We start from the raw sequence: 55,363 nt of genomic DNA, 5'->3' as shown, positions 1-55,363 counted from the left end.
TTGTCTTTCGAGGCGCGAAGCCTGGCGAGGAGCGGAGTTACCCTTAAACGGTAATGAGCACTACAGGCGGGCGAAGCAACGAAGAAAGCGAGCGTTTATCAACAGTCTGAAAGGCACTTTTCAACGTGCCTTTTTTTATTGGGAACCTTACGTCTTAAACAAATGAAGTAGAATTTATTTTGACTGAGAGAGTACATAATGAAAATACTTCTGTGGTGTACCATAACGCATGAGTTCCTGAATGAATTCTTCATCTGCATTCGTAATAGATCTTTTTTCTGCTTCACTACCATCTTGAATTGATACAGGTAATAAAGCTCCATTTTGATAATCAAAGTTAATGATTTTTCCTATACCTTCGCCAGTGATGCTTAACGTAACTCCCTCATTTACCATAGCATAACCAACAATGTCATACATTTTCTTAAACAATTCCTCTATCTCATCAAAGGCAACATATTCTTCTTCACCCTCATTAAATACATTATCCTTATCAAATTTAACCGTAATACCAACAGGTTCTTTTTCTGGCGATCTATTTAAATCTTCATAATCGATTTTTATGATCGTCCCTGAATGATAAATCGGTTCTTCTTCGTTAATACAATAAACGTCACTTCTTTTAATAATTTCCACACGATCGCCTTCACCAACTGTTAATTCCCGTTTTGTTCCAAACCTATTGTAGTACATCAATTTAAATTCCTCCTTATAAATTTTTTTGACTTACAAATTATCCCCTAAAATAGTCAAGAAATACTTAAAAGAGAATGCCATATTTTAATTTGAACACTGTAATAAATTTTTATTGTTGTTAACTAGTCAACATCTTTTTATAATTCTTTTAACAAAATTCATGCAGGTTAGTTATAGAAAATAATATATATTTATTAATGAATTAATGAATTTGCAAAAAAGGGTGGTGAAAATTGGACAAGATGGAATTTAGTACAGAAGAGAAACAGTTGAAAATTATTAAGGAAATAAATGAAATCTGTTTAAATCACAATTTTCAATTATGGTTAAGAGGAGGTTGGGCGATTGATTTTCTTCTTGGGAAAATTACTCGCTCTCACTCCGATGTTGACTTAGTTACTTGGATTGAATATCGGGAACAGCTAGAACAAGCAATGGTCAATGCTGGTTATAAGAAAATACCGGTTAGTGCGTTTCAAACGGACTTCCTTAAAAACACGATTGATGTAAGTTTTGTTTTTATTAGACTCTCAGAAGAAGGAGACATTACAGCGAATGGTTTCCCAGACTGGATCTGGAGAAAAGATGCGCTACCAACAAATAAGTATAATTTACAAGGTATATCAATAACTGTCTTAAACCCGCAACAATTACTTGACGAAAAGATCGTTTATGAAAAAGGTACTGGACGTAAGCTTCGTGCAAAAGACATAGAAAGTATGAAAATTATTCAAGGGATAATAGAAACAATTAGATAAAATGGATAACATATATTTTATGAAGCAAATGCATTAGTCCCCTTCAAATTTAAGTGAAGGGGACTAATATTATTTTTTCTCAATCATTATAAATAACACACCTGTTAAAATTAAAATGGAGCCAACCCAAAACATTACACCAATTCTCTCTCCTAGAATAAGCCATCCTAGTAATGTTCCAACTAAAGGCTGAAAGAAGAAAAACATACCTCCACTTGAAGCATTCAGCATTTGTAATCCACGATTCCAAAGTAGAAATCCACCTGCTGTTGAGACAATACCCAAATACAAGACTCCTCCCCATATGGTGGGGTGAGTCAACTGAGTAAAATGAATCATGTGTATCCGTGGTAAAACAAAAGGAGTTAGCACGATTAGGGCTACCAAGATGGAATAGGTCGTAACCACAATTTGCGGATAATCACTAGGCAAACGCTTTACAAGCACGGACATGAGTGCCCATGTTAAAGCAGCGATAAGTAGTGAAATACCCCCAAGTTTACTAGACATGTTCACATCACCTATTCCAACAATTAGAAAAACCCCTAATGTTGCTAAACATACAGAGATTCCTTGTCTTAACGTCAAACGATCTTTAAGTAGAAAATGTGCAAAAATAACCATGAAAGCAGGTGTCGAAGAAGTTATGATCGCTCCCATTTGTGCTGAGGATAACATTGTACCAGTTTCTTGCGTAACGATCGAAATGGCATTCCCAATAACTCCAATGGCTATGATTAAAAGAAAAGAACGTTTATCGATTCGCCAATTTTGGCGCTTTATGAATCCGATAAGAAGAAGAGCGACAATTCCTACTAAATATCGCATCCACACAAGTTCTAATGGAGGTATGATCGATACTACGATTTTAACAACAACATACATACCACCCCAAATACTGGAAGCTAAAGTTAAATAGATAGAACCTAACAAGGTATTTTTCATTTTTATATCCTCCGTTTTGTAATAGGGTCGAGAATGCCCTTAACGGAGAGCTGTAGTCACCTTCACTCCATTAAGAGCAGAAGTGTGCTACTGGTACATCATTTTCAAATAAAGGAGTCCAATACATATTGATTCACCTCAAACTAATATTGATATTTATTGTTTATTGTAACAAGGAAACTGGCTTTTAAAAAGAGTTTAAGGGAATATTCTGACATTTACTTCGGTTAAAAAACTACTGAAATTTAGTTCAAAAGAAAAGGAGTTTATGAAATTAAATGGAATAAAATAAAAGTAATAACATGTCTACTATACGATACAATAAGAAATTAAATAGTTGGAGGAATGTTACGGTGAAAAAAGATCATCAAAATAATGTAGATTTATTTGATCGAAGTTTTGTTGGTAGACCGACCTGGTTTTATGTTCATATTAATTGTAATTGTCGTTTTATTTTTTACAATAAAGTCATTTCTTTAAACATTCATAATCTACTTATTCAGACTTTTTCATATCTTTTTAGCTACTTCGGTAGTTTTTTTATTACACACTAGGTAGTAGTTAGTTGACATAGACAAAATCACTTATTTAAATTTTTATGCGATTCTTCAAAAGAAGATCGCTTTTTTATTGAACTATAGAGAAAAGAAAGAATTGAATTGAAAATCTTTTGAACCAAATACATTTGAATTTGTTACAATTAGGAACAGTAGGAAGGGTGGAGTATATGACAAAATTTATGTATTTTTTTTGCTTGATTGTATGGGGACTTAATTTTATTGCTGTAAAAATTCAAGGAACTCCAGTAAGCTTGGAATTATCTTTAACATATCGTTTAGTTATAACAGCCTTTTTATTTTTGCTTCTTGTTTGCCTCATTCGTCCAAAAGGAAGACCAACAAGAAAAGATATCCCATTTGTAATGGCGTTTGGTATTTGTAATTTTGCATTAAGCTATCTGTGCCTTTATTACGCTACTATTTTGAGTTCTGCAGCGATCGTAACATTAGTTTTTTCGTTAAAAGTGATTTTAACTCCGATTGCTCTTCGAATTTTTTTAAAAGAAAAATTACATTCTCGGGTTCTAATAGGTGGAATTCTTGGTGTAGTTGGAGTATGTATTCTCATTTATCCGACTTTGGAAAACTTTCAAGGGTTCCATGACTTAAAAGGAATTATACTCGCTTTTCTTGGTACTCTTCTGACAGCAGTTGGGGACGCCAGCTCGGCAAGAAATGCAAATCGAAACGTTAATCCCATCTATGCAAATGCAATTGGATTTACAGTTGGCAGTATATTAATGGCGGGAATAGTGTTGTTTCAAGGGAAAGAATTTATTCTTCCAACATCTGTTTCGTACTTATCTGCATTGATCTATTTAACTTTGGTTGCTTCTTTTGCTGCATGGTTATTCTATTTGAAGCTAGTCGAAAAAATTGGAGGAGCTCAAAGCGGTTATATGGTTGCCCTATTCCCGGCGATTGGTGGAGTAGCTTCTGTTTTAATTGGTGAGTCTGATCCTACAGTGTATTTGTTTGCCGGTTGTCTTTTTTGCTGTATTGGCGCTGCAATTGCTTTAGGATTAGGGATGAGAAATCAGAATAAGAATCAGAAGTTGCCAGTGCAGGGTTAATGATGACTTTTCTTATTATTTATACGTACATAATCGGCATATGAAGTAGGTGGAATATTTTACCATTCATATTGAATATATTTAGTATTGTTTGAAGAACACTGATTTACCTTTCTTGTTTTTGGCGAAATGGAATTTTGTCATTATGAAATTCATATGCGTTCTGAAATTAGTTTAAAAGGGGGAAAAAGCATTATGTGGACAATATCTGCAACTGCTCGCACAAAAGCTACGGCTTCAAGTGTTTGGTCAATCTATTGTGATTTCGCCAATTGGACACGTTGGGATTATGGTCTTGAAAAATATCAACCAGATGGTCCCTTCGTTTCGGGCACTTCTGGAAAATTGCAACCTGTTGGTGGACCAGAACTCCCTTTTATGCTCACACTTGTCGAGGACGGGCATAGCTTTGTTGATCAAACACCCATTGGTCCAAAACATGCAATTATCGGTCGCCATGAGTTAATCCCTCTTTCAGATGGAACTCAGATTACACACACTATCGAAATTCACGGTCCTGATGCTGAGAACCTCGCTCAAGAGATGTCATTTACCCAAGAAGAATTATATGAAACAGTCTCTAACCTGGCTCGATATGCTGAGGAGATTCAACACAACTAAACCTAATTTGAGCAAGTGTTGTTTGGACTTTAATTGGATAAATTTTAAATTTATCATTAAAAAAGCTGATTTTCCTAAGATACAGGAGAATCGGCTTTTAATTTTTCAATGAAAATCGTATAAGACTTACTGACAGTTTCCCACGGTAAATTTCGTCTCTGTTGTGGAAGTTTATCTCGCAACTTCTTAAAATCAACAATTGGGGTGCATTTCACAATAACTCATTTTTGTTTGCATTCTATTAAAAAATATTGTATTGATCATTCTTGGTCGATAGGAGAAGTGATCTGATCTTTATAGGTATCTATATAAATATTTCCATTTGCTGCAAGAACAGCGTACACTACATCTTTAGTTTGGAGTTTACGTTTTTTTAGCTCATTTTGCAACATTGATTCAGACAGATTGTTTTGTCTTAAATTTTTTGAAATAATTTCTCCGTCCATAACCAACTCAATAGGGAGATTACTTTCCTGTATTGTCGATATATTTAAATCCTGTTTTGTTACGTTTCGGAATTGAGGCTTTTGTAAAACAGATACTCTACCATTTGTTTCAACAATAACATAAAGAACTTCATCGATGTTAAATATCCCTTTTTGTCTTAATTGTTGATTTAAATAGTCAAGAGAATACCGCATTTTTCTCATATTGGCTTCCAGAATCTTTCCATCTTCAATAATAACAGTTGGATTTCCCGCGAGTAAATTCCTCCCAATTCTACTTTTCATGGAAACATAGCTAACAAGTAAAATGATCGATACTAATATGATAAAAGCTATAACTGAATGATGAATTTTTATATTTAAATTAAATGCTAAGTTGGCAATGATTGCTCCAATTGATATCGCTCCAATAAAATCAAAAGTATTCATTTCAGCTATCATTTGTTTTCCTAAAAGTTTGGCACCGATGAATAATATTAAAAATGCTAACAACGTTCTTGAAATAATTTCAAAATGTTCGGGCATGAGCAGTTTCTCCTTTTAGCATTAACTTACATTTATATTTAGTTATTATTATCAAAATAGTATTTATGTAATCTCATGACTTGCATATTCAATTATCTACGGGCGAAAGAAAAAACGTATTACTTACACAAATTGTTTTTTAGAAATTCTACAATTTAATCAAAATAGGACAAAATTTTCATTTAGTTTTCATGTTTAAGTTGTAACTTGTTAGTAGAAATAAAATTAGCATGAATAAAAAAAATTCACCTTCAGAAGATGTAAAAATATGAAAAGGAATGAATTGGAAAAAATATATGCGAAGTAATTAAGAGGATTTTATTGTTTTACGACTGGAGGTATTTAAGTGGGGAAAATGAACAAAAAATGGGTCACTATTTGTTCAACTGCAATAGGTGCGATCTATGCAGCTGGCTATTTTACGACTGATATACAAGATTCAAAAGTAGTATCACCAAAAATTGAACAAGTTAATGTACCAATAAATAAAAATAAAAATAAAATTGTTAAAAAAAGCTTCTATAAGAATGGCATTTTTTATGGGATGGGTTCTAATCGTCGTGGATCGATTCAAATAGCCTTAAAGATAAATGAAGATAAAATTATAGATGTAGAAATAAGTAATTATGGCATGCATTATTCTGAGAAAGACATTGTAAATTTACCAAATGAAGTAGTACATGTTCAAAGTTCACAAGTTCAGAATGTGTCAGGTGCGACATTTAGTACACAAGCTTTTAAAGATGCTGTGCAAGATGCCCTATTAAAGGCAAGGAACGTATAATGAAGAAAATCGTAAGAAAAACAAAATTATTCATGGACACGGTTGTTGATATAAAAGTAGTCACATCAAAATCTAATGATGAAACAGAAGCTTCTATAAATCGTGCATTTGATTTTTTTCGACAAGTTGAAGATGCATGTAGTCGATTTAGTTTGAAAAGTGAAGTAATGAAGGCGTGTAAACAAATCAATACTCCAATAGCAATTAGTCCATTCCTGTTTGAACCATTAAAATTCGCTCTTGAGGTAGCGAATTGGACAAACGGTATATTTGATCCAACAGTAGGTCAATTAATGGAAAATGCTGGTTTTAATCAAAACTATTTAACAGAAGAGATGATGCGTAATGATACAGCGGATATTGTTACATACTCTGATATATTCTTGAATGAACAAGATAAAACATTACGATTGAATAAACCATTAATAATTGATCTAGGTGCTGTTGCCAAAGGGTTTGCTATTGATCTTGCAGTAAATGAATTGAGAGAATTTGATGGATTCATTGTCAATGCCGGTGGGGATCTTTATGCAGGAGGATTGGACGAATTAGGTGATAAATGGAAAATAGGGATTCAGCATCCACAAAACAAGGAAAAAATCATAAGTACAATCGAATTATCGAATATGGCGGTTTGTACTTCAGGAAGTTATGAACGTAAAAGTGATTTAAACCCAGAAATCCATCATATTATTAATCCGAAAAATAAAAAATCACCAACTGATTTGATTAGTTGTAGCATCATCGCGCCATATGCCATGATGGCTGACGCTTTTTCGACAACATGTTTTTTAATGGGTAGAAAAAAGGGACTAGCTTTATTAGAGGAAATTGAATTAGCTGGCATTTTAATTTCATCTAATTTACAAATTTATCAGAAAGGAGTAGATGACATTGACGATTAAACAATGGATCAAATCACCAAAAGGATATGTAATTGTTTCATTAATGATTTTACTTTTGATTGCTACTTTTGATTATAAAACTAGTAGTGGTGCAATTAACTGTATGATTGCCGTTTTTGTAGCATCCCTAACGGATATTTTATGTGCGTTAATTAAAAAAAGGAAAAATTATAAGCCTTTTGGTGCAGTTATTACTGGACTAATTGTTGCGATGATTTTAAGTACAAACACACCATGGTATGTGATTGTTATCACTACATCCATTTCAATATTGTCAAAATATTTACTTGTATTTAGAAGGAAACAAATATTTAATCCAGCTGTCTTTGGTCTTTTAATGTCTATCATTCTTTTTCATATGGAGCAAAGTTGGTGGGGAGCATTTGGAGATCTTCCTGATTGGACAACCATATTTTTATTAATTGCTGGATATATAGTTGTAAATCGTGTAAATAAATTTCCAATGCTATTTTCATTCTTAGGAACCTATTTCATACTCTTAACCATTACTGGATTTTTTCACATTGGAGATGCATCAGATGCATTTCGAAGTCCATTTATAAATGCTTCTCTTTTCTTTGCATTTTTTATGCTTACAGATCCTCCTACTTCACCAGCGAAAGACAAACAACAAGTTATTTTCGGGGTTATGTGTGCACTTGTTGGAGTAATGATCTATAGTTATTTTGGAGGATTAACCTATTTATTTACAGGCTTGATTATTGGGAATCTATTTCATTTATTTAAATCAAAACCTTCTATTCAAAGAAACAAACAAAGGAATCAATCTGTTCATAATGTGTGATATTAAAAAAATGACCGTATTCTAAAATTATTTGGTCCATTTAGCTCATTCTTTATTTGAAGTACATGAACATGGCCGTTTATATACGGCTTTTTTCATTTAATTTAAATGATAGTTTAATAGGATAAAGGATTATAGATTTGTGTACAAGCAGTTTTACTCTTTTAGCATATTATTTATGGATGTCTCTAATTTAATTGAAAGGAAGGATTTTATTGGGAAAAGACTTAGAAGAAATTTTCTTTGGAAAATATTCATCTGAAGAGTGTGATGATAAAAAAGGAGGTGATAGAGTCGTGAAAGCAATTACTACTGGTGTATTTCATGTACCTGTTGATAACCAAGTACCAGATAGTAATGATATAATCAACATTTATTTCAAAAATCCTAGTTCAAAAGTGCTTACAGCGAAATTCCTAGTTGAATTTTCCCCTCCTGGAGTACCGGCTGGTGTTCAAAACCCGGAAATTTCGTCCCCATCAATTGGTTACTGGACAGTAAAAGTTCTCCCTCACCATAGCCTCGTCATCGTAGTGACCGGTCCTTCTTCTCCTCCAGCTTTCGGAACATGGCGTTTTTCGTTTTGGGGTGATATTGACCGCAAAGAAAAGAAAAATAAACTTAGTGTTGAAGTGATTGCTGGGAGAATATTTGGCGGTGGACCAGATTTGGCTTTTAATAATGCGGGGGCGACTTTCCCTCATGCATTGTTTGTTGATGCAGAAATAGAAGTAAACGGTCCAGCAATCCCAGTCCCAGTAGGCGGTATCATTTCTGTCTCCTAATAAAGTAGATAGAATTTAGATTTATAGAAGAAAAAACAATAGACAAATTTGACAGAAAAGTTATAATAATATAAATAAAAAAAACGAAAAACTTTGAAGAGAAGAGTAAATAGAATTTATTCATTACAGAGAGCTCCGTTTGCTGAAAAGGAGTATGATTAATCTATTGAAACAAGACTCTGAGTTTCATATCGGACCAATGGTGGAGATGGTATGACAGGTGCTCCTGTTATAGAGCATAGGTATATTTTTAATATACTTATTGAGGTTAATATGATGACATATTAACGAACTGGGGTGGCACCACGATTTAGTAAACTCGTCCTCAAGACTACGGTCTTGGGGGCGAGTTTTTTATTTGCAAGAAATAAAAAAATTTTAAATCAGGGGTGAAAAAATGGAAAATAATAAGAAGCTAATATCCTGGAAAAATCCTTTATTATTACTATTTGGAATAGGTGTTTCAAATATTGGGGATTGGATTTATTTAATCGCATTAAATTTAATCATTCTTGATATGACAAAGTCTGTCATGGCGATATCGATTCTATATGTCTTAAAACCACTTGCAACTTTACTAACGAATTTATGGGCAGGTAGTTTAATTGACCGTATGAATAAGAGGAATTTGATGGTCATTTTAGATGTTTTAAGAGGATTGCTAATTCTTTTATTACCAAGTATTTCGTCTCTCTATCTCATTTTTGGAATCGTATTTATCGTGAATATGGCAAGTTCAATATTTTACCCAACATCTATCACGTATATTACTAAATTAATTCCTAAAGATATGAGGTTACGCTTTAATGCGTTACGTAGTTTAGTTCAATCTGGAGGATTTCTTACTGGACCGGCTATTGCAGGATTACTGTTTATGATCGGCACGCCAAAGTTTGCAATTTATATAAATGCGCTCTCGTTTATCATTTCAGGAATACTAACTGCTTGTTTACCAAATTTAGATGAGTTAATCGTACAAAATGTAAAAAAAGAGAAGCTGACATTCAGGCTGATTAAGAAAGATTTTACTGAAGTTTTACGATTTAGTCGTAAATCATCATACGTCATGACAATTTATTTCTTGTTTAATGGCTTATTAGTTTTAACGGCTGGTGTTGATTCATTAGAGGCAGTATTTTCAAAGACTGTTCTTCATTTATCTAATACAGAATATGGAATTCTTGTAAGTATTGCTGGTGCAGGGATCGGAATTGGAGCAATTATAAATACATTTTTTTCAAAGCAATTTCAAACTTCTTGGTTATTAGGTATTGGTACTATTTTTGTATCAATTGGCTATATTATCTATTCATATTCTAATACTTTTTCAATTGCTGCTCTCGGATTTTTCATATTATCATTTTCATTGTCCTTTGCTAATACAGGATTTGATACTTTTTACCAATCAAATGTAAATACGAACATTATGGGAAGAGTTGGAAGTATTTATGGATTCGTTGAAGCGGTTTTAGTAATCTCTACAACTATACTAATCGGATTATCTACTCATTTTATTACAGTTAAAATATCAGTAATTACTGGAAGTTTAATGATGCTATTTTTAGCTCTTTTATTAGGAGGATTTATTCTACGCCCCTCAGGGGATAGCTATTTCAGAATCATTGAGTATAAATTAAATAGTACTGATTAAAAATGATACTCTTTGAACTTAAGCAATTTATTCATTTGCGGGTCATTTTAGTATAAGTTACTTTTATCTAGTGATTTTGCAGAATTATTAAATAGGAAGAACGAAGCAATTATTAATTGGAAATATTTGTTAAAATTTAATTGGAGAAAATATACTCAATGAACTAGATCAAAGGAGAATTTATGCAAAATAAAAAAGTAAAGCTTGTGGAATTAAATGCAGAAAATTGGTATGAATGCTGTCAATTAGAGGTATCGGAAGATCAAAAGGGTTACATAGAACCTAATGCAATCTCGATTGCTCAATCAAAGTTTGAATCTTCTCTGCAACCATTTTTAATTCAACTTGAAGGTAAAACAGTTGGATTTTTAATGTTTAATACAATTGAAGAAGAGCTTGGGGGCCATTGGATTTATAGAATAATGATTGATAAAAACTTTCAGCAACAAGGATTAGGCAAAATTGCTACTCAGTTAATGATTCATGAAATTACTAAACTACCGAATGCGAAAAAAATTATTGTAGGTTATCATCCTGAAAACTTAGGAGCGCATAATTTATATTCAAGCTTAGGATTTATTGATCATGGCGACAGATTTGGTAAAGAAATGGCAGTTGTATTAGATATTAAGACGACTAAATAGGACAAATCAAACAACCTGCATTAGAATGAATGCAGGTTGCTTTATTATTTATTGATGTTTTGTATCCAAATGAAGTGGTGGTGGCACTAACCATCCTTTTGTTTTCATCATTTGAAGTAATTGGGCTCCATCTTTTGCTTTCTTAGCACCAAATCCTGCAAACATTAAACCAATGTCTTCTCGAATACATTGTGCCATTAATGCAGCATTGCCTGTAATGCCTGCAGCAATTTCTGCTGCAACTATATATGCAATTTGAACATCTTGTAATCTTGCACCAGGAGGAATTTTTTCTAAATCGGCCTCAGGTCTTTCTGCTGGATTAGGTGGGACTGCGATATCATTATGTATCAAGACTTCCTCAACCTCTTTAATTGCAGGTTTCATTGAAGTTTCAATAACTTGTTTTAGGAAAGATCGTAAATCTTCATCACCAGTATGATTGATATATACTTGATAAGTATCTACACCTGCTTTTGTAGTTGCTAAATGACTCCAAAGTCCATATACTTCACCGTAATGTAAGGGCTCATCTTTTGGATTTCCACTTAATATTCCCATAAATAAATTCCTCCCTATTGAAAAAAAATTCATAAAAGGCTCCTTTAAAAGGATTTTACAAAGGTATTATGTAACATCTGGAGGATTATATACTTTATTAAAAACTTTTACATTTAACTTTGTGAATGTACTTTTAAAATTAGACAAAAAAAGAATTATGTAAATGTTTGCATAAACAAAAATTCTTGTTAAAATAATAATGAAAGCGGTTTTATGATAAATAGACATGAACTCGTAGAAGTAAAATGTGCATACGATTGCACTAATTTAATAACAAATGTACATAATAGAAATTTCACGTACCTGATTTAAAGGCCCAATTTATTTTATTTAGTAGTTAGATAGATTGACAAAAGGGAGCGTAATTTCAAGAGAAAACAAAATTTACATAAAAGCTGGAGGCAATAAAATGGAGAAAAAATGGTGGCATAATAGTGTAGTTTATCAAATTTATCCAAGAAGTTTTATGGATAGCAATGGAGACGGTATCGGTGATTTAAAGGGGATTATTGAAAAACTTGATTATTTAAAGCTTTTAGGAATTGATGTAATTTGGTTAAGTCCTGTATATAAATCTCCAAATGATGATAATGGTTATGATATTAGCGATTATTGTGACATTATGGAAGAGTTTGGAACAATGAACGATATGGATGAACTGATTAATGAAGCAAATAATCGTGGAATTAAAATTGTGATGGATTTAGTTGTAAACCATACATCTGATGAGCATAATTGGTTCGTTGAATCTCGAAAAAGTAAGGATAATCCTTACAGAGATTATTATGTTTGGAGAGATCCTGTAGATGGAAAAGAACCAAATGATATTCCATCGGTTTTCAGTGGTAGTGCCTGGGAATATGATGAATTGTCAGGTCAATATTTCCTTCATTTATTTAGCAAAAGACAGCCAGATCTAAATTGGGAGAATCCTAAAGTACATGAAGAAGTTTATAACATGATGAATTTCTGGCTTGATAAAGGGATAGGCGGATTCAGAATGGATGTAATTGATTTAATAGGGAAACTACCTGATCAAGAAATTACCGCAAATGGTCCAAAACTACATGACTATTTACAAGAAATGAATAAAAAAACTTTTGGAAACCGTGACGTTTTGACAGTTGGTGAAACATGGGGAGCAACACCAGAAATTGCAAAATTATATTCTGATCCTGATCGACATGAATTAAGTATGATTTTCCAATTTGAACATATACTACTTGATCAACAAGAAGGTAAAGAGAAATGGGATTTAAAACCATTAAACCTTTTAGAATTAAAAGAAGTTTTTAATAAGTGGCAAACACAGCTCGATGGAAAGGCTTGGAATAGTTTGTTTTGGAATAATCATGATTTACCACGAATTGTTTCACGATGGGGAAATGATACGGAATATCGTAAAGAAAGTGCCAAGATGCTTGCTACGCTATTACATGTCATGCAAGGTACACCTTATATTTACCAAGGTGAAGAAATTGGAATGACAAATATTCAATTTGAAAAGATAGAAGAATATGATGATATTGAAACGAAAAATATGTATAAAGACCGTATTTCAAAAGAATACAAGCATGAAGACATAATGGAATCAATTTACGCTAAAGGTAGAGATAATGCTCGTACACCTATGCAATGGAGTGGAGAAATTCATGGAGGTTTTACGAAAGGTCAACCATGGCTAATGGTGAATTCAAATTATAAAGAGATAAATGTTGAAGAATCAGTTAATGATCCTGATTCTATTTTTAATCATTACCGTCAATTAATTGAGTTGCGTAAAAAATTACCAGTAATCGTATATGGATCTTTTGAAATGCTAGCAGAAAATGACGACAAAATATTTGCTTATACACGTGAACTGAACGGAGAAAAACTGTTAGTAGTTGCTAATTTTACGAAAGAAAATGCAGAATTTAGTTATAATCGTGGTGTACATGAAGTAAGTATCTTATTAAGTAATTACAAAAATTCTAGTTTTTCTATAGAGAACTTAAGTCTTAGACCATTTGAAGCAATTGTTTATAAAATTTAAATTATAAATTTATTAAAAATAGTTTGACATTTTTTGGTGCATTCGTATATGATAAGATTATCAAATAAAAAGGAGGTAGGTTAACATGATGATTGTAAGAAATTTAAATGGAAATGCAAAAAATAATTTCATAATGAACATGAACCCTATCTCTACGCAGGACGGACCACGTTGAAATTTTGATTTCATTTGACGATTTAGCCATGGGTTTATATTCCCCATGGCTTTTTTGTGTCAAAAACAGGTAAAGGTAATTTAGCTTGTTTTGATGCATTGCTTTTTTATGACCATGGGGATTGGAAAAATTTCCCATGGTCTTTTTATTGTCAAAAAAAGTGGAGGGTTGCGTAGAGTTAGGTTGATTGATACAAAGGAGGTACAAAAATTGTCACGAATTTTAAAATATGTTTTAAAACATAAGTTTTCATTTATTATTGGATCGATTTCAATGATTTTAGTAATTGGGGTAGATCACTTAATTCCTTATTTACAAATGGTTTTAGTCGATGATGGAATTACGAAAGGGAAAGCATCAGTAGTTGTTCCGGTAATCGGAGGAATTATTGGTGTAACATTAGTCAAATCAATTCTTGGTTATGTAAAAGAATATTTATATGATTTAGTGAGTTCTGAAGTTCATGAAGATATTAAGAATGATATGTTCAAGCATATTCAAAGCTTTGAGTTTAAATATTTTGACTCTATGAATACAGGGGAATTACTTTCAAGAATTAATGAGGATGTTGAAAATATCTGGCAAACAATTGCCTTTGGTTTAAGGCTATTTGTTGAAAATATGATTTATTTTATAGCAAGTACAATCATTTTATTTGTGATTAACTGGAAGTTAGCACTTATCTGCTTAGCGATTATGATTCCTATTGGATACATGGGAACTCGTTTAAATCGTTTACTAAATAAAGGTTACGGAAAAATAAGTGACCATACAGCTGAAATTAATACGACAGCTCAACAAAATATTGCTGGAGTAAGATTAGTTAAAGCATTCGCTAGAGAAAAACATGAAACATTAAAATTTTTGAAAATGAATCGCGGTTATTATGACCTAAATATGGCTCAAGCTAAAACAATGCGTAAATACTTCCCTAATATTGAATTTTTAACAAATGTTGCTTTAGTAGCAATGATTATAATTGGGGGATATTTTGTGTTACAGCACAGCATGACTTTAGGTGAACTGGTTGCGTTTAGTGGATACATTTGGAACTTAATCTGGCCAATGAGAATGTTAGGATGGTTAACAGACGTACTATCTAAAAACCAAGCTTCAGCTAAAAAGATTTTTGAAATTTTAGATCGTAAAACAGAAATTGAAAATAAAGAAGGAGCTTATACTCCAAATCTTGTTGACGGATCTGTTGAATATAGAAATGTAAGTTTTAAATATAATGAAGAGATCGTCTTAAAAGATATTAATCTATTTATTCCAAGTGGAAGTAAAGTAGCGATTATGGGGACGACGGGTGCCGGTAAATCTTCTATTCTTCACTTAATTGGTCGCTCATACGATGTGGCAGAAGGTGAAGTTTTAGTAGATGGGGTAAACGTAAAAGATTTTAATTTAACATCCTTACGCCAAAATATGTCACTAGTTTCACAGGATACATTCTTATTCTCAGATACGATTGAAAATAATATTAAACTAGGAAATCCAGAGGCAACGATGGATGAAATCCGAGAAGCATGTCGTATTGCTTGTTGTCTAGACTTTATTGAAGAGCTAGAAGAAGGATTTGATACCGAAATTGGTGAACGAGGAATTGGGTTATCGGGTGGACAAAAACAACGTATTTCAATTGCGCGAGCCTTATTACGTAAAGCTCCAATTTTAATTTTAGATGATGCAACGTCTGCTTTAGATATGGAAACTGAATACGAATTATTACACAATTTAAATAAACGTTTCTCACATAGTACAACATTTATTATTGCTCATCGTATTTCAGCGGTGAAAAATGCCGATTTAATTTTATTTGTTGAAAATGGAGAAATCGTAGAAAAAGGAAATCATAAACAGTTACTTGATAAAAAAGGTAAATACTTTGAAGTTTATGAAGAACAATTTAAAGATTTTGAAACAATGGAAAGTGGGGTGGTCTAATGGCACAAAATACGATAAATCGTGATGAAGACCAACTAAATCGTAGTAAAACTGAGCTTATTCTTAGGCTGGGGACTTATTTAAAACCATATAAATTAAAAACCTTCACAGTCATCTGCCTAATGTTATTTGTAATGGTGATTGGAATATTAAACCCTTATCTATTAAAAGTAGCGATTGATACAAATATAAAAAATCATGATGTCAAAGGTTTAATCATGATAGGTGCTGTATTATTAGGACTAAACTTTTTAGCGATGTTAGCATCTAAAATACGATGGACGTTGATCAGTTCAGTCACAAATAATATTTTAGTAAATATTCGACATGAATTATATACACATATTCAAAAGTTATCATTTACATTTTTTGATAATCGACCAGTTGGAAAAATTTTGGCTCGTGTTATGGGAGACATTAGTGCTCTTCAAAACTTATTCAACCAAAGTATTCAAACATTAATTCCTGAATTACTAAGTTTAGTCTGTGTTACGGTTGTAATGTTTATCTTAAACGTTAAGCTAGCAATTGCATCAGTATCAATTCTTCCATTTTTAGCTGTTGCAATGTTTTATATCGAAACACATGCACGTAAACGTTGGGATGATTATCGTAAAAAACGTTCAAATTTAATCGCGTTTATTCATGAAGATTTTTCAGGTATTAAAGTAGTTCAGTCCTTCGCAAAAGAAAAAGATAAGGAGAAGGACTTCAAAGAAAAGGTATCTGAGTTAATGGGTTCATTTATGAGAGCAGTTAAACTAAATGACTTCTTTTGGCCATTAGTTGAGCTATCATGGGGTGTCGGTACTGTAATTGTATTTTATGTAGGATATAAGTTAGTAACTAGTCAGGAAATTGAAGTTGGAACACTGATTGCATTTTCAATGTATATTGGGATGTTCTGGCGACCAATTATGAACTTATCAAACTTTTATAATACATTAATATCAAACTTCTCAGCAGCTGATCGCATTTTTGACATTATGGATATTGATCCTGAAATTATTAGTGAAGAAAATGCACAACCAATTGGACGTATAAATGGTGAAGTTCGATTTAATAATGTGACATTTGGTTATGATGAAAATTCAACAGTATTAAAAAATGTAAACTTCACCATTAATCCTGGTGAAAAAATTGCGTTAGTTGGTGCAACGGGTGCTGGTAAAACGACAATAGTATCGCTACTTAGTCGTTTCTATGATCCACTTAAAGGTGAAATTTTAGTAGATGGAAATGACATAAAAAAGGTAGATTTAGAATCTTATCGAAGTCAAATGGGGATCATGCTACAAGATACATTCCTATTCTCAACTTCTATTATGGAAAATATTCGTTATGGAAAATTAGATGCGACAGATGAAGAGGTAATCGCTGCAGCGAAAGCAGTTCATGCACATGATTTTATCATAAAGATGGAGAACGGATACGATACTGATGTAAATGAGAGGGGTTCTAGACTATCATTAGGTCAAAGACAATTAATCTCATTTGCACGAGCTTTACTTGCTAATCCTAGAATATTAATCTTAGATGAAGCTACATCGAATATTGATACTCATACAGAGAAGCTAGTACAAAATGGAATCGAGAAATTATTAGAAGGTCGTACATCATTTGTAATTGCCCACCGACTATCGACAATCCGTGACTGTGACAAAATCATGGTGATAGGAAATGGTAACGTCGAAGAAAGCGGAACGCATGAAGAATTATTAAGATTAAAAGGCCATTATTATAAGCTGTACATGGCGCAGTATAGCTTCATAAATGATGGTGCGTAAGATGCATTAAAAAAAAGCAAATCCGATTTGGATTTGCTTTTTGTCATTTAAATAGTAATCCTATTTTTTCACAGTTGAAATAAATAAATTTAACTTTTAATATATGACGTATTACTATGAATCTTGAAAAGGCGATTTAAAAAAAGTACCATAAATTTCTTTATACTCCTTTTAGCTCTAATGATAGAATATTGTTAATAAATTGAAAAGTGAAATGGGGGTAAATTATGAAAATTAATTATGAAATCAATTTGGAAGATTATATTGAATTTAATTTGCATCATCTAATGCACTCCAAAACTGTACAAAAATCTTTATGGAAACAAAGAATTGTCGTAAGTCTAATTTACTTGATATTACCATTTTTAATTTCCTATTTTTTTAATCTGCCTCTATTGTGGTATCTAATTACCTTTTCTTTAGCCTCAATCCTCTGGTTTCTATTTTTTCCAAAATATTTTTACCGTTCAGCTAAAAACAAAATGATTAAACACTTATCTGAAAAGGACGATCATGTACTATTCGGAGAACATTTGCTTAAAATTGATGAAAATGGAATGAAAGAAATAACTCAATCAAGTGTTCATGAAATTAAGTGGGATAATATAGTAGAAGTAAAAGGTACAATAGGTTATTTCTACATTTACTTTTCTAGTATGCAAGCTATCATAATACCATTAGAAGCAATAAAAGATGATATGGAGAAACTAATGCATTTTTACAGGGAAAATAATATCCAACTTTCATACATTTGAAAGTAATAACAAATAAATACAGTAACCAAGTTCAAGTATATTCGTAACTTGAACTTTTTATTTTTGTATGAGTGTAGGTACACTTTTTAAAAAAACTACATTTGAATTGTTTCATTTCGTTTCTTAATCAAAAAAGATGAAATATGTTAAAATGAACAAAAAGGGGGCTACTCAATTGGAAAAGTGTGTAAAAGTCTCAGTGCGTTCGCTAGTTGAGTATGCTCATACAGCGGGAAGTATTGATTTAACCTACAAAAGTTCAGTTTCATTAATTGAAGGAACGAAAGCCCATCAAAAAATCCAAAGTGAATATGGGGAATTAGATGTTAAAGAAAGGCAAATTTCTGGCATCGTTCAGTTTGATCAATTAGAGTTTAAAATTGAAGGACGTTGTGATGGATTATTACTTAGAGATGATGAATATATAATAGAAGAAATTAAATCTACAATGAAGGATTTAGAGGAAATAAATGAAAGTTCTTATCCAGTTCATTGGGCTCAAGCGAAAGTTTATGGATATTTTATTTGTGAAGAATTACAACTTGAAAAGATTAAAATTCTGCTTACATATAGTAATATTCTAAACGAGCAAAAGAAAAGTTTTACTTTAATTTTTACAAAAGATGAATTGACAAATTACGTATATAAAATGTTAGAAATCTATTATCCATTTGCAAAATGGAAATACGATCATATTGAGTTACGTAACCAAACGATTAAAGACTTAACATTCCCTTTTCCTTCCTTTAGAAAGGGGCAAAGAAAGTTAGCAGGTGCCGTATACCAAACAATTCAAGAAGGTAATAATTTATTTGCCGTCGCCCCAACTGGAATTGGTAAAACTGTCTCAACGATTTTCCCAACTGTTAAAAGTATAGGTGGAAATAATCTGAATCGGATGTTTTATTTAACATCTAAAACAATTACGAGAACGGTAGCTGAAGAAGCATTTAAACGAATGACGGATCAAGGACTTTGTATCTCATGTACAACGATTACAGCAAAAGATAAAATCTGCTTTAAAGAAGAAACGATGTGTCAAAAGGAATTTTGTGAATTCGCCAATGGTTATTACGACCGGATAAACGATGCTGTCCTAGATATTCTTTCATCTGAAAAACTTCTGACGAGAGAGAAAATTGAAGAATTTGCTCGTAAACATACAGTATGTCCATTTGAATATTCTTTGGATCTATTAAATTCTTCAGACGCAGTTATATGTGATGTAAACTATATTTTTGATCCTAGAGTTTCGTTAAAACGTTTATTTGATGAACACAAGCGGAATTCTGTATTATTAATCGACGAAGCTCATAATCTTGTTGACCGTGCGAGAGAAATGTATTCTGCAAGTTTATTTAAGTCTAAGTTTTTGGAATTAAAAAATGCATATAAAAATTCAAAAGATGAATTTTTTACGATAATAAATGAAATAAATAAACGATTTATTGAGATAAGAAAAAAATGGAATGAGGTAACTTCGCCGGTTTCAAAGGAATTAGATGAAGATTTAATCGAATTGTTGAACCAATTTAATGAAATAACAGAAATCAAATTACAGGAAATGGATGAAGATGAAAAGAAAGAAACTCTTTTAGAAACCTACTTTGAGTCACTTAACTTTGTGAAAATGGCTGAGTTTTATGACGAAAATTATGTTTGTTACTTTGAAATGTACAAGAGTGAAGTTCATTTGAAACTCTTTTGCCTTGATCCTTCTAAAGTAGTAAATGATGTGATTAAAAGGTTTCGTTCTACAATCTATTTCTCAGCAACTTTAACGCCAATTCAATATTTTCAAGATATGCTTGGTGATCAAAATCGCGATTATACAATAAATATTGATACTCCATTTAAAAAGGAACAACTAGAGGTAACGATTAATCCTTTATCAACAAGATTTCAAGACAGAGAAAGAAATCTAGAGAGATTAGTTGATTCAATCTATAAGGAGATTGCGAAGAGAAAGGGGAATTATTTAGTTTTTTATCCTTCTTATCAATATCTACTTCAAAGTATTGAATTATTTCAAGTGAAATATCCAAATGTAAAAACAATTATACAGGAAAATGGTATGACTGAAACGGAACGAGAAGAGTTTCTTTTGAATTTTGATAGCAATAATGAGGAAACGTTTGTTGGGTTTGCTGTGTTAGGTGGAATTTTCTCAGAAGGAATTGATTTAAAAGGTGATCGATTGAATGGTGTTATAGTGATCGGTGTAGGATTGCCTCAAATTTGTTTAGAAAGAAATATTTTAAAGGATCATTTTAATTCAGTTGGGAAAAATGGGTATTACTATTCATATGTATTTCCTGGTATGAATAAAGTAATGCAAGCAGGTGGAAGAGTAATTCGGTCAGAAACAGATAAAGGGACTTTATTACTAATTGATGACCGATATAAAAGTTCACTTTATCAAATATTATTACCTGATGAATGGAAATAAAAAAAAGTTTTTAAATAATTCGAAAAAATAATTGATAATTATCAGAGTTTTTAATATACTTAACAATATAATTTAATATTCTTATCAAGAGCGGTGGAGGGACTGGCCCGACGAAACCCGGCAACTCTAGTGAAAACTAGAAAGTGCTAAATCCTGCAGGTAAATTACCTGGAAGATAAGAACGATATGTTTATTTTGCTGACATAACCACTTCTTATTTTTTAGGAAGTGGTTTTTTATTTTGACTAAAATGGGGGATATAACAATGACAAATACGAAAGTAGCTCTAAACACGAATCAAAAATCAATTGAAACGATTGCTGTTCATGGAAGTAAAGGATTTGATCCATTAACTGGTGCGATTAGTTATCCTATTTATCAATCTGCTACATTCAAACATGCTGGACTCCATCAATCTACTGGCTATGATTATGCAAGGTTACAAAATCCGACTCGTGAAGAAGTAGAAAATACAGTTGCAAAATTAGAAAATGCTAATTATGGTGTTGCATTTGCAACGGGAAATGCTGCTGTTACTGCGGTGTTAAGCCTATTTAAAAAAGGCGATCATTTAATCGTATCCGACGACCTTTACGGCGGTACATATAGACTATTCGAAGAAATATATTCTCCATACGGATTAGAACATAATTTTGTAGATACGACTGAAATCGAAAACATACTAGATTCACTACAACCGAATACAAAAGGGATCTTTATTGAAACTCCTTCTAACCCAATGATGAAAGTGACTGATTTAAAAAGAGTCGTAGAAATTGCGAAGGAAAGAGACATTCTTGTAATTGTAGATAATACTTTCTTAACACCTTATTTCTTTAGACCGATTGAATTAGGTGCAGATCTAGTTGTTCATAGTGGAACAAAGTATTTAGGCGGACATAATGATACGCTTGCAGGTTTCGTCGTGACGAATTCAGAATCTACGAATGAAAGAATTCGTTATTATCAAAAATCGACGGGAGCAACATTAGCACCTTTTGATTCTTGGTTAATATTAAGAGGAATTAAAACATTGCATTTACGAATGGAATATAGTCAAAAAAATGCAATCGTACTGGCAAAGTTTTTAGAAAACCATCCAAATGTTACTGAAGTTTATTATGTTGGATTACCAACACATAAAGGCCACTCGATTATTAAAGAGCAGGCAAGCGGCTTTGGCGCAATGATTTCATTTAAAGTGAAGGATTTAAGCTTAGTTGAACAAGTTTTAGGAAGTGTTAAGGTTATTACATTTGCTGAGAGTCTTGGCGGAGTTGAATCACTTATTACTTATCCGCATACTCAGACTCATTCAGAAATGCCAGAGGAGTTTAAAAGAAAGCTTGGTCTAGATGACCATACGTTACGCTTATCGGTTGGAATTGAACAGATTGATGATTTGTTAAATGATTTAGAAAATGCGTTAGGGTGATGATGATGAAATTTGGTACGAAATTAATCCATAATGGGAATGAAGTTGATCCAACTACAGGTGCGTTGAGTATTCCAATCTATCAAACGTCAACTTTTCACCAGTTTGATATTGAAAATTTTGGAAAGTATGATTATGCAAGAAGTGGAAATCCAACAAGAGAAGCATTAGAAAATACGATTGCGATATTAGAGAATGGTGTGCGTGGCTTTGCGTTTTCGTCAGGAATGGCAGCTATTTCATCGGTCTTATCATTATTTTCTGCAGGAGATCATATTGTCATTTGTGAAGATGTTTATGGTGGGACGTTTAGAATCGCAACAAAAGTATTAAATCGCTTCGGGATTGAATTCACTTTTGTTGATGCATCAAATCTTGAAGAAATTGAAACAGCAATTAAACCAGCTACAAAAGGACTTTATTTAGAAACGCCTTCTAATCCTTTATTAAAAATTACAGATTTAAGTGGAGCAATTAAAATTGCTAAACAAAATGAAATGATTGTCATTGTGGATAATAGTTTCTTGTCACCGTATTTACAAAAGCCATTAGACCTTGGTGCTGATATTGTTGTTCATAGTGCTACAAAGTTCATTGCAGGACATAGCGATGTCATTGGAGGTTTGGCAGTTGTTAATTCTGAAGAACTAGCTCGTGATTTGTATACGATACAAAATTCATTTGGAGCAATTTTAGGTCCGCAAGATTGTTGGCTAACCTTAAGGGGGTTAAAGACATTAAAGGTTCGGATGGATGCGTACGAACAAACGGCTTCGAAATTAGCTCACTGGCTTTTAGAACAAGAAGAAGTTGAAGATGTATTTTACCCAGGTTTAAAACATCATCCAGGGAATGAAATCCATTTTGAACAAGCTACAGGCGGCGGTGCAGTGCTTTCATTTACGCTAAAAACGCTCGAACAAACAACACGTTTTTTACAATCAATTGAAAATGTGGCTGTTGCAGTTTCACTTGGTGGAGTGGAGACGATTGTTTCATACCCTGTAAAGATGTCTCACGCTGCAATTCCGATTGATGTACGTAAAAGGCTAGGAGTAAAGGATACTTTAATAAGAGTATCTGTTGGATTAGAGGATGTTGAAGACCTTATTTCAAGTTTCAAAAAAGCATTAGCATAAAAGAAAGAGGGTGTCTCAGTTTGGGAGATCCTCTTTTTTAGTGAGAAATAAAAGAGAAGCATGGCAAACTGCAAATAAATTCCGAAATTCGCAATTAAAAATGGCAAAATCGCAAATAAATTGTAAGAATCGCAATTAAATTAGTAAAATCGCAATTAAATTCTAAAGAATCACAAATAAAGTGAAAAATTTCCCATACCTGTTATAGTATATAACGCTGAAAAGTGTAAAATTTAGATTCTTACAAATGAAAAATAGCAAATTTTGCTCTAATTCTTTCAAAATAGCATAATAAATGGAAAATCATCTGCTACTAATCAATAAAAAGGTCTAAAATATCAACTACAATTGAAGAGTTCCTCAGAGATATCCCACTTATGTTAAAAAGTAATATCAAAAACTACATTCAATTTAGTTAGCCGTTTCATTTCATATAACGAAAAGAGGTGTCCCAAAGTAAACATTTTAAAGGCAACCTCAATTCAGTAATTCATAAGTATTAATATAATTCGCTATTATTATGATAGGAAAATTTCACCGTCACCAACTTCTTCTTGGATGACTTCAGCAGCTCCAATCAATGCTAATGCATTTCCGACTAATTGAATTGAGTCTGAAAGCACAATTTTTCTTTGTAATTCAAGTAAATCCTTTTTATTCGAAGTGAACAATTGCTTAGAAACAAAAAATGCAACGGAAATTTGACCAGCTGTACCAATCCAAATTCCTGATAAGATGTCTTTTTTTCCTTGAAAAATAGGGTCTTTGTCGATTGTATATAATTTTGATAATGCAATTGCTTCATATAATTGTGCGATGGTTTTAACCCAAGTAGCAGCAACAATTTGTCTCTCAAGTCCTAATTGTAACTCATCATCTTCTGTATTTGTTTTCTGTTCTTGATCTTGTTCTTGATTTAGGTCTTGTTCTGTACCTTCCTTTACGTTGAAATGTTCCTCAAGCATATTATTCCACTCCAATTTAAATATCTGTTATTCATATAACTATTCAAGTGAAAGAAAAAGTGTCTCTAAAAGAAAGGGTAATTTCTATTTCTGAAGTGAACGGTAAATGATTTATTTTTGTTTGAATTATCAAATTTCAAATAAAAAAATTAGTTTCAACTTATAAATAGATTTTGGAAAGGTTTTATTTTATAAATAAACGAATGATTTTTGAGTTAAATAATAAAAATGTTCGTATTTTCACTTGAAACGTTTTATGTTTGATGGTATTCTATTTTAGGTTGATTAAAAGTAAATAATTTAAGCCTTATTTGGGGGTATATATATGTATGATGTTATTGTTGTAGGAGCGGGACCTGCTGGAATCTTTACTTGTTATGAATTAACTTTAAAAATGCCGAATGCAAAAGTGCTACTTGTTGATAAAGGTCATGATATTTTCGCAAGACATTGCCCAATTTTACAAAAGAAAATTGAAAAATGTCCACCTGCTGCAGGTAAAAAAGAATTTTCGGGTTGTTTACCAGCTTGCTCAATTACGAATGGTTTCGGTGGTGCTGGAGCTTATTCTGATGGGAAATTTAATATTACAAGTGAATTTGGTGGGTGGATGACGGATTACTTATCAGATTCTGAGGTTATTGAATTAATAAAATATGTCGATGAAATAAATTTAGAACATGGAGCAACTGAATCCATTACTGATCCTTTAACTGAAGAAGTTAAAGATATCGAACGTCGCGGTTACGCAGCAGGACTTAAATTATTACGTGCCCAAGTTCGACACTTAGGTACTGAACAAAACTTAGAAATTCTAAAAAGTATTTATGAATTTTTAAAAACAAAAATAGAAATGAAATATAAAACTGAAGTAGAGGATTTACTAACTGAAAAGGTTGAAGGCACTCACATCATAAAAGGAATCAGATTAAAAAATGGTGAAGAATTACTTGCTGAGAAGGTTGTAATCGTACCAGGGCGTGATGGATCAAAATGGTTAACTGATGTTATGAAAAAACGTCGTTTAAAAATGACAACAAACCAAGTTGATATCGGTGTACGAGTTGAGACTTCAAATGTAGTAATGGAAGAAATTAATAAACATTTATATGAAGGAAAATTCGTATTTAATACGAGTGTAGGCACTAAAGTCAGAACATTCTGTAGTAATCCTTCAGGACATGTTGTCGTTGAAAATCACTCTGGAATTATGACGGCCAATGGACACGCGTATAAAGATCCAAAATTAGGAAGTCCGAATACAAACTTTGCATTATTAGTATCGCATCAATTCGCAGAACCATTTGATAAACCAAATGAATATGCACATGAAGTATCACGTCTTGCAAACATGCTTTCACATGGTGGAGTGATTGTACAAAAATACGGAGATATTCTAAAAGGTCGTCGTTCAACAGAAAAACGTATTAAAGAAGGATTCTTAGAACCGACTTTAAAAGAAGCTGTACCGGGGGATTTAGGATTAGTTTTACCATACAATACTATGAAAAGTTTAATTGAAATGGTTGAAGCGTTAAATCATGTAACGCCAGGTATTGCTGCAGAGCATACACTTTTCTATGGAGTAGAAGCAAAATTCTACTCAGCTCGTCCAAAATTAACGAAACACTTTGAAAGTGAAATTTCTGGATTGTATTTAGGTGGAGATGGAGCAGGTGTAACACGTGGATTAGCCCAAGCAAGTGCATGTGGTGTTTGGATTGCCCGTGATATCGTTACAAAAATTGGAAAGAAAGAGAAAGAATTAGTAGCATTATAATTTATTTTGAAGACCTCTAATGCGAATAGTATGCATTAGAGGTTTTTTGTATATTTATATTTAATTAATAAACTTATAAAGTATTTTGATTACTCTTTTTCTAATTTCTTTTTTATCCAAAACGGACTGTACAGAAGGTAAAAGCTCGCAATCATTACCAATTCGATGGAAAGAAGATACCATGGCCATGTCCCAAGATAATCTAATAGAGAAGCATTTTTTGGCTTTCGCATGATGTACAAGTAGTTTGCACCTAACGACTTATTAATGAAAAATATACAAGCTGCATAAATGTTTACAATGAGAACTGTCAGCCACATTGAAGATATAGTTGGTCGATATTTACAAGCCCAGACCATTATCAAGCAGGCAAGTACGACTCCACCATGTGAAACAAAAAACTGGATAAATCGAAAATGTGGAAACGAATACGGGCCTAAATCAGGTGTCAAGATGGCCTGAATGGAACTACCTAAACCAGCAAAATACATAAATTGAAACACTTTGAAGCTTTTCGTTAATAGCATTACGATTGCCAGAATGACAGCTATATCGCTCAGTTGAAGGGGCAAAGCATTTTTAACCGACCAAGCATTTTCATACAAAAGCCATAGATGATAGAAAGATTCAGAAGTTAATAAGAGAATCGCTAAAGTTAAACAAATAATTCGTACGTTCCCATGCTCCTGAAGTTGCTTTCTAAAAACAAACATAAGAGCAGCAAGAATTAAAATGATTCCAATGGTCAATAGGTGTTCACCTGAAAAAAGGCGAAACGGTTCCAATTTTGGATGAAATTGAAAATATTTTTGCAATGTTATACCCCATTACTAATTGAATTTATGAGAGAGTATACTTAGTTTAGGGCAATTTTTGCTAGTTCTATACAGACGTAAAGGTTCAAATAAATGGTGTCTTTCTTGAATGTGCTCCTTAATTGCCACTTTAAATAGAAAAACTCTGTTAGTATTAAATAGAAAGAGGAATACGTAGACTTGTTATTGTTGTATGTTTCTTCAGTAGCATTTGAGCATACTTCAAGGAAGAAACACGGAACCATGCAAATTTCTGATGTTAAAGAAACATTTCAAAGTGCGGACCCAGTTCTCTTTCCAATTCTTTTTAGTCTAGGTGAGGAAATGTTCTCAGGAGATACAAAATCAATGGAACGTTTTAACTGGGGACTTGAAGTTTTAATACACGAAATTCAACATGTTAATAAATAGGCGGGTTCATTCAAACTTTTAGTAAGAGAACAAGCAGTCAATTCATTGTGACTGCTTGTTTTTCTTTTGATTTGTATGTAATTACAAGGGTAATCTCAGCAAATTAAGTTACAAAAATTATTTGAAGAGATCGCTCTTTAAAGAATGGTAAAATAATAATAGTAGTTTAGTTGTTATATATGGCGAAATTGTTAATGACTTTTGATAAGTTCTTTTAAGAATTATGCTCTGTTAATGTTGATTGTTGATATTTTACAAAACACATTTTTGAGAAAGATTTTATACAATTTAAAGACATTGATTGGAGTGGAAGGTGGGAGAAGTAAAAAGCAGGAAGAGCAGGCAAGGCAGGGAAAGAAGGGGAAAACATCTTGATTGGAATAATGAAAGGAAATTAATAAAATTCTCTAAAGTCTTTTAATCTCTTTTCCTTTCTTTTCCTTTCTTTGATCCTGCCTTTCCTTGTTCCTGCTCTTTAGGGCATCCTGGAGCGGAAATCATCAACATTCTTTTTTAACAGAGCCAAGAATTAAACAGATTGCTTCATACAAAGAATGATAAAAAATAGATGGAAAAAGGTGCGATTTTTTTGAAAAAAGAACAAAAGACTTTATTTAAAGAAATTGAAAAAATTCAAGAAAAGGCTATGAGAGAGTTAGCGAAAGAATTTGGTTTGAAAAAAAGGTCAATCTGCTTATTTAAAAAAGTAGGAGATTTTTTTGTAGAGGGAGTCTATTCGACTAATTTTACAGACGATAATGAAATTTCAATTCGTATGAATTGTAATATAAAACCGTATAGTTATGATGATTTATTTTGGGAAATATTCGATATGAAGGAAAATGCAAAACAACCTATGAGCTTAAGAGCAATTGGAGCATTTGTAGCGCCAATCTATCCGATCAAAAGAATTAAGATTGTTGAAAATAGTTTAGTTAATATTGAAGAAGATATTCGACAAACTGTAATAGGATTTATTGATATTTTTAATACGTTTATAAATTCTATGGAAAATAATGTAGAGAATTTCAATCAGTTTGTTATACGACAATCAGATTTTTACCAAGAAGATCTAATGAAAATGTTAGCCTATATACATAGTAGGAAATACAATACTGCATTAAATAATGCTAACGAGTTCATAAGGAATGGTGACACAGGGCCCCTAGTAAATGGGGATAAAGGTATTTACGAATATATCGTAGAGTATTGCGAAAAAAAACATAGCATTCATTAACACTTTTCTTATTGAACTGATGGATGGATAGGAGAATTAGTTTGAAATTTATTGAGTTTGGGATTGGAAATACTTGGTTAGTCAGGACAGAAACAGAATTAGAGGATGGGACTGAATTTGAACAAAAGGGAATTATTGGACCTGTCAAAATTAATTCTTTTTATATAAGAATTTGGATCGCTAAAACAGTTATACTATTTGACACCAAAGAAGGATTTAAACGAATAAAAAAGAATCGTAATCGTATTAAATTTATTTTTGGATTTAGTAGTTATTAGAACCCTCATCCTATATGCTTTTCCTCCTTTTTCGTAAACTTAAGGTAAAGTAAGTTATCAATGGGGTAATAGGAAAATTGTACATTGATATCGAATTAATAGTTTATAAAGATGAGTTGCATAAATAAGGAGGAAAAAATGAGCAAATTTGGATTGTTTAGCAGATTTATCGCAAAAGACGGGGAACGAGACAAACTTGTACATATTTTAATAGAAGCTTCTGAATCATTGGAGAAATTGAAGGATTGCGAGTTATATATTGTAAATACTTCAGATAATGAACCAAATTCAGTATACGTTTATGAGGTATGGAGTAATGAAGATGCCCACCAAGCATCTTTAACACTTGAAACTACTCAAACATTAATTAAACGGGCAAAACCTATTATTACAGGAATAGAGAGAATCAGCACTTTAAATCCAGCGGGCGGAAAGGGAATTGCATCTAGTATTAAAGACATTTAGTATGAATACTCTATACACAGATAACACCGTTCAGAAATGGAACGGTGTTTTTATAAGAAGGTGCAAAATTAAATATCGAAAGTTTCTTTTAGTGGAAAAATATCATTTTGTCAAAATATGCATTAACACATCCACATCTGGAAGACCATACTCTTTATCCACTTCATCTTGAGTGAGAAGACTATTGATAATAGTAAAAAACCATGACAACATCTTTCGTGGTTCACCTGATGAAAATTCGCCTTTTTCTTGACCTTTAATAAAAATGGGAACAAGAGGTTCAATCAGAACATTTGTAGGAACCTCTTCAAAGATCATAGAGACCTTTTCTGGGACATCTTTTGCCTTTCGTGCCCGTTCCATTAGCATAAATGCGTACATATTATTTTCATCCATCATATTGTTTGCTAAGTATCTTATTTGTTCGAAGGGAGTTCCAGGTAAGTATTGTATATTATTAATTTCCCTTTTTGCTTCCTCCATCAATTCTTGAACAATTGTTGAAAAAAGCTCATTTTTAGAATGAAAATAGCGATAAATAAGTCCTTCGCTAATACCTGCTTCCTTTGCAATAATACTTGTTTTCGTTCCTGAATACCCATGGCGGGCAAACACTTTAAGTGCAGCCTGCTTTATTTGCTCTGTGCGTTGGTCACGGATTTGATCAAGCTGTTGTTTGTTTAATGGAGACACTCGTTCCAACCTCCAAATCTTTCAAAAATAGTATGATTATTATACCATTTATTCTAATTAGGGGTTGAAAAAGTTAGAGGACGAACCCTCGTGATCAACTCCTCTAGGAACTGATCAGGACGTGCAAAGCATGCTAAATGGCCAGCGTTTTTAATTAGGACAAAATCTTTTTGTGGAGCGTCTATTTCATCGTAAAAAACTTTCGCCAATTCAGTTGGAGTGATAATATCGTTATCTCCATGAAAAATATAGACTGGAATCTCAAATTGCGTTCCGTATTTTTTAATATCAAAAATTTTTAATTCATCATATAAATGGTCAAGGGTATGATTTATGCCTTTGAATATATCCAATAAATCACTTAATGTATGTTCAGGCGAAGAGAGCATAGAAGGTAAAAATAAGTCTGTAATCATATTCGGAACTTTATTGATTGTTTTTACAAGAATTCGATTCCTTTTATCAAAGTCCTTACGACTCCACTGGGATGGATCTGATCCAATTTTGTTAAGTAATTGAACACCTTTCGTGTTTCCTGCTGTGTGGACAGCATTCATTGTTATTTCATACAAAAGATTATTTGAATCTGGGGCATTCTGATCAGTCCCTACATATGCAAAAAAAAGTTCCGGTCGGAGCTTTGCCATTATGACACCAATTAGACTACCAACAGAACTTCCGATGAGGATAACTTTTTGTTGGCCAAGCTTTTCAGTTAAGTATTCAGTTAACTCGATCCCATCGTTTGCAAGACGATCAAATGTAATCGTTCCACATCCATCTTTCCCATTCTTGCTGAAAGTCTTTCCTGCGCCACGTTGATCCCATTGAACGACAACAAAGTGCTTTTCCCATGAACGTAATAAAGGACTGAAGATAGAATAGGTGGAAGCTGGGCCACCATGAATCAATAATAATATGGGATTGTTCCGATCCTCACCACGAATACTGATCCATTGAGAAATTCCACCAATTTTAATATAACAGCTTTCGACGATGCTATTCGGAGTATTGAGTTGTAGTATTTTGGCATTGTTTCGCTGATTTCGCTTTCGGAATAAGAGTTGCTGAAGGAGATTCGTTTTGCTCATTTATACATGACCTCTTTTCGTACATTAATGAGTGAGTAACTCACTCATTAATTAATATACTGAAGTATTTACAATTTTGTGTCAAATAATAGTTGATTTTTTTCCGATTTTTATTAGTAGGGATGTTTGTCCTAACTTAACTTTCACAACCGTGGTTATCATGTAATTTACATATGAAGAATTGTTTATCGATTTTGAGTATGTTCTTGCTATAGCATTAAAGTGAGCGAAAGGTAGGAGGAAGGATTTAATAGTATCTGTATAGAATAAGTCATGTATTAGCTGGTAAAAGTTTACAATTCAATATAGTGAGGTAATTTAATGGGATTATTCTTTTATGCAAATATGATAAGAAATATAATTATGACTTTCTTTCAAAATAGTATCTGGGTAGTAGGTTTTTTTTATTTATTAATTAAGACATTTGAAAATGAAACGCTTAAGTATTTTTCTAGATACTTTATTGGCGTTATTTTATTGTTATTATTTCTTTACTCAGTAGAGGGAAGCATCTAAATATCCAAATCTATTGATAGCAGCCATTAGCTGTTTTTTTTTTTTTTTTTTTGAGTAGTTGAAAAACGTTTTAATTAAGAAGAGTCGATTTTGTTTAATAAAATTTAATGATAAAATAGGAATATTCTTATATTTATTAATTTTCCATAATTTATATCTAATGATGTTTAACAAAATGAAAAGGGTTATTAAAAGTTTAGGTATCAGTTTATCTACCATATTATTAATCGTAATTTTATTTGTAATTGGTCTAAGTGTATTTGTACACAATACTTTGGAGAAAAAAACTCATAAAAATTCAACTTACTTTGAATCAATTAAGATGTTTCTGACTAAGAATTTTGATGGGAAAGCTGAAAGAGCATTAAAAGAAAGTAGATTAAAAGAAAAATTTCATAACATCACAATTTACTACCCAGAAGATTTTTCAGAACTCATCCCTATCACAAAGGAAACGTTAAAATGGGCGATAAATAAAAACAAAAGAGTACTAGGGATAGTAGAAGCAACACCTGTTGATCTTTTCGTATTTAAAGACAAGGAAGAGATGAACGCTCTAAGTAATCTTAAAGAAGTATCAGGTTTTTATTCGAATTTTGATAAGTTATTGGCAATAAATTACGACAATAAAGAAGCGATATTAGAAAGAAGAGAAACCCCACTGTATTTTTTTCAAAAATTTATTCTACATGAATACACCCATTATGTATTCAGTCAAATGATAGCAGGTTCAAAAGCTGGTGTCACAGCGTATCCATTATGGTTTAACGAAGGTATCTCAGAATACATCGGAAATGATAAAACAATTGTTGAGATTTCCAATATTAAAGTAGTACCTTTTGTTCAATTAATTGATGGGGAACAGTGGCAAACTGCAAGGTTTCAAGATGGGACAAATGTATATATGCAAAGATACTTTGCTATAAAGTTCCTTGTAGATAACTATGGAAAAGGAATTTTAAAAGAGATAATAAATTCAACAAATTCATCAGGAGATTTTAAAGGGAGCTTATAAAAATCAACTGGTCTAACTTTTAATAAGTTGGAAGAAAAATTTTTATCTCCCTATAAATGAAAGAAAGTTAGTTATTCCTTATACAACATAAGCATGAGTAAGTTATAGCAACGAAAATAATTCTAGGAGAATCACTATGGAAATTTCATTGATAAGACATGGTAAATCTCTATGGACTGAAGATAAGCCAATAACAAGTAAAGAGTTTAAAATTTGGATTCAAAAATATGATAGTAATGGGGTAACTGAAGAAGATACTTATCCTTCAGATACTCTCAAAAAAATAGAGGATACAAAAGTAATCATTACAAGTGATTTGAATCGATCTATTAAATCAGCGGAGCTTTTAAATCCTAAAGTTACATCTAAACCTGATTCTTTGTTTCGAGAAACAGAATTACCTACACCTTTAACAAATTTGTTAGGATTGAGATTAAAACCGAATATTTGGGCTGTGATACTAAGATGTCTTTGGTTTAGTGGCTATTCAACTAACTGCGAATCTTTAAATGAGGCAAAAACTAGAGCTAAAAAAGCAACAAATTTATTAATAAAATATGCTCAAGAATATAATGAAATTGTTTTGGTAGGCCATGGATTTTTTAACTTGTTAATTGCGAAAGAACTTAAAAAGACTGGTTGGAAGTCAAATAAAAAAATAAGTTCGAAACATTGGCATATAACTACTTTTTCAATCGACAATTAAAAGGTCTACCAAACTTGAATCAATTATCGAAAGGAGATAGCATAAATGGTTTCATTCATTTTAGTTGTTTTAACATTATTTTTAATACCAGGTCCGGCTGTATTTTTAACATTATCTCAAACAATGAGAGGTGGGAAATGGAATGGTATTTTAACAGGTGTAGGTATTGCTGTTGGTGATTTAATTCATACATGTGCATCGGTTTTCGGGCTTTCAGCAATTTTAATGACTTCTGCTTTTGCTTTTGAAGTAGTTAAATACTTAGGTGCAGCCTATTTATTTTATTTAGGAATATCCGCTTTAATTAATAAATCTAAGAAAAGTGAAAAAACACCAGAACAAAAAGAAGTAAATATGAAACTTTCCTTCCGCCAAGCTGTGTTAATAGAAGTATTAAACCCTAAAACTGCTCTATTTTTTCTAGCCCTATTACCACAATTTGTAAACCATAATGGACATCATCCTATATTCATTCAACTCTTAACACTAGGATTGACATTCGTACTCCTAAGTATTTTATACACCACATTACTTGTACTTCTATCGAGTGTTATCGGTAAAAAATTCTTTAACACAAAAAGTAAGGGCACAACACGGATGGGAAAAGTTATTGGATTAGTATATATTGGATTGGGTTTAAGAGTTGCTCTGCAAACACAATAATAAAAATGGTTATTGGGTATTGGTGATAAGAGTACAAATCTATAAGAGTATTATTTTATTAAACTCTTGATTCACAGAAGTGGCCTATGTATTGATTTCTGTAAACACCAATTTATTTTGATAACGATGGTAATAATATGATGAATGTATAAGATAAATAGAGGTGAGAAGATGAATGAAAAATTATTAAGAGTTGGTACTACTTATATACCAGTGACGAATGTAGAACTTTCCTCTGAATGGTATGTAAGTAAACTAGGTGCAGAGTTAAATTATAAAGATGCAGACAAAGTAATTCTTAATTTTGCGAATCAAAGTATTTTTCTTGTTAGATCAAAGGAAAACCAAAACTCCAACTTCTATGATATTTACGGTAAAGAACATTTCTCTATTACTTTTGAAGTAAATGGCTTAAGTGCCTTAGAGGCTATTCATAAAGATTTTATTGAAAAAGAAATGAAAGTAGGAGAAATTGAAAACAGAGGTCACAATGGAAGGAACTTTGTTTTTTATGATTTAGATGGAAATAAATTTGATGTATGGAGTGAGTTAAGTCTAGTATTTAAAGAAAAATATCTTATTAGATAAATAGAATGTACGATAATAATGTATCAGGTTCATTTTAACTTCTGAACGCTTTAACTAGGTAAATTTATAAAAAAGTTTTATATATTTCTAATTTTATAACGATGGCTACTACTTAAAAGGACACATACTCACTTACGGGGGGAATTTATGAACGCTTCTTCTTTTTACATGATTGTTATTGCAGTTGCTGCATTGGTTATATGGCGCAGAACGAGAGCTATGTATCGCCCAATTAAAGGTAATGGAGTTCGTATTCTCCTACCATTATTCTTTTTGCTAATCCCTAGTATTCCCATTATTTTGAATCCAAAGGCGCATGCTGCTAGCTGGGAATGGATATGCGCACTTTTATTTGGATTTATTTTATCTATTCCACTTATTTTGACGACCAACTATGAACTCCGATCCGATCATAATATATACGCTACAAAGAACAAAAGTTTCTTCATCACTTTTGTAATTATCTTTATTATCCGTTTTCTACTTCGTGATTATTTAAAATGGCTTGGACAGGAGACAGAGGCAGCATTGTTTATAACCGTTGCACTCGGTTATATTTTACCATGGAGAATTGTTTCATTTCTCAAGTTTCGACGAATCCATAAAAAAAGAAACTTTATAAATCAAGATACCCTTCAGAAAAATATCTGAAGGGTATTTTGATTGTTTCTGATTTAAATAATAAGTTATTATTTCTTGGAATAAGGGAGCACAATTCATTTTTGAATATGAAGAAAAAGGAGAATCGTATAGGCTCAGCTCTCGCCCTGTGGAATGCGAGTATCCTGTAACGAAATTCATTAACATTAATTTTTAATAGAGGCTTTATGATTATAAACTGATTACGAAAATATGTAGCTCACTAAAACCTTGTGAGAATTTACAAATGCATGTTGAAGATTTCATGACGGCATTTATAGTTCATAACATTAAATGGATATTTGTGAATATTAATAGAGATGATAGTATTCGTTCAAAAATAGAAAAAGAATAGTGAATCATAACGATTAAAGTAAGAAGCCGGAACAACTACGAAGGTATTTCTTTCATTTGGAGGGATAAGAATGGAGCAAACAGAACCAAATACAAAACCATTTTTAGGTGATATGTTCCCAGAAATAAAGGTTAAAACCACACTTGGTGATCTAGTTCTTCCAACAAGTTTTCAAGGGCATTGGTATGTATTATTTAGCCATCCTGGCGATTTTACTCCAGTTTGTACAACGGAATTTGTAGCCTTCCAAAAATTGATGCCAGAATTTATGAAGCTAAATACGTATTTGATAGGATTATCTGTTGAGCAAGTTTTCTCCCATATTAAATGGATTGAATGGATTAAACAAAATCTTAAAGTGGAAATCACTTTTCCTATTATTGCAGATAGCCTTGGCAAAATAGCGATTAGATTAGGGATGATTCATCCAACAATGGGAACAAAAACCGTTCGAAGCGTTTATATTGTTGATTCGGCAGGTACGATCCGTCTAATTCTAACTTATCCAGACAATGTTGGACGCAATATCCATGAAATTCTTAGAGCGGTAAAAGCATTGCAAACCGCCGATGCAAATAAAGCAGGGACACCAGCAAACTGGCCTGAAAATGAGCTAGTAGGTGACCGGTTAATTATGCCGCCACCAAATACAATTCAAGATGCAAATAAACGTATGGAACAAGCACAAGAAGGACAGATTCAATGTTATGATTGGTGGTTTTGTTCGAAACAATAAGTATAATAAACTGTTAGTCTAGTATTCGTTCATCATCTAAATAAATTCAAAAAGTAGCTACTAGTTATTTTAAGTGAATGAAAGTGGAATGCTCGTTAGTTGAAAAAGGAATCTAACTGATAATTGTAGAAATAAGTATAGTTTACAAATTTTGGTAATATTTTTTTAGGAGGGATTATCATTGAAGATGTTTTTTAGATATAACTGGTCGGTAAGAGAAGATTGGTATAGGTGGTGTGAAGAGTTAAGTGAAGAAGAACTTTTGTCAAAACGAACTGGCGGAATGGGGAGTATCTTGCACACACTTTTTCATATCGTTGATGTAGAGTGGAGCTGGATTCGGCTCATGCAAGGGAAATCTGATTTCCAGGAGAGTTTTAATGGATTTAAAAGCTTAAATAAGGTTCGAGAATTGGACGCTAAATTTCATATTGAAGTTAAAAATTTTGTAGATAACTGGGAAAATGAAATGGAAAATCGTTTATTTTATGATACACTCCCAGATGGAAGTATAGTGACGGATACTTGGGGGGAAATCATGAGACATACGATTGCTCATGAAATTCACCATGTAGGGCAAATATCAATCTGGGCAAGAGAAATTGGGAAACAGCCTATTTCTGCAAATCTAATTGGACGAGGTCTTTCCACCTATTCGAATAAATAATTGTTAATGTTAATTAGATTTTATTGAATTTAAAGACAAAGATTGGAGTAGAAGGTGCGAGACTGCTATAGCAGTACGGGAAGAGTGAGATCTCGCTGGGTTGCCGGGGAGGCTTAGCTCACGCCTCTTGGAAAGCGAGCATTCTGGAACGGAAATTATCAACATTCTTTTTTACAGAGCCTTGTTAAAAAAAATAATGACTAAGTAGCTTGACTGTTTGTAATCGATTACAATATAGTTAAGCACATGTAGTGTTTATTTAATAATCTAGAGAGGTGTGAAATGATATGGAAACAACTAAAAAAGTAACAGTTGAAACTACTATTCAAGCATCTGTAGAAAAAGTATGGGAATTTTGGACAGAACCTACACATATTAAAAAATGGAACAGTGCCTCTGACGACTGGCACACACCAATTGCTGAGAACGACCTTAGAGAAGGTGGAGAATTCCGTTCAAGAATGGAAGCAAAAGACGGAAGTATGGGGTTTGACTTTGGTGGGATTTATGATGAAGTAAAAAAACATGAGGTTATTGCCTATACTCTAGGTGATGGAAGAAAAGTTCATATCACTTTTAAAGGAAAAGATGACCAGACTGAAATTATTGAAACATTCGATGCTGAAACGGCTAATCCTGTTGAGTTTCAACAACAAGGATGGCAAGCTATTCTAAACAATTTCAAAAAATATGCAGAGCAAAATAAATAATTAAGAAGTAGAAAAGGGGATGTTAATTCGTCCTCTTTTTTTTGCTTTTCTGACTTAAAGTTCAAGCTGTAGAGTAGTATCTATCAATTTCATAATTTAAATTTTACGTTGAAATTCAACAACAAAATTTATTTTTATATAATTTAATGATTTATAAATGAATTAAAAAGTAGGGATTATCATTTTAATGCAGAATTTACATATTATGGAAATAACATAGGGAGGGGGATTTAAGTGAAAGGTAGAGTAATTAATAGTATAGTAGGGTATTTAATTTATTTGATAATATTGGCTTTTGTAATTGTAGTCGGTTTAAAGCATCAAAGTAATCTTTTTAAACAAAGTAGTATTTCCTATGATTTATTTGATTATTATAGATTTGAAATTTTATTTCCATTAATTATTGGAGCAGTGCTAGCGATTCCTTCTATTTTTAAGAACTTTCTCAAACAGGGAGTATGGAAATTAAATTGGGTTAAATTGATTGTACTAGGAATTCCAATTTTATACTTGGCTATAACACCATATTTATATTTAAAACGATTAATTTCTTTGAATTTTCCTTTTGTGAAACAGATTATGGGAGGTTATTTTGGAAATTCTACATCTACATTAATTGCAATAATAGGAATTGCAGCTGGTTATTTTGTGATTACAAGCTTTGAAAAACAAATAGTTCATGAATCTGTAAAAAATACACATTTTTAAAAGGAATTTATCATGATTCCAATAAAGTACAATTTTTTGAACAGATGAAAATCTTAATCAATATAGGTAGATTGCTATTACTTCATATTTGCAGAATAAATCTCATGTTGACTTTGTCTTTATTGAGTTAATCCATATAAAAACAAAAAAGGATCTTCAAGGAAGATCCTTTTTTCACGCTCTTGAAAAATAATCTTGTCAATTGAAGTTGAGTGATGTTCATTTCCACTACAGTATGCATGCTTAAGAGCAAGAACAAGGAAATGCAGGATCAAAGGGAAAGGGAAAGTGAAAGGAATAGATATCAAAAGACTTTAGAGTATTCCTATTTATAATATATTTCCTATCTGCTTTTCCTGTTCTTCCTGCTTCTCCTGCTTTTAACAAACCTGCATTTTATTTGTCAGATCGCGGGTCGACTTCAAACCATTCTGACATTGATAAATTTGTTGTTGAGTCTTCCCAATCATCGATGGACATATCAGAAAAATTTTGTTCTAATAATTGTTCTGATTTCACCTGATTTGTTTGGTCACTTTGATATTGATCGAAATGACTATTCGAATAGGTTGATGCAATTTCAGTGTAATTTTTTTGATTTAAACTTGTAATCCCTGAACTAATATCATTTGAATGAGTCAATTGATTTTGATCAATTGAACTTGCTGAATATTGATTACTTTTTTCATGATTCATATCATTATCATTTTCTTTATCATTGTATTTTCTTCTAGCTCTTCTAGAGTTATTTGACCTTTCCGTACTGTGTTCTTCATGGTTTGATTCGAAAATACTAGCAGAGAATTCTTCTACATTATTTATAAGATTTTGAGCCCAATTAGAATGTTCCTTGTGGTCATGATGCTCATGATTGTGATATTCATGTTCTTCCTGTTCTTGCTTGTGATTGTGATTGTGATTTTTATGTTCTTCATTCTGTTTGTGATCTTTACTTTTATGATTTTCGTATTTTTGCTCTAATTGATGTCTTGAATGTGCTTCTTCTTCACGGCTTATCATCGACAATGTCGTTTTAAGTTCTTTTTCTAGATGAATAATCTGATCGTCAAAATTATGTATTTGCTTTTTTATATTCGCCATATGAGATTCGATATCATCTATTCTTTTATTAATTTTGTGCATGTTTTTTTGATGTTCATTTTTCTTTAAATCAAATTGCTCTAATAATTTATCAAATGAAAGATCCATTTTTCTCACCTATCTCGTTTTTTACTATTATGTGTAAATCCTTTAAAATAATCCGAGTTCTCTCTTCTTTCTAGTAGTAACATTCACTTTTATAAATACAAAAGGGACTCCTATTAGAAGTCCCAAAACGAAAGATTATCATTCATATAATTTAAATAAAATTTTTCCTACTAGTACAGATACATTATTTTGATTTTTAGCTTCTACTTTAAAATGAAGCTTATTTTCTTCGACTTTTTCAAGCATTGAGTTTAATGAAATAACATCATTTAGGAATACCATATTTTTAAACCTAATCGAGTAATTTTCAATATACCCGTCTTCTAAATATTCCGAAAAAAGTTTCGCTAAATTTCCCATTGTCCACATACCATGCGCAATGACACCAGGAAGCCCAGCTTTTTTTGCTTCATCGTCAATCGTATGGATTGGATTAAAATCTCCTGAAGCACCTGCATATTTAATTAAATCCAGTCTGGATACAGGATCTAGTACGATTGTTTTCAGAGGATCACCAATTTTTAAGTTGATTATTCCGGTCATACTGCTAGCACCTTCCTAACTTCTTCCGTTATGATCACAATTGATTTTGCTGTAAAAACAAGATTTCCACCCTGGTCTTCTCCATTATCTGATAAAACTAAAAATCCCATGAATCCGTGTCCACCTTTTTTTTCGTAATAATCCTTAATTTCTGTATAACAATAGATTGTTTCGCCAACGAATAGTGGTCTTTTATATTCAAATATTTGTTCACCATGTATTAAACCGACATTAGGTAAATGAAAATTTTCGATTTTTCCATAATCAAACACCCTTGGAAAAGTTGTCGGTGCTATATTTTGTTTATATCTAGTTTCTTTTCCAAATTCTTCATCTACAAAAATTGGATGACAGTCTCCAATTGCTTCTGCAAATTTTTTTACAGCGCCACGTTCTACAACATTTTTTACTGAATTAGATCGTTTACCAATAAAGGCTTTAAACATTAGATCACCTCTTTTTTTTATGATTTAGGTCCACCAGCTACATATAAAACCTGACCATTTACATAGGATGATTTCTCATCAGCAAAAAACGCAACTGCATTTGCGATGTCTTCTGGTTTACCAGTTCTTCCTGCTGGAATTTGACTTAAACTTGCTTCAACCAACTGTTCAAATGTTATGCCGATCCGACTAGCTGTTTCCTTTGTCATTTCTGTTTCAATAAAACCAGGGGCTACAGCGTTTGATGTGATACCATATTTACCAAGCTCAATTGCAAGTGTTTTCGTAAGTCCTTGTAAACCTGCTTTAGCCGTCGCATAATTTGATTGACCACGATTTCCTAGTGCAGAAGTTGAAGAAATGTTAATGATTCTTCCGTACTTTTGTTTAACCATGTACGTTTGTGCTGCACGTACTACATTAAACGACCCTTTTAAATGAACATCCATTACAGTATCCCAATCCGAATCAGTCATTTTAAATAATAAGTTATCTCGAATAACACCAGCATTATTGACTACAATATCAATTGAACCAAATGTATCGAATACTTCTTTCATTGTATTTTCAACTTCATTAGCATTTGTTACATTCGCTATTTTTGTATAGATTTCAAATTCTTTAAATTCTGTCGCAGTTTGCGAAAGAGCTTCTTCATTCACATCAATAATAGCCACTTTTGCTCCTTCTTTTGCAAATAACTCTACGATCCCTTTCCCAATTCCACGACTACCACCAGTAACAAATGCCACTCTGCCTTCAAATCTCCCTGCCATTTTCCCCACTCCAATTGTTTAGTTTTTATTATTAAACGTATTGTCCTAATTTCACATGTCCTTTAATTAAATTACGGGATATGATTAATCTTTGAATTTCGTCAGTACCATCATAAATTCTCCATAATCTTGCTTCACGGTACCATCTTTCAATAGGAAGTTCTTTTGTATAACCAATCCCACCATGAATTTGAAGGACACGATCAACAACTCGGTTCCCCATATTTGAACCGTAAAGCTTCGCCATCGATGCTAAATGACGATTATCCTCCCCTTGATCCAATGTATATGCAGCGTTTAAAACTAACCATTTTGCAGCTTCGATTTCAACAGCTGAATCCGCAATTTGCCATTGAATTGCTTGTCGATCAGCAATTGGTTTACCGAATGTTTCTCTTTCTTTGGAATAATCAATTGCCATTTGTAATAATCGCTCTGCAGCACCAACAGCTGTTGCCCCTACAATCCATCGTGCAAAGCCGATCCATTCTAAACCTAAATGATATCCACCATTTAATTCCCCTAATATGTTTTCTTCAGGTACGCGAACATTATCAAATACTAAACCAGCCGGTCCCCATTCGCCCATTGTATGAATATATTCAGATTTCCAGCCCATTTCTCGGTCAACGATAAAGCAAGTTACGCCATCTCTACCACCTGTATTTTTGTGTTTCTCCTTATCTGTTATTGCTATTACCATTACAAAGTCTGCTTCGTTTCCACCCGTGATAAATGTTTTCTCGCCGTTTAATACCCACTCACTACCGTCTTTCACTGCTGTCATTTTTATATTTTGAGTATCAGAGCCTGCATTCGGTTCTGTCATAGCAAAGCATGATTTCTTTTCGCCATTTATTGTTGGTATCAAATACTTCTTTTTTTGATCCTCATTACAATAAAACAAGATATTATCCGCATATCCACCAAATTTAAATGGTACAAATGTTTTCGAAATTTCCATATAAATAATCGCCAGCATCATTTGGCCTAAATCAGCACCGCCGTATTCAGCAGGAGTATTGATTCCCCAAAAACCAGCTGCTTTTGCCTTTAATTGAAGCTCTTTTTCAATTTTAGGATCTAAGCCTGGTCTTCCTTCACGTTCATTTCTAAGAACCTCATTCTCTAATGGAATCAATTCCTTTTCTACAAATTTTCGGATTGTTTTTTGAATCATTTTTTGTTCATCAGTCAGGCGTAAATGCATTTAAATTCCCCCGTTTCATTATGATAAACACTAAAATTCAATTGTAAATATAGCAAATTATTTTCCCGGTTCTAAAATGACTTTTCCAACTGTTTTTCTTGATTGCAATAATGAATGAACATTTGCTGCTTCACTTAATGGGTAAACTTCACCAATTGTAATTTTTAATTTTCCTTCAGCTAAATAAGTAAAGATCTCTTCCAAACTTTGTTTGATTAATGCTTTTTTTCTCAAAAGTGGAGGTAAGAAGAACCCAATAACTGATTTATTTTTGGCCATTAAAGATGAAGGATAAAATTTGCTTTGTTGACCGCTTGCTACACCATAAATAACTAATCTACCAAAATAGGCTAGACAATTTAAAGTTTTATAAAAAACATCACCACCAGCCATCTCAAGTGCAACGTCCACACCTTTTCCATTCGTGGCCTCATAAACCTTCTTTTCCCATCCTTCTTCTGTATAGTTTATCAGCACATCCGCACCCATTTCTTTTGCAAGCTGTAACTTTTCTTCTGTGCTTGCCGTTGCGATTACCTTTCCAGCTCCAAATAATTTCGCTAATTGAACAGCTAAAGTCCCTACACCACCAGCCGCTGCATGGATTAGTACGGTTTCACCAGGTTCAAGCATACCCATTGTTTTTAAAATGTGGTAAGCACTTAGTCCTTGCACTGGCAATGCAGCAGCAGTTTTAAAATCTAGTTCGTTTGGTAAATGAATGATCGATCGTTCATCTGTAATTGCAAAATCTGCGTATCCACCACTTTCTAACATTGATACAACTCGATCTCCAATTTTTACAGTCGTAACTTCGTCTCCTATTTCTACTACCACACCAGCGACTTCAGCACCTGGAACATATGGCAATGTTGTTTCAACTACATATTGATTTTCTCTTCTAGCAGTGTCAGCATAATTAACACCTGCTGCATGTACTTCAATTAATACTTCCTTTCCTTTTGGCACAGGTCGATCCATTTCAATTTTTTCTAATACTTCTGGACCACCAAATTGGTTACATTGAATTAATTGCATAAGACATACCTCCGAGAATTTATTTTCCTGTAAAAATTGCTTTTCTTTTTTCTTTAAATGCTGCCACACCTTCTAGGTGGTCTTCTGTTGATACCATTAATGGCTGTGTAATTCTTTCAAGTTCAAGCATTTCATCTAAAGTAGCTGTAAAAGATTGATCAATTAATTTTTTCATCATGCCATTTGCTTTGCCTGGGCCAGCAGCGATTTTATTCGCAAATTTAATTGTTTCATCAACTAAATTCTCAGCTGGGACAAGAACGTTCACGATTCCTAATTGAGCCATTCGTTCAGCTTGAATTGGTTCTGCAGTAAAGAAAAACTGCTTTGCTAAATATGGACCAATTAATCTAGGCAAGAAGTATGAACCACCACCATCTGAAATTAAGCCTACTTGAGAAAAGCTCAAAGCAAATTTACTATCATCAGCTGCTATAATTAAATCGCACGCTAATGCTAAATTAACTCCCGCTCCGGCTGCAAAACCATGAACTGAAGCGATTACTGGTTTTTCAAGATCTCGAAGTGCTTTTATAACTTTATTTAAAAGTCCAATGTGATCGTATACATCATTTGGTGAAACATTCCCCATCGATTTAACGTCTCCACCTGCTGAGAACGAACGACCAGCTCCTGATAGAACAATCACTTTTATTTCAGGATTTATTTTTGCTTGATGAATTGCTTCAATAATGCCTTCTAACATATCATGACTAAACGAGTTTAAACTTTCCGGTCTATTTAATGTTAATGTTAATATTCGTTCCTTTACTTCGACTAATAAATGCTGATTATTCATCTAAACACTCCTTCTCTAGGAAACTATTTAATTACCAGATTGTAACCAATTTTAATCAGATTTTCTGCAAATTGATCGAACTTAACAAAACGTTGGTCATTTGTTTGTCCAGATTTAAATCGATAAAAGATTTGTTGAACAATTACGGCTAACTTAAAATAGGCAAAAGCTAAATAATAATGAATATTTGATAAATCTCTTCCGCTTTTCTTAGCATATGCTTCAATAAATTGATCTCTTGTCATAAAACCATCTTGAATTGTTACTGATGGATTACCTAAACCATACTTTAGTAAATCTGGATCATCATTTTGAATCCAATAACTTAAAGCTACCCCTAAATCAGCTAATGGATCACCGATCGTCGTCATTTCCCAATCAAATAATCCAATCAGTTCTTTTAAATCATGACTAAACATTGAATTATTCAACTTAAAATCATAATGAATAATCGCAGATTCGTGATTCTTTGGTATATTGTTTACTAACCAGCCCATAAACTGATCAACTACAGGAATCTCATTCGTTTTTGCTCGATTATAACGTCCGATCCAACCGTTTACTTGTCTATCCATGAAGTTTTCGGGTTTACTAATTTCGAGCAAATTTGTTTTTGTATAGTCAATTGAATGCAATTCAACTAATTTTTCAACCATAATATTGGATATTGTTTTACGATCTTCTTTTGTTACATTTAAATGTTCGGGAAATGAGGAATCAAATACTTCACCATTTTTTCTCTCCATCACAAAAAATGAACTTCCAACGATTGATTCATCTTCTGAAAATAGAATTGGTTTAGGTGCCGCTGAAAAATGAGGTTGGATTTCAGAAAGAATACGAAATTCTCTTTTCATATCATGAGCTTTTGGAGCAACTGGGCCAAGAGGTGGTCGTCTTAATACAACTTCCCAGTCCTTTATTTTTAGTAAATAAGTTAAATTTGAATGTCCAGCTGAAAACTGTCGAATTGATAATTCACCACTAGGGAGATCATCAATTTTTTCTTGTAAAAAATGATGTAACGCTCGAACATTTAACTCTTCACCTTTTCTGACTTGTATCGTTTCTAACATTACTTTTTCTGTCATATCATTACCTCCTTTTAAGAAAATTCAGTCTATTTAACAACTAAATGTCTTTCTAGTTCTTCTCTTAAATGATCAGGAAGCTCTTCACTTCGTTGTTCTTGAAAATTAAAAAATACGATAATTGCATTACCAGTTGCAATCATTTGATTCGTTTCTTCGCAGCAAATTTCATGTTCAAGATGAAAACTTTTGTTGCTAATTTTTTTTATATATGTAGATACAGTAAGTTTTTGATTAAAATGCCCTTGATTGATAAAATCACATTTCGTAGAAGCCAAAATAAATTTCCAATCAGATAGATTCATTGAATAACCGAGCGATTGGAAAAATTTAATACGTGCATCCTCTAAATAAATGAAATAACTAGTATTGTTTATATGACCTAACGCATCAGTTTCACAAAATCTAGGGGTAACTGTGAATTTCTCCATAACGGTCCCTACCTTTTATTATAGATTAAATCGATCAAATACTAACTAGTCGGTATGTTCGACAAAACAAAGGAGACGATCATTTTATCCCCTCTATTTTCGATCGATCCCTTTTAAAACCATTTCTTGAAATGCCTTTGCAATTTGATACTCATTTTTACTACCTTCAGGGTTATACCACTCGTAACTCCAGTTCATAATTCCTAATATGCCGAATGAAACGATCGGTACATCAAGATCTGAACGTAAGTCACCTTTTTGTATTCCTTCATAGAGCATCTTTTCAATATTAAATCGATATAAATCTCTTTTTTCTTTAATTTCTGTTAAACTTTCAGGACTTAAATGTCTCATTTCTCGATAGAAAACTTTCGCACTGGCACCTTGTTTCTTTATGTCTACTAATGCTAGACAAATAACTTCAAATAATTTATCTTGAATCGTTTTTTCTTCGTCGTTAATGATCTTTTCCTGTTCATTTAATAAATCATCAATAAAACGAAGATGTATTTCCTTTAAAAGTTCTTCTTTACTTGTATAATAATAATAAAATGTCCCTTTTGTAACACCAATCGATTCGACGATATCTTGAATAGAAGTAGAAGTGAATCCTTTTTTGTCAAATAACTGTATTGAGTGTTCCTTTATTTTCTGTTTCATAAGATGTCCTCGCAATCTTAAAATTTCCATTGAATTATATCATAGTACAAGTGAGATTTTATTATAATCAAATAAATTAGACGATAGATCAACAGAATCAGGAAAGGTAAGTTTCAAGGTGGAAACTAGATTAATTGTAAATAATCGTTCCATTCCTAAAATGAATGTTTTTTCTATTCTCTTTTCCTTATCTCACTTTAGAATTTTCTGATTCCCTAATTGCTCTTCTTAAAATCTTTCCAACATTCGTTTTTGGTAGTTCATTTCGGAATTCTATGATCCGAGGAACTTTATAGGTTGCTAGATTAATTTTGCAGTATTCCTTCAATTCTTCTTCACTAACTTGTAAATCTTCTTTCAGTACAATTACTGCTTTAACTGTTTCACCCCTATATTCATCTGGAACTCCAATGACAACTGCTTCCCTAACACAAGGATGTTCATAAATTACTTCCTCTATTTCACGGGGATACACATTAAAGCCACTTGCAATAATCATGTCTTTTTTTCGATCTAAAATAGAGACATAACCATCCTCATCAACACGCGCAATATCACCAGTGTACAACCAGCCATCTCTTATTGTAATTGCCGTTTCTTCTGGTAAATTCCAATAACCTTTCATTACTTGAGGACCTTTAATGATTAATTCGCCAATTTCACCGGCTGGAACCTCTTCTGTACCGTTGGCTAAGTCAACGATTTTAGATTCAGTAGATGGATAAGGAATTCCAACTGTTCCTGGTTTTCTTTTTGCAAAAGCAGGATTACTATGAGTCGTTGGTGAAGCTTCAGATAATCCGTATCCTTCTAAAATAGTCGCACCTGTCTTCGTTTCAAATTGTTTCATTAATTCTACAGGCATTGGAGCACTCCCGCTATTGCAAAGTTTGATTGTATCAATTCCATATTTTTCAGATTCTGGATGATTGATTAGTGCAACATACATTGTTGGAACTCCAGGAAATAATGTAGGCTGCTCATTTTTAATTGTATTCAAAACTTCTTGAATTTCAAAACGAGGAAGCATAATGATTTCATTTGCCATAAATACACTTAAATTAATACATACAGTCATTCCATAAACATGGAAAAATGGAATGATTGACAATACTCGCTCAAGGCCTCTATTAAATGCACCTTTAAAAAATTCACTTTGTTGCATAATATTTGCGTAAAGGTTTCGATGTGTTAACATAACACCTTTTGAACGACCTGTTGTCCCACCTGTATATTGGAGAACTGCAACATCTTCACTAGGATCAATCATTACAGGTGTCACTTTGTGGTTGCTACCTTGTAAAAATTTATCAAATGGTATTCCAGTTTCATATTCTTCATTTGTACTAGATAAATTTACAACAATAATCTTTCTTAAGTTCGTTTCTTCCAATATTGATTTTACAATTGGAAATAGACTATTTAATACTACAATCGTTTCTGCACCTGAATCATTTAATAATTCCTTAAGCTCTCTTTGAACTGACATTGGATTTACTTGCGTTACAATTGCTCCGATTGTAAGTATTCCATAGTATGAAATCACATATTGAGGACAATTCGGAAGCATAATTGCAACACGATCACCTTTTTTAACTTTATTATTCTGAAGTGCCGAAGCAAAAGACATTACTGCAGAATGTACTTCACTATATGTTTTTTTCATACCATAAAAAGATAAACAAGAATGATTAGGATAGTTTTCAACTGTTTCGTTGAACATCTGCGGAATTGTTTTATTTGGAATTGATAGTTCTTTTGCAATATATTCAGGATAATGTGATAACCAAACTTTATTCGTTAACATACATTACTCTCCATTTCTTGTCTCTATATTGATTCTAACTAGATCATCCTTATAAATTAAAATATTAAACCTCCACCATCCACAGATAAAGTAGTCCCTGTCACAAATGTTCGTCCGAGGCTAGAAATAATGCAGCAGATGCTATTTCTTCAGGTTTGCCAACTCTTCCTAAAGCATTTGCTTTTGACATGATTGGCCATTTTCTTTCGTCATTTTTCCATTGCTCAATAATATTAGTATCGATTATGCCTGGAGCAATTGCGTTTACACGAATATTGTACTTTCCATATTCTAATGCTGCATTTTGTGTTAATAGAATGACGCCACCTTTTGAAGCATTATATGCACTTACATATTTCTTTCCTTTTAAACCTAGTAAACTAGCGGTATTAATGATTACCCCATTACCGGATTTAATTAATTCTGGTATTGCATATTTAATCCCTAAGAATACACTTTTCAAATTTATGTCTATTACTGAATCCCACTCTTTTTCTTCTAAATCTACGCTACGAACTTCTGAGTTACCAACTCCAGCATTATTAAACAAAATATCGATACCACCAAAGCATTCAACAGCTTGATTCACCAAATTTTGAACACTTTTGCTATCAGCAACATTCGTCTTAACAAAAATTGCTTCTGAATTTTTTTCTTTTAATAAGCCTAGTGTTTCTTCTCCAGTTTTTTCGTTTCGATCTGCAATGACGATTTTTGCCCCTTCATTTGCAAAGCGAATGGCAGTAGCACGTCCAATGCCACTTCCACCACCTGTTATAATTACAATCTTATCTTTTAGTCTCATAAATAACCTCACAATGATAAAGTGTTTTTAAATTAACCTTTAATTGAAGTTAGACTTTTTTCATCTGCATATTTTTTTAATTCTAATTTTGCTAGTTGAGCACGATGGACTTCATCTGGACCATCAGCCAATCTAAGTGTTCTAGCATTAGCCCACTGAGAAGCAAGTGTATAATCATTTGAGACACCAGCAGCACCAAAGGCTTGAATCGCTCGGTCAATTACTCGTAATGCCATTGAAGGTGCAACAACTTTGATCATTGCGATTTCTGCTTTAGCCTCTTTATTCCCTACGGTATCCATCATATGAGCAGCCTTTAAAGTTAGTAATCTAGCTTGTTCAATCTCAATTCTTGAATTTGAAATCCACTCTTGTACTACCCCCTGATTAGCAATTGGTTTTCCAAATGCCACGCGGTTTTGTACACGCTTACACATTTCTTCGAGCGCTCGCTCTGCTGCTCCAATCAGCCTCATGCAATGATGAATACGACCAGGACCCAATCTACCTTGCGCAATTGCAAAACCTTTTCCTTCACCCCAAATGATATTGCTGATTGGAACTTTTACATTCGTAAAGGTGATTTCCGCATGTCCATGTGGTGCATGATCATACCCAAAAACTGGCAACATTCTTTCAATTTTTACACCTGGGGTATTTAATGGAACTAGAATCATCGATTGCTGTTCATGTCGAGGAGCTTCTGGATTGGTTTTCCCCATAAAAATTGCAATTTTACATCTTGGATCTCCTGCTCCTGATGACCACCATTTACGACCATTGATAATATAATCGTCACCATCTCTTTTAATACTCGCCTCAATATTTGTTGCGTCAGAAGAAGCTACTTCTGGTTCTGTCATTGAAAAACAACTACGTATTTCTCCATTTAAAAGTGGGACTAACCATTTTTCCTTCTGTTCATTCGTACCATATCGTTCTAAAACTTCCATATTACCTGTGTCAGGAGCACTGCAATTAAACACTTCAGGTCCAATCAATGATCTTCCCATAATTTCACATAGTGGTGCATATTCTAAATTTGTTAATCCAGCTCCTACATCGCTTTCAGGAAGGAATAAATTCCATAGACCTTCTTGCTTTGCTTTTTCTTTTAATTGTTCCATTATAGGGGGCACGTCACTCCAACGTGTTTCTTGTGAATTTAACTGTTCTTCATATAATTGTTCATTAGGATAAACATACATTTCCATAAACTTAGTCAGTTTGGCCTGTAGTTCTTGTACTTTAGGTGAATATAAGAAATCCATCAAATCATCCCTTTCAACATATCGTTCATGAAATTTGCACTTACATTAATTTCTCCAATAATCTATCGAATCGTATTCTGTGACTTATTTCGATTTACAACGCTTTTTCCACCCTCAAATATTGGAACTACATCATAGACGCTTTTCGAACTAACAAAATTGATTTCCTTTTCAAAACCCAAATGTGTTAACATCCTACCTACTCTTGATTGTGACAGGATCTCATTACTCTTATCTTTTTCACCTAAATAAAAGTAATAGGCTGATTTTGCTGCATCAGATAATGCTAGATTTAAAGATTCATTGAATAAGCAATCGATAAAATAGCCCGCACCATAAAAATCCTCCATGTTAAAATGACCTGATGAACCCGAGCAAACTAGTATAATTGATTCATCGTTATACGATTTACATAAATGATTACTTACAGCCTGTGCGTTTAAAATTGAAGCTGCATAAATACGCTTTGCATTTTGAGATTTTTTAAGAGCAACTGTTCCATTCGTAGTAGATAAGACGATTGATTGATCTGAAACAATTTCTTTGAGGTTTGAAGGGTTAGGTGAAAGAAAGCCATCAATCGTTGTCCCTTCATATTCACCAATTAATAGATACTCATTTCCAATATGCTCTTCTGTATATTGAATTGCTTCTTCTCCATTCATGACAGGTATAACTTCTTTAGCTCCAAATGCTAATGCTGCTGTAATCGTTGAAGTAGCAAGCAAAACATCAAACACGACAACTAACTTTTCATTATTAAGTTTTTGGTCATCTATTTCCTCTTTTTTCATCAATAGGTGAAGTTTTCCCATTTACAAAACTCCTTTTGATTATTCAATCATGAATTCGAAAACTTATACGATTGAAGTTCCACCATCTACTACAAGTACTTCACCTGTTACATAATTTGAAGCTGGTGCTGCTAAAAATAAAGCCGCCCCCTTCAGTTCGTCTTCATTTCCAAATTTCTTTAGCGGAATTCCTTCTAGAATCTCATCTACCCCATGAGAGATTATGTCCTTTGACATTTTAGTTGGGAAAAAACCAGGAGCAAGTGCATTCACATAAATACCACTTGGACCCCATTTGGCAGCTAAATCCTTTGTAAAACTAATTACTGCACCTTTACTTGCACTATACCCTACTGCATTCAATACTTTTGGATTCGTTCCTACTAATCCTGCAATTGAAGCGATATTAATAATTTTCCCTGCTTTTTGTTCTAACATTACTTTACCGACTGCTTGGGACATTAAGAATGTGCCTGTTACATTTACATTCATTACTTTATGCCAAGCCTCAAGAGGCATTTCTTCTGCAGGTGCTCCCCAAGATGCCCCGCTATTATTTACTAAAATATCAATTCGACCAAATTTCTCTTTCGTTTCGTCTACGACTCTTTGTACTTCCTCTGGTTTTGTTACATCGCACTTAATTGCTAAAGACTCAACACCAAGTCTCTTTAATTCTTCACTAATTTCCTGACAAGATTCAACATTACGAGAGCATAAGACGATGTTTGCCCCTGCTTCCGCAAAGCCTTTTGCAATCTGTTCCCCTAAACCTCTTCCACCACCTGTTACAATTGCTACTTTTCCTGTTAAATCAAATAACTCTTTAACATGCATCACAGATCCTCCTTAAATAGTGTTTATTTTTAAAAGCTAATTAACTAGTTTTTTACTTTTTGTTATGAAACAACCTTTTGGATACTAACCAGTCGGTATGTTTATTAATTTGATAATACAAGATAAATTCTGAATATTCAATAATAATTATTTTATATTTATTACTCTACACAAAATAATCATGCAGTTAATTGACAAGCTAAAGGATTTTCATTCGATAAGAAAGAATTATTTATTATCTAGACTCGGTAAACAAGTCCCAACCTTCATGATACTCCAATGGAAGTATAGACCCTCCACTCTTCAGTAAGGACTATGCTTGTTCATTTTTAGTTATTCGTTTATTAATAGAAAAAAAGTTAGTAGGTTTAAAATGAAAGAAAATAAGCCATAAAAAACACCCCTTAAATTCAATGTTGCCCAAACAGAGGGTTTTTTCAACATCTACTTTAAGGGGTGCAGTCTATGTACTGCTTAATTCTTCAATAAATGATTAATCACATCATCTAAAGTTTTTTCAGCCATCGAAGATAATCTTAAACTATAATTCTCGAACTCTAAATGAGTCGTTACACTATTTGGAACAATGACGCATTTTAATCCAGCTTTCCTTGCAGCTATTAACCCATTCAGTGAGTCTTCAAATGCAATTGCTTCGTTTACCTGTACACCCAATTCTTCAATAGCTTTTAGATATAACTCTGGATCCGGCTTTACTTTCGACACGTCGTCACTTGTTTTTATGACAGAAAAATAGTCAAAAATATTTAACTTCTTCAAAAAGCTTTCTACCCACTCCTTAGAAGAACTTGAAGCCAATCCTATTTGCAAACCTGCATTTTTTGCAGATTTTAAATAGTCCTCTACATTTTCTCTCAATACTGGCTTAATTAGCTTTTGTTTAACGATTTCTTTAACCAATTGTTCGATTTTTTCTCGAACGATAGGCACTTTTGCATTTGAATTGATATATTCATATAAAATTTCATCAGTTGTTCCAATAACTTCCGAAAACTTTTGAAGAGTTAACTCTACTTCATATTGGAGTAGAACTTCTTTGTAAGCCTCAAACCAAACTGATTCAGTATCGACAATTAATCCATCAAAATCAAAAATGATTGCTTTGATCATATAGCTCTCCTTTTTATTTTTCCCATTCTGGTTTGATGATTGAAAAAACATTTAAATCTCGGGAATGGTTATTTTGAACTAGATATCCTCTAAGTAATCCTTCTTTTTTAAATCCTAATTTCTCTACTAATGATGATGAAGCAATATTTTCAGGAAAAATAATGGCTCCAATCCGATAAAGCTCTAAATTTTCAAAGCAATATGACATAATTGCTTTAATTGCTTCTGCCATATAACCGTTTCTCCAGTACGTAGGCAATAAATCATAACCAATTTCTGTTCTTTTTGCATGTAAAACTAAATTATTTAATCCGATTGTACCAATTAATTGATTTGATTTTTTCTCAACAATTCCCCAGCGCATCCCTTGTAGATTCTCAAATCTTGTTTGAAATGATTCAATCATTTTGACAGCTTGATCTTTTTCAGTAAAAGGGCTCATGCCATAATATTGAATGACATCATCATTTGAAAAGATCGAAAAAATTTCATTTACATATTCTTGAGTAATTTGAATGAAAGATAATCTTTCTGTTTCTAAAATTGGAAAATCCATTAGCTTACTCCTTTCAATGAACACCTGATAAAATATTACCTAATTTTACCATACCCATTTGATATAATCTTCTTAATTTTTAGGCGATTATTCCCCCCCTTAAATGACTCATTTAAAAATGGCATAATCCATATTCGCAGAAATAAAAATAAATAGACTAATTTTAAAAGGGAGAAAATCAGATGAAAAATCAATTAAAAATTAACTCAGAGTTTTTTTATAAGGATCCCTATTCATTTTTTAGAGAGGCTAGAGAATTAAGTCCCGTATTATACACGGAGCTCTTTCAAAGAACAGGCTGGCTAGTGACAGGATACAAAGAAGCGGAGAGTATTTTAAAAGACTCTCGCTTTATTAAAGAGGAGACAAAAGTTGTACCACAAGACAAACAAACAATTCCGAAAAGTATTATGCCTGCAATTTCATTAAATCGAAAGATGATGCTGTTTCGAGATGCACCTGACCATACTCGTTTGAGAAATCTTGTAAACAAAGCATTTACCCCAAAAATGGTTGAAAATCTACGAACTACGGTAAATGAAATTGCTGATTACTTAATTACAAACATGAGAGGAAAAGCTACGCACGAACTTATAAGCGATTTTTCTTATCTATTACCTGTATTTGTCATTACTGATTTATTAGGAGTTCCGAAAGAAGATCGCGATTTGTTCCGTAGATGGTCTGATGCCTTTATTAAATTTATCGATTTTAATACAACAATTGAAGATTTAGAACTCGTTACGAAAGATATTGTTGAGGCAAGTAATTACTTTAGAAATCTTATATCTGAAAGAAGACGTCAATCAAAAGAAGATTTAATTAGCAGTTTAATTCATGCAGAGGAATCAGGAGATAAACTAACAGAAGATGAAATGATTGCAAGTTGTTTACTTTTATTAATTGCTGGACATGAAACAACCGTTAATTTGATCACGAATGGCTATTATTTATTATTAAAACACCCTCAGCAATATAAAGTTTTAAAAAATGATCGTTCACTAATCCCTTCGGCAATTGAAGAGATTTTAAGGTTTGAATCACCTGTCATTTTTACTTCGAGGTGGGCTGCAGAAGACTTTGATTTTTTAAGTAATTCGATTAAAAAAGGAGATTTATTCATGGTTTCATTAGGTGGCGCAAATTATGATTCATCTGTTACAAACAATCCGGAAGAATTTGATATCACTCGTAAAAATATAAAACATTTATCATTTTCTACTGGTCCACATTTTTGCTTAGGTGCTCCACTGGCAAGATTAGAAGGACAAATCGCAATTGAGAAACTTTTACACCACCTAGATAATCCTGTATTAATCGAGGAACCTACACGTCGTGCTAATGTTGCTTTTCGTGGATTTAATCATCTTAGGATTCGAGCAAATATTAAATAGAGAATATAAAAACTGACCTATTTATTTATTAGGCTTTGTTAAAAAA

Annotated in this window: 56 protein-coding genes, 1 pseudogene, 1 riboswitch and 1 other annotated feature; of the genes and pseudogenes, 32 read left to right on the top strand and 25 right to left on the bottom strand. The window is 32.6% G+C overall.

Going from position 1 to position 55,363, the window contains the following annotated elements; all coding sequences use genetic code 11:
* Positions 1 to 174 precede the first annotated feature (174 nt).
* Entirely contained in the window at positions 175 to 696 is a 522-nt protein-coding gene (locus tag B7R67_RS17690) for a hypothetical protein (RefSeq protein ID WP_142289585.1), read from the bottom strand.
* A gap of 242 nt (positions 697 to 938) precedes the next feature.
* Here B7R67_RS17690 and B7R67_RS17685 point away from each other — a divergent pair, with 242 nt between their 5' ends.
* Complete coding sequence (locus B7R67_RS17685) at positions 939 to 1,454, top strand: nucleotidyltransferase domain-containing protein (protein WP_088072317.1); 516 nt, start codon at positions 939 to 941, stop codon at positions 1,452 to 1,454.
* A 69-nt stretch (positions 1,455 to 1,523) separates the two neighbouring features.
* Here the strand turns inward: B7R67_RS17685 and B7R67_RS17680 are convergent, their stop codons facing one another.
* Positions 1,524 to 2,399 (bottom strand): DMT family transporter, encoded by an 876-nt coding sequence (locus tag B7R67_RS17680; protein ID WP_088072315.1) that lies wholly within the window; start codon positions 2,397 to 2,399, stop codon positions 1,524 to 1,526.
* A 353-nt stretch (positions 2,400 to 2,752) separates the two neighbouring features.
* Between B7R67_RS17680 and B7R67_RS21940 the strand changes: the two genes are divergently transcribed.
* The 3 genes from B7R67_RS21940 to B7R67_RS17670 all read left to right on the top strand — a co-directional run bounded on the left by B7R67_RS21940 (position 2,753) and on the right by B7R67_RS17670 (position 4,653).
* A complete protein-coding gene (locus tag B7R67_RS21940; protein ID WP_142289584.1) occupies positions 2,753 to 2,953 on the top strand; it encodes a hypothetical protein in 201 nt (66 codons plus the stop codon).
* A 173-nt stretch (positions 2,954 to 3,126) separates the two neighbouring features.
* Complete coding sequence (locus tag B7R67_RS17675; protein ID WP_088072314.1) at positions 3,127 to 4,032, top strand: DMT family transporter; 906 nt, start codon at positions 3,127 to 3,129, stop codon at positions 4,030 to 4,032.
* Between the two features lie 195 nt (positions 4,033 to 4,227).
* A complete protein-coding gene (locus tag B7R67_RS17670) occupies positions 4,228 to 4,653 on the top strand; it encodes an SRPBCC family protein (RefSeq protein ID WP_158095141.1) in 426 nt (141 codons plus the stop codon).
* Positions 4,654 to 4,913: 260 nt separating this feature from the next.
* Here the strand turns inward: B7R67_RS17670 and B7R67_RS17665 are convergent, their stop codons facing one another.
* Positions 4,914 to 5,624, bottom strand: coding sequence for a DUF421 domain-containing protein (locus B7R67_RS17665; protein ID WP_088072312.1), 711 nt, complete (start codon positions 5,622 to 5,624; stop codon positions 4,914 to 4,916).
* A gap of 355 nt (positions 5,625 to 5,979) precedes the next feature.
* On the opposite strand from B7R67_RS17665, the gene B7R67_RS17660 reads away from it, so the two are divergent.
* The 6 genes from B7R67_RS17660 to B7R67_RS17635 all read left to right on the top strand — a co-directional run bounded on the left by B7R67_RS17660 (position 5,980) and on the right by B7R67_RS17635 (position 11,198).
* Entirely contained in the window at positions 5,980 to 6,408 is a 429-nt protein-coding gene (locus B7R67_RS17660) for an FMN-binding protein (protein ID WP_235822204.1), read from the top strand.
* Positions 6,408 to 7,313: an FAD:protein FMN transferase gene (locus tag B7R67_RS17655; RefSeq protein ID WP_088072310.1), complete on the top strand. Its 906-nt coding sequence runs from the start codon at positions 6,408 to 6,410 to the stop codon at positions 7,311 to 7,313. Before B7R67_RS17660 ends, B7R67_RS17655 begins: the two co-directional genes overlap by 1 nt.
* On the top strand, positions 7,303 to 8,118 hold the full coding sequence (locus tag B7R67_RS17650; RefSeq protein ID WP_158095140.1) for an RnfABCDGE type electron transport complex subunit D: 816 nt from the start codon (positions 7,303 to 7,305) through the stop codon (positions 8,116 to 8,118). Before B7R67_RS17655 ends, B7R67_RS17650 begins: the two co-directional genes overlap by 11 nt.
* Positions 8,119 to 8,333: 215 nt before the next feature.
* A complete protein-coding gene (locus B7R67_RS17645; RefSeq protein WP_088072308.1) occupies positions 8,334 to 8,903 on the top strand; it encodes a hypothetical protein in 570 nt (189 codons plus the stop codon).
* An 84-nt stretch (positions 8,904 to 8,987) separates the two neighbouring features.
* Positions 8,988 to 9,233 (top strand) — a binding site (T-box leader).
* Positions 9,234 to 9,300: 67 nt separating this feature from the next.
* Positions 9,301 to 10,554, top strand: a complete 1,254-nt coding sequence (locus B7R67_RS17640) for an MFS transporter (protein ID WP_088072307.1) — start codon at positions 9,301 to 9,303, stop codon at positions 10,552 to 10,554.
* A 182-nt stretch (positions 10,555 to 10,736) separates the two neighbouring features.
* Positions 10,737 to 11,198, top strand: a complete 462-nt coding sequence (locus B7R67_RS17635; protein WP_088072306.1) for a GNAT family N-acetyltransferase — start codon at positions 10,737 to 10,739, stop codon at positions 11,196 to 11,198.
* Positions 11,199 to 11,246: 48 nt separating this feature from the next.
* Here the strand turns inward: B7R67_RS17635 and B7R67_RS17630 are convergent, their stop codons facing one another.
* Complete coding sequence (locus B7R67_RS17630; RefSeq protein ID WP_088072305.1) at positions 11,247 to 11,759, bottom strand: DUF3231 family protein; 513 nt, start codon at positions 11,757 to 11,759, stop codon at positions 11,247 to 11,249.
* A 409-nt stretch (positions 11,760 to 12,168) separates the two neighbouring features.
* On the opposite strand from B7R67_RS17630, the gene B7R67_RS17625 reads away from it, so the two are divergent.
* From B7R67_RS17625 to B7R67_RS17595, 7 genes are all read left to right on the top strand, one after another.
* Positions 12,169 to 13,794, top strand: a complete 1,626-nt coding sequence (locus B7R67_RS17625) for a glycoside hydrolase family 13 protein (RefSeq protein WP_088072304.1) — start codon at positions 12,169 to 12,171, stop codon at positions 13,792 to 13,794.
* Positions 13,795 to 14,179: 385 nt separating this feature from the next.
* Positions 14,180 to 15,916 carry an ABC transporter ATP-binding protein gene (locus tag B7R67_RS17620; RefSeq protein ID WP_088072303.1) on the top strand — a complete coding sequence of 579 codons (1,737 nt, stop codon included), beginning with the start codon at positions 14,180 to 14,182 and terminating at the stop codon, positions 15,914 to 15,916.
* On the top strand, positions 15,916 to 17,703 hold the full coding sequence (locus tag B7R67_RS17615; RefSeq protein ID WP_088072302.1) for an ABC transporter ATP-binding protein: 1,788 nt from the start codon (positions 15,916 to 15,918) through the stop codon (positions 17,701 to 17,703). Before B7R67_RS17620 ends, B7R67_RS17615 begins: the two co-directional genes overlap by 1 nt.
* 227 nt (positions 17,704 to 17,930) lie before the next feature.
* Complete coding sequence (locus B7R67_RS17610) at positions 17,931 to 18,458, top strand: YcxB family protein (RefSeq protein ID WP_088072301.1); 528 nt, start codon at positions 17,931 to 17,933, stop codon at positions 18,456 to 18,458.
* A gap of 175 nt (positions 18,459 to 18,633) precedes the next feature.
* Entirely contained in the window at positions 18,634 to 20,907 is a 2,274-nt protein-coding gene (locus tag B7R67_RS17605) for an ATP-dependent DNA helicase (RefSeq protein ID WP_088072300.1), read from the top strand.
* Positions 20,908 to 20,985: 78 nt separating this feature from the next.
* Positions 20,986 to 21,089: riboswitch (SAM riboswitch) on the top strand.
* A gap of 83 nt (positions 21,090 to 21,172) precedes the next feature.
* Positions 21,173 to 22,342, top strand: a complete 1,170-nt coding sequence (locus tag B7R67_RS17600) for a trans-sulfuration enzyme family protein (protein ID WP_088072299.1) — start codon at positions 21,173 to 21,175, stop codon at positions 22,340 to 22,342.
* Between the two features lie 5 nt (positions 22,343 to 22,347).
* The gene (locus B7R67_RS17595) at positions 22,348 to 23,481 is read left to right on the top strand and encodes a trans-sulfuration enzyme family protein (protein ID WP_088072298.1); all 1,134 of its coding nucleotides are present in this window, start codon (positions 22,348 to 22,350) and stop codon (positions 23,479 to 23,481) included.
* Between the two features lie 518 nt (positions 23,482 to 23,999).
* On the opposite strand, the gene B7R67_RS17590 is transcribed toward B7R67_RS17595, so the two are convergent.
* Positions 24,000 to 24,446, bottom strand: coding sequence for a hypothetical protein (locus B7R67_RS17590; protein ID WP_088072297.1), 447 nt, complete (start codon positions 24,444 to 24,446; stop codon positions 24,000 to 24,002).
* Between the two features lie 325 nt (positions 24,447 to 24,771).
* On the opposite strand from B7R67_RS17590, the gene B7R67_RS17585 reads away from it, so the two are divergent.
* Positions 24,772 to 26,226 carry an NAD(P)/FAD-dependent oxidoreductase gene (locus B7R67_RS17585; RefSeq protein WP_088072296.1) on the top strand — a complete coding sequence of 485 codons (1,455 nt, stop codon included), beginning with the start codon at positions 24,772 to 24,774 and terminating at the stop codon, positions 26,224 to 26,226.
* Positions 26,227 to 26,315: 89 nt separating this feature from the next.
* Here the strand turns inward: B7R67_RS17585 and B7R67_RS17580 are convergent, their stop codons facing one another.
* Complete coding sequence (locus tag B7R67_RS17580; protein ID WP_088072295.1) at positions 26,316 to 27,041, bottom strand: YwaF family protein; 726 nt, start codon at positions 27,039 to 27,041, stop codon at positions 26,316 to 26,318.
* Positions 27,042 to 27,221: 180 nt separating this feature from the next.
* Between B7R67_RS17580 and B7R67_RS17575 the strand changes: the two genes are divergently transcribed.
* The 4 genes from B7R67_RS17575 (at position 27,222) to B7R67_RS17560 (ending at position 29,432) form a co-directional block, all read left to right on the top strand.
* On the top strand, positions 27,222 to 27,452 hold the full coding sequence (locus tag B7R67_RS17575; RefSeq protein WP_088072294.1) for a hypothetical protein: 231 nt from the start codon (positions 27,222 to 27,224) through the stop codon (positions 27,450 to 27,452).
* Between the two features lie 589 nt (positions 27,453 to 28,041).
* On the top strand, positions 28,042 to 28,689 hold the full coding sequence (locus B7R67_RS17570; RefSeq protein ID WP_088072293.1) for a hypothetical protein: 648 nt from the start codon (positions 28,042 to 28,044) through the stop codon (positions 28,687 to 28,689).
* A gap of 41 nt (positions 28,690 to 28,730) precedes the next feature.
* Positions 28,731 to 28,967 carry a DUF3977 family protein gene (locus B7R67_RS17565; protein ID WP_088072292.1) on the top strand — a complete coding sequence of 79 codons (237 nt, stop codon included), beginning with the start codon at positions 28,731 to 28,733 and terminating at the stop codon, positions 28,965 to 28,967.
* A gap of 138 nt (positions 28,968 to 29,105) precedes the next feature.
* Positions 29,106 to 29,432, top strand: a complete 327-nt coding sequence (locus B7R67_RS17560) for a putative quinol monooxygenase (protein ID WP_088072291.1) — start codon at positions 29,106 to 29,108, stop codon at positions 29,430 to 29,432.
* Positions 29,433 to 29,534: 102 nt separating this feature from the next.
* Here B7R67_RS17560 and B7R67_RS17555 read toward each other — a convergent pair whose 3' ends face one another.
* Both B7R67_RS17555 and B7R67_RS17550 read right to left on the bottom strand, forming a co-directional pair.
* Entirely contained in the window at positions 29,535 to 30,125 is a 591-nt protein-coding gene (locus B7R67_RS17555) for a TetR/AcrR family transcriptional regulator (RefSeq protein WP_088072290.1), read from the bottom strand.
* 53 nt (positions 30,126 to 30,178) lie between these two features.
* Positions 30,179 to 31,216, bottom strand: a complete 1,038-nt coding sequence (locus B7R67_RS17550; protein WP_088072289.1) for an alpha/beta fold hydrolase — start codon at positions 31,214 to 31,216, stop codon at positions 30,179 to 30,181.
* Between the two features lie 691 nt (positions 31,217 to 31,907).
* On the opposite strand from B7R67_RS17550, the gene B7R67_RS17540 reads away from it, so the two are divergent.
* The 9 genes from B7R67_RS17540 to B7R67_RS17500 all read left to right on the top strand — a co-directional run bounded on the left by B7R67_RS17540 (position 31,908) and on the right by B7R67_RS17500 (position 38,519).
* Positions 31,908 to 32,747, top strand: a complete 840-nt coding sequence (locus B7R67_RS17540; protein WP_088072287.1) for a peptidase MA family metallohydrolase — start codon at positions 31,908 to 31,910, stop codon at positions 32,745 to 32,747.
* Positions 32,748 to 32,883: 136 nt separating this feature from the next.
* The gene (locus B7R67_RS17535) at positions 32,884 to 33,453 is read left to right on the top strand and encodes a histidine phosphatase family protein (protein ID WP_088072286.1); all 570 of its coding nucleotides are present in this window, start codon (positions 32,884 to 32,886) and stop codon (positions 33,451 to 33,453) included.
* A gap of 45 nt (positions 33,454 to 33,498) precedes the next feature.
* Positions 33,499 to 34,116, top strand: a complete 618-nt coding sequence (locus B7R67_RS17530) for a LysE family translocator (RefSeq protein WP_088072285.1) — start codon at positions 33,499 to 33,501, stop codon at positions 34,114 to 34,116.
* Between the two features lie 171 nt (positions 34,117 to 34,287).
* Positions 34,288 to 34,704: a VOC family protein gene (locus B7R67_RS17525; protein ID WP_088072284.1), complete on the top strand. Its 417-nt coding sequence runs from the start codon at positions 34,288 to 34,290 to the stop codon at positions 34,702 to 34,704.
* Positions 34,705 to 34,851: 147 nt separating this feature from the next.
* Entirely contained in the window at positions 34,852 to 35,355 is a 504-nt protein-coding gene (locus B7R67_RS17520; RefSeq protein WP_088072283.1) for a CcdC protein domain-containing protein, read from the top strand.
* Positions 35,356 to 35,768: 413 nt separating this feature from the next.
* A complete protein-coding gene (locus tag B7R67_RS17515; protein ID WP_088072282.1) occupies positions 35,769 to 36,434 on the top strand; it encodes a peroxiredoxin in 666 nt (221 codons plus the stop codon).
* A 181-nt stretch (positions 36,435 to 36,615) separates the two neighbouring features.
* Positions 36,616 to 37,101: a DinB family protein gene (locus tag B7R67_RS17510; RefSeq protein ID WP_088072281.1), complete on the top strand. Its 486-nt coding sequence runs from the start codon at positions 36,616 to 36,618 to the stop codon at positions 37,099 to 37,101.
* 287 nt (positions 37,102 to 37,388) lie between these two features.
* Positions 37,389 to 37,811 (top strand): SRPBCC family protein, encoded by a 423-nt coding sequence (locus tag B7R67_RS17505; protein ID WP_088072280.1) that lies wholly within the window; start codon positions 37,389 to 37,391, stop codon positions 37,809 to 37,811.
* Between the two features lie 234 nt (positions 37,812 to 38,045).
* The gene (locus B7R67_RS17500) at positions 38,046 to 38,519 is read left to right on the top strand and encodes a hypothetical protein (RefSeq protein ID WP_088072279.1); all 474 of its coding nucleotides are present in this window, start codon (positions 38,046 to 38,048) and stop codon (positions 38,517 to 38,519) included.
* Positions 38,520 to 38,915: 396 nt separating this feature from the next.
* Here B7R67_RS17500 and B7R67_RS17495 read toward each other — a convergent pair whose 3' ends face one another.
* From B7R67_RS17495 to B7R67_RS17415, 17 genes and pseudogenes are all read right to left on the bottom strand, one after another.
* On the bottom strand, positions 38,916 to 39,728 hold the full coding sequence (locus B7R67_RS17495; RefSeq protein ID WP_088072278.1) for a hypothetical protein: 813 nt from the start codon (positions 39,726 to 39,728) through the stop codon (positions 38,916 to 38,918).
* Positions 39,729 to 39,866: 138 nt separating this feature from the next.
* Positions 39,867 to 40,271 carry a MaoC/PaaZ C-terminal domain-containing protein gene (locus B7R67_RS17490; RefSeq protein WP_088072277.1) on the bottom strand — a complete coding sequence of 135 codons (405 nt, stop codon included), beginning with the start codon at positions 40,269 to 40,271 and terminating at the stop codon, positions 39,867 to 39,869.
* Positions 40,268 to 40,717 (bottom strand): MaoC family dehydratase N-terminal domain-containing protein, encoded by a 450-nt coding sequence (locus B7R67_RS17485; RefSeq protein WP_088072276.1) that lies wholly within the window; start codon positions 40,715 to 40,717, stop codon positions 40,268 to 40,270. The genes B7R67_RS17490 and B7R67_RS17485 overlap by 4 nt, the downstream gene beginning before the upstream one ends.
* Positions 40,718 to 40,734: 17 nt before the next feature.
* Entirely contained in the window at positions 40,735 to 41,493 is a 759-nt protein-coding gene (gene fabG / locus B7R67_RS17480) for a 3-oxoacyl-ACP reductase FabG (RefSeq protein WP_088072275.1), read from the bottom strand.
* Positions 41,494 to 41,524: 31 nt separating this feature from the next.
* A complete protein-coding gene (locus B7R67_RS17475; RefSeq protein WP_088072274.1) occupies positions 41,525 to 42,703 on the bottom strand; it encodes an acyl-CoA dehydrogenase family protein in 1,179 nt (392 codons plus the stop codon).
* 57 nt (positions 42,704 to 42,760) lie between these two features.
* Positions 42,761 to 43,741, bottom strand: a complete 981-nt coding sequence (locus tag B7R67_RS17470) for a quinone oxidoreductase family protein (RefSeq protein WP_088072273.1) — start codon at positions 43,739 to 43,741, stop codon at positions 42,761 to 42,763.
* Positions 43,742 to 43,760: 19 nt separating this feature from the next.
* On the bottom strand, positions 43,761 to 44,540 hold the full coding sequence (locus B7R67_RS17465; protein ID WP_088072272.1) for an enoyl-CoA hydratase/isomerase family protein: 780 nt from the start codon (positions 44,538 to 44,540) through the stop codon (positions 43,761 to 43,763).
* 23 nt (positions 44,541 to 44,563) lie between these two features.
* Entirely contained in the window at positions 44,564 to 45,631 is a 1,068-nt protein-coding gene (locus tag B7R67_RS17460; protein ID WP_088072271.1) for a phosphotransferase family protein, read from the bottom strand.
* Between the two features lie 29 nt (positions 45,632 to 45,660).
* Positions 45,661 to 46,062 (bottom strand): acyl-CoA thioesterase, encoded by a 402-nt coding sequence (locus tag B7R67_RS17455; RefSeq protein ID WP_088072270.1) that lies wholly within the window; start codon positions 46,060 to 46,062, stop codon positions 45,661 to 45,663.
* A 93-nt stretch (positions 46,063 to 46,155) separates the two neighbouring features.
* Positions 46,156 to 46,722 (bottom strand): TetR/AcrR family transcriptional regulator, encoded by a 567-nt coding sequence (locus tag B7R67_RS17450; RefSeq protein WP_088072269.1) that lies wholly within the window; start codon positions 46,720 to 46,722, stop codon positions 46,156 to 46,158.
* 187 nt (positions 46,723 to 46,909) lie between these two features.
* Positions 46,910 to 48,529, bottom strand: coding sequence for a long-chain-fatty-acid--CoA ligase (locus tag B7R67_RS17445; protein WP_088072268.1), 1,620 nt, complete (start codon positions 48,527 to 48,529; stop codon positions 46,910 to 46,912).
* Between the two features lie 56 nt (positions 48,530 to 48,585).
* Positions 48,586 to 49,334, bottom strand: a pseudogene (locus tag B7R67_RS17440) (SDR family NAD(P)-dependent oxidoreductase).
* 32 nt (positions 49,335 to 49,366) lie between these two features.
* Entirely contained in the window at positions 49,367 to 50,605 is a 1,239-nt protein-coding gene (locus B7R67_RS17435) for an acyl-CoA dehydrogenase (RefSeq protein WP_088072267.1), read from the bottom strand.
* A gap of 62 nt (positions 50,606 to 50,667) precedes the next feature.
* The gene (locus B7R67_RS17430) at positions 50,668 to 51,420 is read right to left on the bottom strand and encodes a 2-phosphosulfolactate phosphatase (protein ID WP_088072266.1); all 753 of its coding nucleotides are present in this window, start codon (positions 51,418 to 51,420) and stop codon (positions 50,668 to 50,670) included.
* A 42-nt stretch (positions 51,421 to 51,462) separates the two neighbouring features.
* On the bottom strand, positions 51,463 to 52,236 hold the full coding sequence (locus B7R67_RS17425; protein WP_088072265.1) for an SDR family oxidoreductase: 774 nt from the start codon (positions 52,234 to 52,236) through the stop codon (positions 51,463 to 51,465).
* 474 nt (positions 52,237 to 52,710) lie between these two features.
* Positions 52,711 to 53,367 (bottom strand): HAD family hydrolase, encoded by a 657-nt coding sequence (locus B7R67_RS17420; RefSeq protein WP_088072264.1) that lies wholly within the window; start codon positions 53,365 to 53,367, stop codon positions 52,711 to 52,713.
* 13 nt (positions 53,368 to 53,380) lie between these two features.
* On the bottom strand, positions 53,381 to 53,923 hold the full coding sequence (locus tag B7R67_RS17415; protein ID WP_088072263.1) for a GNAT family N-acetyltransferase: 543 nt from the start codon (positions 53,921 to 53,923) through the stop codon (positions 53,381 to 53,383).
* Positions 53,924 to 54,105: 182 nt separating this feature from the next.
* Here B7R67_RS17415 and B7R67_RS17410 point away from each other — a divergent pair, with 182 nt between their 5' ends.
* Positions 54,106 to 55,317 (top strand): cytochrome P450, encoded by a 1,212-nt coding sequence (locus tag B7R67_RS17410; protein ID WP_088072262.1) that lies wholly within the window; start codon positions 54,106 to 54,108, stop codon positions 55,315 to 55,317.
* The last annotated feature ends 46 nt before the right edge of the window (positions 55,318 to 55,363 follow it).

The organism is Gottfriedia luciferensis, from assembly GCF_002156865.1.
GTDB lineage: Bacteria > Bacillota > Bacilli > Bacillales > Bacillaceae_G > Gottfriedia > Gottfriedia luciferensis.
Note: the sequence above shows the minus strand (reverse complement) of the source record. Positions and strands in the feature narration are given on the sequence as shown.

Bases quoted from the DNA above. Each gene is read 5' to 3' on its own strand.
- B7R67_RS17560 (WP_088072291.1), top strand. From the start codon at position 29,106: ATGAGCAAATTTGGATTGTTTAGCAGATTTATCGCAAAAGACGGGGAA.
- B7R67_RS17680 (WP_088072315.1), bottom strand. From the start codon at position 2,399: ATGAAAAATACCTTGTTAGGTTCTATCTATTTAACTTTAGCTTCCAGT.
- B7R67_RS17640 (WP_088072307.1), top strand. From the start codon at position 9,301: ATGGAAAATAATAAGAAGCTAATATCCTGGAAAAATCCTTTATTATTA.
- B7R67_RS17475 (WP_088072274.1), bottom strand. From the start codon at position 42,703: ATGCATTTACGCCTGACTGATGAACAAAAAATGATTCAAAAAACAATC.
- B7R67_RS17590 (WP_088072297.1), bottom strand. From the start codon at position 24,446: ATGCTTGAGGAACATTTCAACGTAAAGGAAGGTACAGAACAAGACCTA.
- B7R67_RS17615 (WP_088072302.1), top strand. From the start codon at position 15,916: ATGGCACAAAATACGATAAATCGTGATGAAGACCAACTAAATCGTAGT.
- B7R67_RS17655 (WP_088072310.1), top strand. From the start codon at position 6,408: ATGAAGAAAATCGTAAGAAAAACAAAATTATTCATGGACACGGTTGTT.
- B7R67_RS17530 (WP_088072285.1), top strand. From the start codon at position 33,499: ATGGTTTCATTCATTTTAGTTGTTTTAACATTATTTTTAATACCAGGT.
- B7R67_RS17505 (WP_088072280.1), top strand. From the start codon at position 37,389: ATGGAAACAACTAAAAAAGTAACAGTTGAAACTACTATTCAAGCATCT.
- B7R67_RS17630 (WP_088072305.1), bottom strand. From the start codon at position 11,759: ATGGGAATATTAAGTGGAAATCCAAAAGATGAGCCCTTACATTACGGT.
- B7R67_RS17515 (WP_088072282.1), top strand. From the start codon at position 35,769: ATGGAGCAAACAGAACCAAATACAAAACCATTTTTAGGTGATATGTTC.
- B7R67_RS17460 (WP_088072271.1), bottom strand. From the start codon at position 45,631: ATGACAGAAAAAGTAATGTTAGAAACGATACAAGTCAGAAAAGGTGAA.
- B7R67_RS17470 (WP_088072273.1), bottom strand. From the start codon at position 43,741: ATGCAATTAATTCAATGTAACCAATTTGGTGGTCCAGAAGTATTAGAA.
- B7R67_RS17435 (WP_088072267.1), bottom strand. From the start codon at position 50,605: ATGGATTTCTTATATTCACCTAAAGTACAAGAACTACAGGCCAAACTG.
- B7R67_RS17595 (WP_088072298.1), top strand. From the start codon at position 22,348: ATGAAATTTGGTACGAAATTAATCCATAATGGGAATGAAGTTGATCCA.
- B7R67_RS17425 (WP_088072265.1), bottom strand. From the start codon at position 52,236: ATGCATGTTAAAGAGTTATTTGATTTAACAGGAAAAGTAGCAATTGTA.
- B7R67_RS17415 (WP_088072263.1), bottom strand. From the start codon at position 53,923: ATGGATTTTCCAATTTTAGAAACAGAAAGATTATCTTTCATTCAAATT.
- B7R67_RS17585 (WP_088072296.1), top strand. From the start codon at position 24,772: ATGTATGATGTTATTGTTGTAGGAGCGGGACCTGCTGGAATCTTTACT.
- B7R67_RS17535 (WP_088072286.1), top strand. From the start codon at position 32,884: ATGGAAATTTCATTGATAAGACATGGTAAATCTCTATGGACTGAAGAT.
- B7R67_RS17670 (WP_158095141.1), top strand. From the start codon at position 4,228: ATGTGGACAATATCTGCAACTGCTCGCACAAAAGCTACGGCTTCAAGT.
- B7R67_RS17490 (WP_088072277.1), bottom strand. From the start codon at position 40,271: ATGACCGGAATAATCAACTTAAAAATTGGTGATCCTCTGAAAACAATC.
- B7R67_RS17635 (WP_088072306.1), top strand. From the start codon at position 10,737: ATGCAAAATAAAAAAGTAAAGCTTGTGGAATTAAATGCAGAAAATTGG.
- fabG (WP_088072275.1), bottom strand. From the start codon at position 41,493: ATGGCAGGGAGATTTGAAGGCAGAGTGGCATTTGTTACTGGTGGTAGT.
- B7R67_RS17675 (WP_088072314.1), top strand. From the start codon at position 3,127: ATGACAAAATTTATGTATTTTTTTTGCTTGATTGTATGGGGACTTAAT.
- B7R67_RS17610 (WP_088072301.1), top strand. From the start codon at position 17,931: ATGAAAATTAATTATGAAATCAATTTGGAAGATTATATTGAATTTAAT.
- B7R67_RS17525 (WP_088072284.1), top strand. From the start codon at position 34,288: ATGAATGAAAAATTATTAAGAGTTGGTACTACTTATATACCAGTGACG.
- B7R67_RS17445 (WP_088072268.1), bottom strand. From the start codon at position 48,529: ATGTTAACGAATAAAGTTTGGTTATCACATTATCCTGAATATATTGCA.
- B7R67_RS17520 (WP_088072283.1), top strand. From the start codon at position 34,852: ATGAACGCTTCTTCTTTTTACATGATTGTTATTGCAGTTGCTGCATTG.
- B7R67_RS17455 (WP_088072270.1), bottom strand. From the start codon at position 46,062: ATGGAGAAATTCACAGTTACCCCTAGATTTTGTGAAACTGATGCGTTA.
- B7R67_RS17665 (WP_088072312.1), bottom strand. From the start codon at position 5,624: ATGCCCGAACATTTTGAAATTATTTCAAGAACGTTGTTAGCATTTTTA.
- B7R67_RS17600 (WP_088072299.1), top strand. From the start codon at position 21,173: ATGACAAATACGAAAGTAGCTCTAAACACGAATCAAAAATCAATTGAA.
- B7R67_RS17660 (WP_235822204.1), top strand. From the start codon at position 5,980: ATGAACAAAAAATGGGTCACTATTTGTTCAACTGCAATAGGTGCGATC.
- B7R67_RS17430 (WP_088072266.1), bottom strand. From the start codon at position 51,420: ATGGGAAAACTTCACCTATTGATGAAAAAAGAGGAAATAGATGACCAA.
- B7R67_RS17410 (WP_088072262.1), top strand. From the start codon at position 54,106: ATGAAAAATCAATTAAAAATTAACTCAGAGTTTTTTTATAAGGATCCC.
- B7R67_RS17550 (WP_088072289.1), bottom strand. From the start codon at position 31,216: ATGAGCAAAACGAATCTCCTTCAGCAACTCTTATTCCGAAAGCGAAAT.
- B7R67_RS17485 (WP_088072276.1), bottom strand. From the start codon at position 40,717: ATGTTTAAAGCCTTTATTGGTAAACGATCTAATTCAGTAAAAAATGTT.
- B7R67_RS17420 (WP_088072264.1), bottom strand. From the start codon at position 53,367: ATGATCAAAGCAATCATTTTTGATTTTGATGGATTAATTGTCGATACT.
- B7R67_RS17465 (WP_088072272.1), bottom strand. From the start codon at position 44,540: ATGAATAATCAGCATTTATTAGTCGAAGTAAAGGAACGAATATTAACA.
- B7R67_RS17450 (WP_088072269.1), bottom strand. From the start codon at position 46,722: ATGAAACAGAAAATAAAGGAACACTCAATACAGTTATTTGACAAAAAA.
- B7R67_RS17625 (WP_088072304.1), top strand. From the start codon at position 12,169: ATGGAGAAAAAATGGTGGCATAATAGTGTAGTTTATCAAATTTATCCA.
- B7R67_RS17685 (WP_088072317.1), top strand. From the start codon at position 939: ATGGAATTTAGTACAGAAGAGAAACAGTTGAAAATTATTAAGGAAATA.
- B7R67_RS17495 (WP_088072278.1), bottom strand. From the start codon at position 39,728: ATGGATCTTTCATTTGATAAATTATTAGAGCAATTTGATTTAAAGAAA.
- B7R67_RS17540 (WP_088072287.1), top strand. From the start codon at position 31,908: ATGAAAAGGGTTATTAAAAGTTTAGGTATCAGTTTATCTACCATATTA.